General features: G+C 68.6%; 46 protein-coding genes and 1 tRNA gene. 17 read left to right on the top strand and 30 right to left on the bottom strand.

Features of this window, described 5'->3' with window-relative positions; all coding sequences use genetic code 11:
* Positions 1 to 526: 526 nt before the first annotated feature.
* Positions 527 to 603: transfer RNA gene (locus ABE505_RS15030), tRNA-Arg, on the top strand.
* 467 nt (positions 604 to 1,070) lie between these two features.
* On the opposite strand, the gene ABE505_RS15025 is transcribed toward ABE505_RS15030, so the two are convergent.
* The 9 genes from ABE505_RS15025 to ABE505_RS14985 all read right to left on the bottom strand — a co-directional run bounded on the left by ABE505_RS15025 (position 1,071) and on the right by ABE505_RS14985 (position 10,501).
* The gene (locus ABE505_RS15025) at positions 1,071 to 2,084 is read right to left on the bottom strand and encodes a porin (RefSeq protein ID WP_346445259.1); all 1,014 of its coding nucleotides are present in this window, start codon (positions 2,082 to 2,084) and stop codon (positions 1,071 to 1,073) included.
* 101 nt (positions 2,085 to 2,185) lie between these two features.
* Entirely contained in the window at positions 2,186 to 2,572 is a 387-nt protein-coding gene (gene pcaC / locus ABE505_RS15020; protein ID WP_346445260.1) for a 4-carboxymuconolactone decarboxylase, read from the bottom strand.
* The gene (locus tag ABE505_RS15015; protein ID WP_346445261.1) at positions 2,569 to 4,026 is read right to left on the bottom strand and encodes an NAD-dependent succinate-semialdehyde dehydrogenase; all 1,458 of its coding nucleotides are present in this window, start codon (positions 4,024 to 4,026) and stop codon (positions 2,569 to 2,571) included. The genes pcaC and ABE505_RS15015 overlap by 4 nt, the downstream gene beginning before the upstream one ends.
* Positions 4,027 to 4,089: 63 nt before the next feature.
* A complete protein-coding gene (locus tag ABE505_RS15010) occupies positions 4,090 to 5,499 on the bottom strand; it encodes a cytosine permease (protein ID WP_346445262.1) in 1,410 nt (469 codons plus the stop codon).
* A gap of 168 nt (positions 5,500 to 5,667) precedes the next feature.
* Positions 5,668 to 7,137: an aldehyde dehydrogenase gene (locus tag ABE505_RS15005; RefSeq protein ID WP_346445263.1), complete on the bottom strand. Its 1,470-nt coding sequence runs from the start codon at positions 7,135 to 7,137 to the stop codon at positions 5,668 to 5,670.
* A 9-nt stretch (positions 7,138 to 7,146) separates the two neighbouring features.
* Positions 7,147 to 8,184: an LLM class flavin-dependent oxidoreductase gene (locus tag ABE505_RS15000; RefSeq protein ID WP_346445264.1), complete on the bottom strand. Its 1,038-nt coding sequence runs from the start codon at positions 8,182 to 8,184 to the stop codon at positions 7,147 to 7,149.
* 1 nt (position 8,185) lies between these two features.
* Positions 8,186 to 9,103 carry a flavin reductase gene (locus ABE505_RS14995; RefSeq protein WP_346445265.1) on the bottom strand — a complete coding sequence of 306 codons (918 nt, stop codon included), beginning with the start codon at positions 9,101 to 9,103 and terminating at the stop codon, positions 8,186 to 8,188.
* 35 nt (positions 9,104 to 9,138) lie between these two features.
* The gene (locus ABE505_RS14990) at positions 9,139 to 9,930 is read right to left on the bottom strand and encodes an alpha/beta hydrolase (RefSeq protein ID WP_346445266.1); all 792 of its coding nucleotides are present in this window, start codon (positions 9,928 to 9,930) and stop codon (positions 9,139 to 9,141) included.
* Positions 9,902 to 10,501, bottom strand: a complete 600-nt coding sequence (locus ABE505_RS14985) for an amino acid synthesis family protein (protein ID WP_346445267.1) — start codon at positions 10,499 to 10,501, stop codon at positions 9,902 to 9,904. Before ABE505_RS14985 ends, ABE505_RS14990 begins: the two co-directional genes overlap by 29 nt.
* A 254-nt stretch (positions 10,502 to 10,755) precedes the next feature.
* Here ABE505_RS14985 and ABE505_RS14980 point away from each other — a divergent pair, with 254 nt between their 5' ends.
* Together ABE505_RS14980 and ABE505_RS14975 are read left to right on the top strand one after the other, a co-directional pair.
* Positions 10,756 to 11,430 (top strand): GntR family transcriptional regulator, encoded by a 675-nt coding sequence (locus ABE505_RS14980; protein ID WP_346445268.1) that lies wholly within the window; start codon positions 10,756 to 10,758, stop codon positions 11,428 to 11,430.
* A 1-nt stretch (position 11,431) separates the two neighbouring features.
* A complete protein-coding gene (locus ABE505_RS14975; RefSeq protein WP_346445269.1) occupies positions 11,432 to 11,728 on the top strand; it encodes a DUF1330 domain-containing protein in 297 nt (98 codons plus the stop codon).
* Positions 11,729 to 12,039: 311 nt separating this feature from the next.
* Here ABE505_RS14975 and ABE505_RS14970 read toward each other — a convergent pair whose 3' ends face one another.
* The 4 genes from ABE505_RS14970 to ABE505_RS14955 all read right to left on the bottom strand — a co-directional run bounded on the left by ABE505_RS14970 (position 12,040) and on the right by ABE505_RS14955 (position 15,716).
* Positions 12,040 to 13,509: a S41 family peptidase gene (locus ABE505_RS14970; RefSeq protein ID WP_346445270.1), complete on the bottom strand. Its 1,470-nt coding sequence runs from the start codon at positions 13,507 to 13,509 to the stop codon at positions 12,040 to 12,042.
* Between the two features lie 130 nt (positions 13,510 to 13,639).
* On the bottom strand, positions 13,640 to 14,056 hold the full coding sequence (locus ABE505_RS14965) for a DUF411 domain-containing protein (protein WP_346445304.1): 417 nt from the start codon (positions 14,054 to 14,056) through the stop codon (positions 13,640 to 13,642).
* A 557-nt stretch (positions 14,057 to 14,613) separates the two neighbouring features.
* The gene (locus ABE505_RS14960; RefSeq protein ID WP_346445271.1) at positions 14,614 to 14,790 is read right to left on the bottom strand and encodes a CsbD family protein; all 177 of its coding nucleotides are present in this window, start codon (positions 14,788 to 14,790) and stop codon (positions 14,614 to 14,616) included.
* An 86-nt stretch (positions 14,791 to 14,876) separates the two neighbouring features.
* Positions 14,877 to 15,716 carry an SDR family oxidoreductase gene (locus tag ABE505_RS14955; protein WP_346445272.1) on the bottom strand — a complete coding sequence of 280 codons (840 nt, stop codon included), beginning with the start codon at positions 15,714 to 15,716 and terminating at the stop codon, positions 14,877 to 14,879.
* Between the two features lie 311 nt (positions 15,717 to 16,027).
* Between ABE505_RS14955 and ABE505_RS14950 the strand changes: the two genes are divergently transcribed.
* Complete coding sequence (locus ABE505_RS14950; RefSeq protein ID WP_346445273.1) at positions 16,028 to 18,667, top strand: TonB-dependent receptor; 2,640 nt, start codon at positions 16,028 to 16,030, stop codon at positions 18,665 to 18,667.
* 280 nt (positions 18,668 to 18,947) lie between these two features.
* Here the strand turns inward: ABE505_RS14950 and ABE505_RS14945 are convergent, their stop codons facing one another.
* Together ABE505_RS14945 and ABE505_RS14940 are read right to left on the bottom strand one after the other, a co-directional pair.
* Positions 18,948 to 20,213, bottom strand: a complete 1,266-nt coding sequence (locus ABE505_RS14945) for a HipA domain-containing protein (protein WP_346445274.1) — start codon at positions 20,211 to 20,213, stop codon at positions 18,948 to 18,950.
* Between the two features lie 13 nt (positions 20,214 to 20,226).
* Positions 20,227 to 20,559 (bottom strand): helix-turn-helix transcriptional regulator, encoded by a 333-nt coding sequence (locus ABE505_RS14940; protein ID WP_346445275.1) that lies wholly within the window; start codon positions 20,557 to 20,559, stop codon positions 20,227 to 20,229.
* A 220-nt stretch (positions 20,560 to 20,779) separates the two neighbouring features.
* On the opposite strand from ABE505_RS14940, the gene ABE505_RS14935 reads away from it, so the two are divergent.
* From ABE505_RS14935 to treA, 3 genes are all read left to right on the top strand, one after another.
* Positions 20,780 to 21,976: a winged helix-turn-helix domain-containing protein gene (locus ABE505_RS14935; protein ID WP_346445276.1), complete on the top strand. Its 1,197-nt coding sequence runs from the start codon at positions 20,780 to 20,782 to the stop codon at positions 21,974 to 21,976.
* 96 nt (positions 21,977 to 22,072) lie between these two features.
* Positions 22,073 to 22,855: a transglutaminase family protein gene (locus ABE505_RS14930; RefSeq protein ID WP_346445277.1), complete on the top strand. Its 783-nt coding sequence runs from the start codon at positions 22,073 to 22,075 to the stop codon at positions 22,853 to 22,855.
* Between the two features lie 50 nt (positions 22,856 to 22,905).
* Positions 22,906 to 24,549, top strand: coding sequence for an alpha,alpha-trehalase TreA (gene treA, locus ABE505_RS14925; RefSeq protein WP_346445278.1), 1,644 nt, complete (start codon positions 22,906 to 22,908; stop codon positions 24,547 to 24,549).
* A 9-nt stretch (positions 24,550 to 24,558) separates the two neighbouring features.
* On the opposite strand, the gene ABE505_RS14920 is transcribed toward treA, so the two are convergent.
* Both ABE505_RS14920 and ABE505_RS14915 read right to left on the bottom strand, forming a co-directional pair.
* Positions 24,559 to 25,674 (bottom strand): catalase family protein, encoded by a 1,116-nt coding sequence (locus ABE505_RS14920; protein WP_346445279.1) that lies wholly within the window; start codon positions 25,672 to 25,674, stop codon positions 24,559 to 24,561.
* A 52-nt stretch (positions 25,675 to 25,726) separates the two neighbouring features.
* On the bottom strand, positions 25,727 to 26,551 hold the full coding sequence (locus ABE505_RS14915) for an alpha/beta hydrolase (RefSeq protein ID WP_346445280.1): 825 nt from the start codon (positions 26,549 to 26,551) through the stop codon (positions 25,727 to 25,729).
* Between the two features lie 193 nt (positions 26,552 to 26,744).
* On the opposite strand from ABE505_RS14915, the gene ABE505_RS14910 reads away from it, so the two are divergent.
* Positions 26,745 to 27,278 carry a hypothetical protein gene (locus ABE505_RS14910; protein ID WP_346445281.1) on the top strand — a complete coding sequence of 178 codons (534 nt, stop codon included), beginning with the start codon at positions 26,745 to 26,747 and terminating at the stop codon, positions 27,276 to 27,278.
* Positions 27,279 to 27,303: 25 nt separating this feature from the next.
* On the opposite strand, the gene ABE505_RS14905 is transcribed toward ABE505_RS14910, so the two are convergent.
* The gene (locus ABE505_RS14905) at positions 27,304 to 27,741 is read right to left on the bottom strand and encodes a hypothetical protein (protein ID WP_346445282.1); all 438 of its coding nucleotides are present in this window, start codon (positions 27,739 to 27,741) and stop codon (positions 27,304 to 27,306) included.
* 169 nt (positions 27,742 to 27,910) lie between these two features.
* Between ABE505_RS14905 and ABE505_RS14900 the strand changes: the two genes are divergently transcribed.
* Both ABE505_RS14900 and ABE505_RS14895 read left to right on the top strand, forming a co-directional pair.
* Positions 27,911 to 28,198, top strand: coding sequence for a helix-turn-helix transcriptional regulator (locus tag ABE505_RS14900; protein WP_346445283.1), 288 nt, complete (start codon positions 27,911 to 27,913; stop codon positions 28,196 to 28,198).
* A 189-nt stretch (positions 28,199 to 28,387) separates the two neighbouring features.
* Positions 28,388 to 28,657: a hypothetical protein gene (locus ABE505_RS14895; protein WP_346445284.1), complete on the top strand. Its 270-nt coding sequence runs from the start codon at positions 28,388 to 28,390 to the stop codon at positions 28,655 to 28,657.
* 107 nt (positions 28,658 to 28,764) lie between these two features.
* Here ABE505_RS14895 and ABE505_RS14890 read toward each other — a convergent pair whose 3' ends face one another.
* On the bottom strand, positions 28,765 to 29,475 hold the full coding sequence (locus tag ABE505_RS14890) for an outer membrane beta-barrel protein (RefSeq protein ID WP_346458290.1): 711 nt from the start codon (positions 29,473 to 29,475) through the stop codon (positions 28,765 to 28,767).
* 283 nt (positions 29,476 to 29,758) lie between these two features.
* Here ABE505_RS14890 and ABE505_RS14885 point away from each other — a divergent pair, with 283 nt between their 5' ends.
* Positions 29,759 to 30,601, top strand: coding sequence for an SAM-dependent methyltransferase (locus ABE505_RS14885; protein ID WP_346445286.1), 843 nt, complete (start codon positions 29,759 to 29,761; stop codon positions 30,599 to 30,601).
* A gap of 66 nt (positions 30,602 to 30,667) precedes the next feature.
* Here ABE505_RS14885 and ABE505_RS14880 read toward each other — a convergent pair whose 3' ends face one another.
* Positions 30,668 to 31,720 (bottom strand): MBL fold metallo-hydrolase, encoded by a 1,053-nt coding sequence (locus tag ABE505_RS14880; protein ID WP_346445287.1) that lies wholly within the window; start codon positions 31,718 to 31,720, stop codon positions 30,668 to 30,670.
* Between the two features lie 169 nt (positions 31,721 to 31,889).
* Here ABE505_RS14880 and ABE505_RS14875 point away from each other — a divergent pair, with 169 nt between their 5' ends.
* Positions 31,890 to 32,504, top strand: a complete 615-nt coding sequence (locus ABE505_RS14875) for a TetR/AcrR family transcriptional regulator (protein WP_346445288.1) — start codon at positions 31,890 to 31,892, stop codon at positions 32,502 to 32,504.
* On the opposite strand, the gene ABE505_RS14870 is transcribed toward ABE505_RS14875, so the two are convergent.
* Positions 32,495 to 33,580 (bottom strand): putative zinc-binding peptidase, encoded by a 1,086-nt coding sequence (locus ABE505_RS14870; protein ID WP_346445289.1) that lies wholly within the window; start codon positions 33,578 to 33,580, stop codon positions 32,495 to 32,497. The two genes, ABE505_RS14875 and ABE505_RS14870, sit on opposite strands and share 10 nt — an antisense overlap.
* Positions 33,581 to 33,599: 19 nt before the next feature.
* A complete protein-coding gene (locus tag ABE505_RS14865; RefSeq protein WP_346445290.1) occupies positions 33,600 to 34,394 on the bottom strand; it encodes a transglutaminase family protein in 795 nt (264 codons plus the stop codon).
* A gap of 133 nt (positions 34,395 to 34,527) precedes the next feature.
* Here ABE505_RS14865 and ABE505_RS14860 point away from each other — a divergent pair, with 133 nt between their 5' ends.
* Positions 34,528 to 36,108: a glucan biosynthesis protein D gene (locus tag ABE505_RS14860; RefSeq protein WP_346445291.1), complete on the top strand. Its 1,581-nt coding sequence runs from the start codon at positions 34,528 to 34,530 to the stop codon at positions 36,106 to 36,108.
* Positions 36,109 to 36,190: 82 nt separating this feature from the next.
* Here ABE505_RS14860 and ABE505_RS14855 read toward each other — a convergent pair whose 3' ends face one another.
* From ABE505_RS14855 to ABE505_RS14840, 4 genes are all read right to left on the bottom strand, one after another.
* The gene (locus ABE505_RS14855; protein ID WP_346445292.1) at positions 36,191 to 36,424 is read right to left on the bottom strand and encodes a hypothetical protein; all 234 of its coding nucleotides are present in this window, start codon (positions 36,422 to 36,424) and stop codon (positions 36,191 to 36,193) included.
* A 102-nt stretch (positions 36,425 to 36,526) separates the two neighbouring features.
* Positions 36,527 to 37,105 (bottom strand): YiiX/YebB-like N1pC/P60 family cysteine hydrolase, encoded by a 579-nt coding sequence (locus tag ABE505_RS14850; protein WP_346445293.1) that lies wholly within the window; start codon positions 37,103 to 37,105, stop codon positions 36,527 to 36,529.
* A gap of 10 nt (positions 37,106 to 37,115) precedes the next feature.
* The gene (locus ABE505_RS14845; RefSeq protein WP_346445294.1) at positions 37,116 to 37,517 is read right to left on the bottom strand and encodes a DUF4878 domain-containing protein; all 402 of its coding nucleotides are present in this window, start codon (positions 37,515 to 37,517) and stop codon (positions 37,116 to 37,118) included.
* Positions 37,518 to 37,653: 136 nt separating this feature from the next.
* Positions 37,654 to 37,986: a DUF3817 domain-containing protein gene (locus ABE505_RS14840; protein WP_346445295.1), complete on the bottom strand. Its 333-nt coding sequence runs from the start codon at positions 37,984 to 37,986 to the stop codon at positions 37,654 to 37,656.
* 175 nt (positions 37,987 to 38,161) lie between these two features.
* Here ABE505_RS14840 and ABE505_RS14835 point away from each other — a divergent pair, with 175 nt between their 5' ends.
* The gene (locus ABE505_RS14835) at positions 38,162 to 38,701 is read left to right on the top strand and encodes a pyridoxamine 5'-phosphate oxidase family protein (protein ID WP_346445296.1); all 540 of its coding nucleotides are present in this window, start codon (positions 38,162 to 38,164) and stop codon (positions 38,699 to 38,701) included.
* Positions 38,702 to 38,798: 97 nt separating this feature from the next.
* On the opposite strand, the gene ABE505_RS14830 is transcribed toward ABE505_RS14835, so the two are convergent.
* Positions 38,799 to 39,380, bottom strand: a complete 582-nt coding sequence (locus tag ABE505_RS14830; RefSeq protein WP_346445297.1) for a hypothetical protein — start codon at positions 39,378 to 39,380, stop codon at positions 38,799 to 38,801.
* A 157-nt stretch (positions 39,381 to 39,537) separates the two neighbouring features.
* On the opposite strand from ABE505_RS14830, the gene ABE505_RS14825 reads away from it, so the two are divergent.
* Positions 39,538 to 39,891, top strand: coding sequence for a hypothetical protein (locus tag ABE505_RS14825; RefSeq protein ID WP_346445298.1), 354 nt, complete (start codon positions 39,538 to 39,540; stop codon positions 39,889 to 39,891).
* A 221-nt stretch (positions 39,892 to 40,112) separates the two neighbouring features.
* Here ABE505_RS14825 and gph read toward each other — a convergent pair whose 3' ends face one another.
* The gene (gene gph, locus ABE505_RS14820; protein ID WP_346445299.1) at positions 40,113 to 40,787 is read right to left on the bottom strand and encodes a phosphoglycolate phosphatase; all 675 of its coding nucleotides are present in this window, start codon (positions 40,785 to 40,787) and stop codon (positions 40,113 to 40,115) included.
* 161 nt (positions 40,788 to 40,948) lie between these two features.
* On the opposite strand from gph, the gene ABE505_RS14815 reads away from it, so the two are divergent.
* Positions 40,949 to 41,245 carry a DUF2218 domain-containing protein gene (locus ABE505_RS14815; protein ID WP_346445300.1) on the top strand — a complete coding sequence of 99 codons (297 nt, stop codon included), beginning with the start codon at positions 40,949 to 40,951 and terminating at the stop codon, positions 41,243 to 41,245.
* 7 nt (positions 41,246 to 41,252) lie between these two features.
* Here ABE505_RS14815 and dinB read toward each other — a convergent pair whose 3' ends face one another.
* Positions 41,253 to 42,326: a DNA polymerase IV gene (gene dinB, locus ABE505_RS14810; protein ID WP_346445301.1), complete on the bottom strand. Its 1,074-nt coding sequence runs from the start codon at positions 42,324 to 42,326 to the stop codon at positions 41,253 to 41,255.
* 52 nt (positions 42,327 to 42,378) lie between these two features.
* Positions 42,379 to 45,090, bottom strand: a complete 2,712-nt coding sequence (locus ABE505_RS14805) for a bifunctional acetate--CoA ligase family protein/GNAT family N-acetyltransferase (RefSeq protein WP_346445302.1) — start codon at positions 45,088 to 45,090, stop codon at positions 42,379 to 42,381.
* 262 nt (positions 45,091 to 45,352) lie between these two features.
* On the opposite strand from ABE505_RS14805, the gene ABE505_RS14800 reads away from it, so the two are divergent.
* Positions 45,353 to 45,694 carry a LysR family transcriptional regulator gene (locus ABE505_RS14800; protein ID WP_346445303.1) on the top strand — a complete coding sequence of 114 codons (342 nt, stop codon included), beginning with the start codon at positions 45,353 to 45,355 and terminating at the stop codon, positions 45,692 to 45,694.
* The last annotated feature ends 667 nt before the right edge of the window (positions 45,695 to 46,361 follow it).

The raw sequence follows: 46,361 nt of genomic DNA, 5'->3' as shown, positions 1-46,361 counted from the left end.
AGCACCGCGATGCCGGCCGAATCGTAGCCGCGATACTCCAGCCGCTTGAGGCCCTCGACCAGGACCGGGACCACATCGCGATCCGCGATCGCACCGACGATTCCGCACATGGCAAAACATCCGACAGGGCGCCCCATTATAGAACCGCAGCCATTCGCCCCCTTGCAGCCTGATGCGGCGTCCCGTCGATGCAGTGTGGCCGTTCATCCAGCGAGAACTCCTGCGGTTTGGCCGAGCGGCGCGTCGTCATACTCCTTCCCGACGCGGCCACCTGCCCGTTGCACGGTGGCGTAACGCAGACGCTGAGCCCCAACCGTGCAATCCCATGCACCAGCGCAGGACGCCACCTCGGCGCCCCGCATCGCGACATGGCGGCCATACGCCAATGTGGCCGGCTTGCCACCAGCGACCACAATCGCCATAGGGCCCGCCCTGGGCGGACAAGTGCAGGGGATGCGTTGCAGCCTCCCGCTTTGGGCTACAATCCCCGACCGCCTCCCCGCTTTGCGGTGGTCGGCCGCACGACGCGCCTGTAGCTCAGCCGGATAGAGTAGTGGCTTCCGAAGCCATTGGTCGGGGGTTCGAATCCCTCCAGGCGCGCCATCCTGCGGCCCCGGATGACGCCTTGTGATCTCGCCACCGCCAAGTGGCTGTTGGCTCAAGAATTCACGGTTCCTGCGCGGTGATCGAGCGCCGCTTGTCGGCCCCAACCGGCCCAGCAACGCACTCAACACTGCAGCAGGCGCGCTCCGCATCGACGCCCACACGAACATGTCCCTGGACGGCTGCCCAGCCTTCCTCCGCACGCGAGCGACACACCGATCGCTGCGGCCGCAGGCGTCGTCCCAAAGGGGCCGAACCTTTGGCATCTCGCGAGCGATGCAGATCAGGCTCAGACAAGCGCGCCCCGCAACGCCCGCGCGCCGAGCGTAACGAAGATGCCAGCGCGACACGCCTGCGCCCGTAGGGATTTCCCATCGGAACGGTAATCGGCGCGAACGGGCATGCCGATCCCACTGCCGCCGTCCCGACCCCCGACTGACGCGGTTGGACCTGCTGGGCGTTGGCGCTCAAAGCATCAGTGTGAAACCGAGCTGCAGGCCGCGCAGGTCCGCGCCCGGCTGGTCGGGCGGCAGGCCGGCCGTGGCGGCACCGGCGAAGCGATAGCTCGCCTGCCCACGGTTCTGCAGTACGTTGTAGCCGGCGTAACCGATCAGGTGGCTGTTGAACGTGCGCCGATAGAGCACGCCAACCTGACGAGCGTGATCGCCGCGCCCGCTACGGTCGTGCAGGACACCGACGCCGGCACCGATGATGTCCTTGTCGTTGAGCGCGTACTTCACCGAAACCTCGGCGGCATCGATGTCGACTTCCTGCCCCCAGCGCGCCGAGTGTGTGCCGAGGTACCAGGTGAGATCGCCGCTGCGGTAGTTGCCGCCAGCGAACATCGAGAAGCGGCGGTTGCCGCCGGGGCCGTCGAGGCTCTGCGCGGCGAGAACGCCCTGCCAAGGGCCGCGATCGTAGGTGGCCGCGAACTGGCGGCTTGCCCCGGGACGACGCGGGTCGTCATCGCCCCTGCCCCAATAGCCGGACAGCCGCCAGGGGCCCAGTTTGGGCGTCGTGTAGGACAGCGTGTCGGGGGTGCGATAGGTGTACCAGGCGAAGTTGTTGAGCGCCGATGCATGGGTGCCGTTCTCGGCGACATCGAGCCGGTCGGAGTGCACGAACATCAGGGCATTCTGCGTGCCGTAACGCAGTTCGCCCCAGTCGCCTCCTATGCCCGCCCATGCCTGCCGGTTGAACAGTGCGTTGCCGGTGCGCGTGAGTGTGCCTTCGGACGGGTTGAAGCCGGCTTCGAGCAGGAAGTTCAGCGTCACCGGCCCGGCGTCGGTACCGCCCGCCACGCCGAAGCGGCTGGCCAGGTAGCCGTTGGACCCGAAGTCGCTTTGCCAGCTTTCGCCGGTGTCCACGTGCTGGTAGAACACGTCGACCACTGCGAACGGCTTCAATGTCGACTCTGCGTGCGCAACTGTCGGCAGCAGTGCTGCACCGATGACGCCCCACACCAAGCGCATGACGGACATGCTCGCTCCCCCGCCGCGCAGCTTGCAGGCAGCGCGGTCATTGTGATGGTGACTGCGGAATGCGTGCGAGACACAGGCGCCGCCCGACGCCTCGCCACGTGTCAGCTCTGTTCGCTCGCGAACTCGGCCAATGCCTCGCGTGCGACACGGAAGCTGTCGACCGCGGCGGGGACGCCGCAGTAGATCGCCACCTGCAGCAGCACCTCGCGGATCTTCTCTTCGCTCACGCCATTGCGCCGCGCACCCTTGATGTGCACTTTCAGTTCGTGCGGCCGGTTGAGCGCCGAGATCATCGCCAGGTTCACCAGGCTGCGTTCGGCCAGTGCCAGTCCGTCCCGACTCCAGATCTCGCCCCAGCAGTACTCGGTCACCAGGGACTGGAGCGGCTCGCCAAAGGCATCGGCGGTCGCCAGCGCCTTGTCGACATAAGCATCGCCCAGCACCTGACGCCGGATCGCCAGTCCTTTTTCGTAGCGTGTCTTGCTCATGCTCCCACTCCGCCGAACAGGCTGTATTTGATGTCCAGGTAGTCCTCGATGCCGTACTTGGAGCCTTCGCGGCCCAGGCCCGAGTGCTTGATGCCGCCGAACGGCGCGACTTCGTTGGAGATCGCGCCGCTGTTGATACCGACCATGCCGTACTCGAGCTGTTCGCTCATGCGCCACGCACGGCCCAGATCGCGCGTGTAGCAGTACGCGGCGAGACCGAACTCGGTGTCGTTGGCGAGTGCGATCGCCTGTGCCTCGGTGTCGAAGCGGAACACTGCAGCCAGCGGCCCGAAGGTTTCGTCGCGCGCGACCAGCATCTCGGGCGTCGCGCCCTCGAGCAGGGTCGGCGCGTAGAACGCGCCCCCCAGAGCGTGGCGTTCGCCGCCCGACACGCATCGCGCGCCCTTGGCGAGCGCATCCTGCACCTGCGACTCGACCTTGACCACGGCCTGTTCGCTGATCAGCGGGCCGATCTGCACGTCCGGCTCGCTGCCCTGGCCCACCTTCAGTTGCGCGATGCGTTCGGCAAACCTCTCGACGAATGCATCGTGGATGCCGGCCTGCACCAGGAAGCGGTTCACGCAGACGCAGGTCTGGCCGGCATTGCGAAACTTGGCGAGCAATGCGCCTTCGATCGCGGCGTCGAGATCGGCGTCGTCGAACACGATGAAGGGGGCGTTGCCGCCAAGCTCCAGCGATACCTTCTTCATCGTCGCGGCCGCCCTGCCATAGAGCAGCCTGCCGATCGGGGTGGAGCCGGTGAAGGTGAACTTGCGCACCGCATCGCTCTCGAAGAAGGCATCCCCAATGGCGCGCGCGTTGCCGGTGACCACGCTGAAGATGCCGGCCGGCACACCGGCCTGCAGCGCAAGGTCCGCAAGCGCCAGCGCGGTGAAAGGCGTCTCCAGCGCCGGCTTGACGATGCAGGGGCATCCGGCGGCAAGTGCCGGCCCAACCTTTCGGGTGATCATCGCGGCGGGGAAGTTCCACGGAGTGATGGCCGCGACGACGCCGACCGGCTGCTTGGTCACCACGATGCGCGCGTCGCGGTCAGGGCTCGGGATGACGTCGCCGTACACGCGCTTGGCTTCCTCGGCGAACCACTCGATGAAGCTCGCCGCGTAGAGAATCTCGCCACGCGCCTCCGCCAGGGGCTTGCCCTGCTCGGCGGTGAGGATGCGCGCAAGTGGGTCGGCGTGTTCGACAATCAGATCGAACCAGCCCTTGAGAATCCGGGCCCGCTCCTTCGCCGTCAGGCCGCGCCAGTGCGGCCAGCTTTTCGCGGCGGCCGCGATGGCGCGCGCGGTCTCGCGACTGCCCATCGTCGGCACATGACCGATGATGGCCTGCGTGGCCGGATTGGTGACCGCCGATACTGCGCCATCGTCGGCATCGCACCATCTGCCGTCGATGAGGGCTTGTTGGCGGAACAGTGGACTGTGCTCGAGTTGCATGGAGACTCCGGGGTCTGTGACGCCGGTCGTCCGGCGCGTGAACGCATGGGGCGGCTGGGCGTGTCAGGCCGGCGGCAGGCTTGTCGGGGTATAGCGCGGCAGCGGCCGGATGCCGTGGAACAGCGCGCAGACGGTCGCGCTGGACGCGATGCCCAGAACCCAGGACACATCGACGCCAGCGAAGGCATCCGCCCAGATCCCATGGAACCAGGGGTTCTTCAGGAACGGCAGCTGCACGACGATGCCGATCACGTAGGCTGTGATCGCGCGCGAGTTGAAGCGCCCGTAGACGCCGCCGTCGGCGGCGAAGATCGATTTGATGTCGTAGCCGTTGCGATGCAGAACGTAGAAGTCGAACAGGTTGATCGACACCCAAGGCGCCATCACGAAGAGGATCGCGAAGACGCCACTGATGAACAGCGAGACGAAGTCGCTCGATGCCCACAGCGCCGATCCGGTCGACAGCACCAGCACGATCATCGACATTGCGATGCGGGCGCGCCCCTTGGGCACCCAGTCAGCGACGAAGGTCTGGATGGCGGTGATGAACGACAGCACCGCGCCGTAGAGGTTCATCGCGTTGTGGCCGATGATGTTGCACAGGAACAGCACCATCAGCACCGCGCCGAACATGCCGGTGTGCGCCTTGACCGCTTCCATCGCATCACCCTGGTGGCCGATGCTCACCGCGACCATGCCGAAGACGAACGAGAAGATCGTGCCGAGCGACGCGCCCAGATAGGTATAGACGAATGGCTTGACGCGGCCCTCGGCCAGCGGCAGATACCGCGAGTAGTCCGATGTATACGGTGCAAAGCTGATCTGCCAGACCGCGCAGATACCGAACATCGAGAACCACGGCGCGGCGCTGAAACGCCCCTGCTGCAGCACGTCGGGCGTCAGGTGCGGAATCATCAGTGCCAGGCCGATGAGCAGTGCACCGCCCATGAACCAGGCGCCGATGCGGTTGAAGACGTGGATCAGGTGGTAGCCCACCACTCCGATCAGCGTCGCCAGGCCCGCACCGATCACGGTCGCCACCGAGACCGGGATCGCCGGTACGACCGCGTGCAGCGTCTTGCCCGACAGGATGATGTTGGAGACGAAGTAGCCCAGGTAGATGATGGTGGTGAACAGCACCACCAACAGCGAGCCGTGGCGACCGAACTGCGCGCGGCTCTGGATCATCTGCGGAATGCCGGCCAGTGGGCCCTGGGCCGACGTGAGCGCAAGCACCACGGCGCCGAACAGGTGCCCGGCGGTGATTGCCAGCAATGCGCTGATGACATCGAGCTCGAACACCATGACCGACATGGCGCCGGTGATCACCGCCAGCGGGGCGACATTGGTGCAGAACCACAAGGTGAACAGATCGATCGCCTTGCCGTGGCGTTGTCGCGGTGACACATAGTCGATGGCGTTGCCTTCGATCGCGAAGACGCCTGTGACCTGCTGATTCGGGTCCTGCTGCATACGCTGATATCCCCGTTGGCTGCCGCACCGCGGGCCCTCCCCGACGGCGTCACACATCACCCCGGAAGGGGCTGCGGGCGTGGATGAAACGAACAACCGGTGCATACGATCGGCGGTCGCGACGCCGCACCGGCGGCGCGACCCACGTCGATCCGCCGCGCCGGTCGGCTAGCGCATCACGAACGGATCGCCCAGGCGGGCGTCGGAGGTCCGCAGCCACACCGTCTTGGTGGTGGTGTAGTCGAGGACCGCGTCGGCGCCGCCTTCGCGGCCGTGCCCGGACAGGCCGTAGCCGCCGAACGGGGCGAGCGGGGAGACCGCGCGGTAGGTGTTGAGCCAGACGACGCCGGCACGGATCGCGTGCGCCATGCGATGGGCCCGCGTCAGGTCGCGCGTCAACACGCCTGCGGCCAATCCGTACTCGGTCGAGTTGGCCTTGGCGATCGCTTCGGCCTCGTCGGAGAACACATCGACCGACAGGACCGGTCCGAACAGCTCGGTGATCTCGCTCATCGCCTGCGTCACGCCGCTGCAGTCGAGCACCGTGGGGGCGTAGTAGAACCCGTCGCGTTCGATGCGCCGCCCACCGGTCAGCAGGCGCGCGCCCTGTTCGATCGACCGGGCAACCGCCGCATCGATGGTATGCAACTGGCGCTCGGTGCACAGGGGGCCGTACTCGGTCTGGACATCGCCCGGCGCGCCGATGCGGATCGCTTCGACCTTCTCGACGAGGCGGGCCAGGAACGCGTCCTTGATGCCGGCCTCGACCAGCAAGCGCGAGCCGGCGACGCAGCTTTGTCCGCTGGCCGCGAAGATCGCTGCCAGCTGCGCGTTGACCGCACTTTCCAGGTCGGCGTCGGCAAACACCACCAGCGGTGATTTGCCGCCCAGTTCCAGGGACACCTTGGCCAGGTTGTCGGCGCTGTTGCGGACGATGTGGCGCGCGGTCTCCGGCCCGCCGGTGAAGGCGACCAGGCTGACCTTGGGATGGCGGCTGAGCACGGCGCCGCACTCGGGGCCGAAGCCGGTGATGATGTTGACCACGCCCGGGGGAAACCCTGCGTCATGGATCAGCCGCGCAAATGCGAGCATCGGGGCGGGCGCCTCCTCCGAGGCTTTGAGGACCATCGTGCAGCCGGCGGCGATCGCCGGGCCGAGCTTCACCGCCGAGAGAAACAGCTGACTGTTCCAGGGCACGATCGCGGCCACCACGCCCAACGGCTCGCGCTTGACCCATACCTGCATGTCCGGCTTGTCGATCGGCACCACATGCCCGTGCAACTTGTCGGCGATGCCGGCGTAGTAGCGGTAGTACTCGGCGACGTAGGCGATCTGTGCCCGGGTCTCGCGGATGATCTTCCCGGTGTCTCGGGTTTCGAGCTCGGCCAGCTCGGGCGCAGCTTGCTCGAGCAGGTCGGCCAGACGATGCAGCAGACGTCCGCGCTGCGATGCGGTCAATCCGGCCCAGGCAGGGTCCTGCAGGGCGCGGTCTGCCGCGGCCACGGCGCGCTCGACTTCATCGGTGCGCGCCTCGGGCATCTGTGCCCAGGCCCGGCCCGTCGCCGGGTCGAGGCTGTCGAATGTCGCGGCGCCGGGCTCAAAGCGGCCGTCGATGTACAGGGCGAACGGGGCAGTCATGGCCATCCCTCACCGGAACGCCGGCATCACGTCGCGAATCATGCGCTCGAGCGACGCCTTCTTGCGCTCGAAGCTCATGCCGGTATCGATCCAGAACGCGTACTCGTCGTACCCCATGGCCTGGTAGGTCTTCAGACGGGCGATCACTTCCTCGGGCGGACCGATGACGTTGTTCTTGCGCATCGCCTCGGGCGAGTACATCGGATGGGCGGCGATCTCCTCCTCGCTCAGCGGCGCAATCAGGCCCTGGGTGATTTCGCGCTCGTTCTTGAACCACGCCCCGAAGTAGTTGTAGAAGACGTTGATCTCGTCGGCTGCTTGTTGCGCATCTGCTTCGCCCTCGGCCACATAGGTGTGGCGCAGCAGCATGATCTGCGGGCGCGGCACGTCGCCGAACTTCTCGCAGGCCGCATTGAAGTGGCCCATCAGCTTCTCGACTTCCTCGTCGCCGAAATGCAGCGGTGTGACCTGCACGTTGCAACCGTTGGCGACCGCGAACTCGTGGCTGTTGGGATCGCGCGCGGCCACCCAGATCGGCGGATGCGGCTGTTGCAGCGGCTGCGGCGCCGAGGTGGTCTTGGGAAACGTCCAGTACTCGCCATCGTGGGCGTAGTCGCCTTCCCACAGTGCCTTGATCGCGGGAATCAGCTCGCGTAGGCGACCGCCGGCGCCCCAGGCGTCGAGACCTGGATGCAGACGCTCGTACTCGAACGCGTACGCGCCTCGAGCGATGCCCAGCTCCAGGCGACCATCACTGATGATGTCGGTCATCGCCGCTTCGCCGGCGAGCTTGATCGGATGCCAGAACGGCGCGACCACCGTGCCGGTGCCCAGGCGCACGTGCTTGGTGCGGCGTGCGAGGTCGACAAGATTCAAGAACGGGTTCGGCGCGATGGTGAAGTTCATGCCGTGGTGTTCACCGGTCCAGATGGCGTGCATGCCGCCCTCGTCCGCAATCCGGCACAGCTCGATCATCTCGTCGTACAACTGCTTCTGCGTCTGCTGGTCGGAGACGCGCTCCATATGGATGAACAACGAAAAGCGCATGTCAGATCTCCTGGCCTTGGGCATCGCGCACGACGCCGTTGTGGTGGTTGCCGTAGTAGACGCCGTAGTTCTTGAGCCGACTTTCCCTGCAGTAGCGCTCGAGCATGCTTTTCACCGCAGGGTCGGCGATGTCGAGCGCGGCCACGTCGGACAGCGCGATGTAGCGGCCTTCGCGCGGCGATGCGTCCGGTGTGCTGCACAGGAAGGCGACGAACTGCTGCCGGCTTTCGGTGTTGCGATAGACCGAATAGACGAAGTTCGCCGATGCCCCGGGTTGGTAGCGTTCGAACAGGGCGTGAAGTGCCTCGTCCGCGCCGCGGTCTGCTGCGTCGACGCACGGCAGTGCCCATTGCCCGTCGCCATTGCGCGCCAGCAGCACACGGTTCTCATGGGCGATGACGGCGTGGATGACCACACTTGCGCCGCCGATCACCTCGGCCGCCATCTTTGCCGGGGTGAAGTAGCCGCCGCGGTAGTAGCCCAGGCCGGCCTGGCCGCTCGATGCGAAGGCCTCGATGCGGCCGATCAGAATGGCGTGATCGCCAGCCGGCACGACCGAGTGTGTCGTGCAGTCGAACCAGGCGCCAACGCCGTCAAGCAGCGGGTTGCCGTGTTCGCTCATGCGCCATTGGACGCTACCGAAGCGGTCATCGACGCGGCTGGCGAAGGTGCTGGAGACCTGCTTCTGTCCTTCGGCAAGCACGTTGATCGCAAAGTGTCCGCCGTTGGCGAAAGCGTCGTAGTTGCCGGAGCTGTTGGCGATGCTGACCAGCAGAAGCGGTGGGTCCAGCGACACCGAGGCGAACGAGTTTGCAGTGAAGCCGAGCGGCGTGCCTGCCGTATTGGTTGTGGTGACGACGGTGACGCCGGTCATGAACGCGCCGAACGCGTCGCGGAGTTCCTTGGTGGTGCAGTCCATCTTGTTCCCTCCCAGGTTCTTGACGGATGCCGCGCTCAGGGCGGCGCGGCCAGCCAGTCCGACATCGCGCGGTTGACGAGGTCGGGCGCAGTGAGATTGACCATATGGCGCTGGCCTTCGAGGATCACGGCATGGCCGCGCGCTGCGAGGCCTGCCATGCGTTCGGCCATCGCACCGGTGGAGTTGAGGTCGTCGGCGCCGGTCAGCGCCAGCGTCGGGCACTGCACCTCGCACCAGCGGTCGGCATAGAGCAGGTCGCCACGCGCGAATGCGCGGTAGGCATCGGCATAGCCTTGGAGATCGACCTGTTCCAGCCACCCGCGCACTGTTTCGACCAGCGCGGGCGGCGCGTCGGGCACGTCGAACCAGCGCTGCAGCGGTGTGTCGATATCCAGATGTCCGTCGCGCAGTTGCTCGGCGCGCGCCACGACCGCAGCGCGTGCGGCATCGCTGCGCCGGTGCACGCCGTTGACCACCGCCAGACGGCGTACCAGCGCCGGGCGCTCGATCGCCACACCGCCGGCGATGAGCGCGCCCATCGAGTGGCCCGCCAGGTTGACCGGCCCCACGTCCAGCGTCTCGATCACTTCGATCATCCAGCGCACGTAGTCCGCCAGACCCGGGGTGCCGCCCAGGCGGGCGCTGCCGCCATGACCGGGCATGTCGACCGCGATCACCCGGTAGCGGTCGGCGAAGTGCGCGACCTGCGGTCCCCATGCGGCAGCCTGCATGCCCACGCCGTGGATCAACACCAGCGGTTCGCCGCGGCCCTGCGCCAGCATGTGGACGTGGTGGCCGTCAGACAGCGGCAGGATTCTTGACGTCATGACCCAGCGCTTCCAGATCCGTGTAGCGATCGCCGATGCGGTGATGGGGGCGCCCACCGGTGGACGCACCGAGCACGACCACAAGCTCGTCGGCGGCCGGCGCATCCGGGATTGAGAACTGCAGGGTCAGGTAGTGCGAACGACGGCCTTCGTCGTTCTTGTCCATCATCGGGATCGAGATCGGCGCATTCGCCGGACCGCGGGTATTGGTGAACGCCAGGTAGGACTTCGCCCCCACCGCACCGCGGAAGATGTTGCCGAAATGCAGGGTATGGATCAGCGCCGAGGCGTGTTCGAGTTCGCCGTCCAGTCCGACCACCGCACTCTTGCCGAACGCCTCGACGGCCTCGCCGGAACCGACCTCGCCCAGGATCAGGTCGGTCAGATGCTGGCTCAGTTGCGGGCCAAGCTCGCGGATTTCCGGAGACAGGTCGGCGACGTAGCCACGGCCATGCCACGGGTTCTTGATGACCGCTGCCACGCCGACCATCTTCAGGGGCTTGGGCGCGTCGGCCTCGCCGTCCACGAACACGGTTTCGACATGGAGCACGGATTTGCGGATCAGTTTCACAGCGTGACCTCTGGCGGAGCGGATGCGCATTTAGGTGTACGGTATGATGGTATACCAAGACGACGGGGTGGCAACCCTGTCGAAGGTCACCCGTCCCATTCAGGTGGAACGGCGCGCCGCAGCGGTGTCGGGCAGTTGCGGCCCGGCGGCTCGCACGCGTGCAGCAATGGCCTTTGGGATGCGGTATACCGACCGCCTGTATGCGCGTCTCGCACCTCGGCGCCCCTTCGCCCCCTCACGCCCAGGACATCCGAATGGACCTCAAAATCGACCACGCGCCCATCACCCTGCGCGAGAAATGCCTGGAACGGCTGCGGGACGCGATCATTACCGGACACTTCGCCGCCGGCGCCAGGCTGGTCGAACGCACGCTCTGCGAACAGCTCGGCGTCAGCCGAAGCGTGGTGCGCGAGGTGATCCGGCATCTGCAGGCCGAAGGGCTCGTGGACGTCCTGGCCAACAAAGGCCCGATCGTCGCGCCGCTGGACTGGTCCACCGCGCACCAGGTCTACGAGATCCGGCTGCTGCTGGAGCAAAGCGCGGTCGCGGCCTGTACCGGGGCCCTGACCGACGACATCGTCGCGCGCATCCGCGGCGCGCAGCAGGCTCTGCAGACGGCCACCGCGGCCCAGGACATGGCCCAGATTCTGCGCACCTCCTCGCACCTCTACGAGACCATCTTCGTCGCCGCCAACCAGGGCATTGCCTGGGATATCGTGCGGCGACTCAACGGACGGATCAGCCGCCTGCGTGCGATGACCCTGCGCGACAACCGCCGCGAGCGGAGCGGGCAGTCGCGGATCGATGCCATCTGCGATGCGATCTGCATCGACAGGGATCCCGTGCTGGCGAAGACGCGTGTCGCAGAACACATCAGTGAAGTGGCGACCATCGCGCGCCGCATCCTCGCCAGCGACGCGCAGGCCTGACATGCCCGCTTACTGGATCGCACACGTTGAAGTGCTGGATGCGACCGCCTACAGCGGGTACACCGCCCTGGCGCCGGCCGCCTTCCGGAAGTACGGCGCGAAGTTCCTGGCGCGTGGTGGTCGCAGCGAGTCGCTGGAAGGCGGCGGCTTCGGCCGTCATGTGGTCATCGAGTTCCCGGACCTGGAGACGGCGACTGCGTGCTATCGCTCGCCGGAGTACCAGCTTGCGAAGTCGAAACGCGACGGGGCCTGCATCGCGCATATCACCATCGTCGATGGTGTCGATCCAGCGGGTTGAATCGTCTTCGGCACCGCTGAGGTCTGCGCAAGGCTCGACCCCGCGCAGCCTTTCTCTGGGAGGCATGCGTCTCTGCGTAGCGACGCAGGGTGAACGCCGGAGACTTCGGGGGCGCGGGCGCAGTGGCGCTCCGCCGTTCGTCGACCACGTCCGCGTCCGGGCGGATGTCGTCCCAACGCCCTCGGCGGCCGGGCAGCAGCGCTGGAGCGGTCACCGTGTGGACTGCGCATCGCGCGCCCAGGCCAGAACGGTCCGGGCACGACGGAGGTCGGCGCGGCCTGCGTGGCCGCCGCCGGCCCCGACCGACGCTGTCAGTTCGCAGCCGGTCTCGCCGCCGCGGGCTCGGGCGTCGGGAGCGTGGGGGTCCACGGCTTCTTGAGCTCGGCCAGCGCTGCAGCGATCGGGGCATCGCCCGGCAGGGCGTCGCCGCCGGTGCTGCCGTCTTCCTCGTCGCCGCGCAGATGGCCCGGCAACGTGGCTTCGGTGTAGGCGCTGGCGGCGCGGGGAGCGTCGCCCTCGGTGTCGGCCTTCTCGGGGCGCAGCACGACATCCGGGTCGATGCCGCGGGCCTGGATCGAGCGGCCGCTGGGAGTGAAGTAGCGCGCGGTGGTGAGCTTGACCGAGTCACCGTTGTCGAGCGGCAGCACGGTCTGCACCGAGCCCTTGCCGAACGTACGGCTGCCCACGACGCGGGCGCGGCCGTTGTCGCGTAGTGCGCCGGCCAGCACTTCCGAGGCGCTGGCAGAACCGACATCGACGAGCACGACGACCGGCGCGCCATCGAGGATGTCGCCGGGCGTGGCGCTGAACTGCGCGTCGCTGATCGGGATGCGGCCGCGGGTGCTGACGATGTCGCCGCTTTCGAGCAGGTCGTCGGCGATCTGCACCGCCGAGGTCAGCAGGCCGCCGGGGTTGCTGCGCAGGTCGATGACCAGGCCGCGCAGGCGACCGCCGCTCTGGCTGGCGAGGTCGCCGACGGTACGGCTGAAGGTGGCCGCGGTATCGACTTGGAACTGGCTCACCCGCACATAGCCATAGCCCGGCTCGAGCAGGCGGCCGCGGACACTGACCACGCGGATGGTCTCGCGCTGGACGCGGATCTCCAGCGGCGTGCGCTCGCCATCGCGCAGGACACCCAGCACCACCGCGGTGCCCGATGCGCCGCGCAGCGGGCCATGGCCTTCGTTGTCGGTCGGTGTGAGTGCCCGGCCATCGACGCTGACGATGACGTCGCCGGCGCGGATGCCGGCCTTCTCGGCCGGTGTGCCGTCGATCGGCGCGATCACGCGCATGCTGCCGTCGGGCAGGTACATGACCTCCACGCCGATGCCTTCGTAGGCCCCGCTGGTGCCTTCGTCGAAGGCCTCGGCGGCATCCTTTTCCATGTAGACGCTGTGCGGGTCGAGGTCGAGCAGCAGGCCGCGAATGGCCGAGGCCATCAGCTTGCGATCCTCGACCGGCTCGACGTAGGCCTGGCGCACGGCGTTGAAGACGCCGACATAGCGGCGGATCTCTTCGAGCGGTACGCGGTTGGAGGCGTGTTCGATCGCGTCCGGGTCGTCGCTGGCGGCGACCTCGCGGGCCGCCTGAGCATCGTCGGGGGCGCCGTCGTCCGGTGCCGACGTCGCGTCCTGCGCCTCGCCCTGCGGCGGGGTCTGCTCGGCGGGCGTGTCCTGGGCCGGTGCCGGGGTCGCATCCGCGGGGGGCGGCGCGGTCTGTTGCGCAAACGCCGCGGGCGACAGCAGCAACGACAGGGCCAGCGTCAGGGAACGAACGCGCATGCAGGACTCCGGGCAACGAAAACAGGCCGCGCGCAGGCAGCGTGCGGCCGATGATTATGCGGCGCAGTCGCGTGAATGGGGTGCCTTCCGGGCCGGCGATTCAGGTCCGCGAGGCTTCGCGCCGGCGGGCCTACCGGGCCGGATGCTCAGCGAACGGGCGGTGCGTACCGTCGGCGGCGACCAGTTCGACGGTGTAGGCCTGACTGCGCCCATCGGGCATTTCCATGCCGGGCGAGCCCATCGGCATGCCCGGCACCGCGATGCCGCGCGCATCGGGGCGCTCGGCCAGCAGCCGGCGCACGTCGGCGGCGGGCACGTGGCCTTCGACGAAGTAGCCGTCGATCTCGGCGGTGTGGCAGGACGCCATTGCGTCGGGCACGCCCAGGCGGGTCTTGACCGCGGCAAGGTTCTCGACATCGAGGGTCTCGACTTCGAAGCCGTCGCGCTGCATGTGCTCGACCCACTTGCCGCAGCAGCCGCAGGTGGCGGTCTTGTGCACACGCATACGCGGCAGGACCTGGGTGTCGGCCGCCTGCGCGACCGGCATCGCGCCTGTCTCGGCGGGCCGCGCGGCGGCGGTGTCGGCCGCCGCGGGCGTCGCCGCGTCGGTGCAGGCAGCGACGGGCAGCAGCAGCGACAGCGTCAGGGCGAGGGGATGGATGCGCATGGTCGGACTCCGGAAACTCGATCGTAGGACGCTCCGATTATGCGCGCGCGCTGCGAGCGGGCGGCGATGCGCATTGCATCGCGGGGCGGTCGTGATAGCGGTTACCTCCTCCGCTTCGCGGGGGAGGTCGATGCCACGGGCATCAGGTGGGGGCGGGCGCATTTCGCGAATAGCGGCCCCCTCCCCAACCCTCCCCCGCGATGCGGGGGAGGGAGACGAGCGGCGCGTGCTGATGGTTGAGACGATGGCGGTTACCTCCTCCGCTTCGCGGGGGAGGTCGATGCCGCAGGCATCGGGTGGGGGCTCGGGCATTTCGCGAATGGCGGCCCCCTCCCCAACCCTCCCCCGCAGTGCGGGGGAGGGAGGCGAGCGGTGGGTGCGGATGGTTGCGGCAATGTCGATGACCTCCCCCGCAGTGCGGGGGAGGGAGACCGGAATCAGCGCCCCTTGCGGGCGTTGTCGTTGGCCTTGCCGACGGCGCTCTGGACCTTGCCGGCGGTCTTCTGCGCTTTGCCGGCGACTTCCTTGCCGGTGTTGCCGGTGACCTTGCCGGCCACTTCCTTCGCGGTGCCCTTGACCTGGTTCTTCATGCCTTCGCTGCGATTCTTGTCCACGACAGCCTCCTCGCGCCTGCAGGATTGCAGGCTGCGAGGGGATATGCGCCTGTCGCCGCCATGCCGAGGTGAAGAAAGCTGCTCGGCTACAGAATCGGCATGCCACCAGTGACTGCATAGCGGCCGCCGGTCATGTAGCTGGCTTCGTCGGACGCCAGCAGCACGTAGATCGGTGCGCACTCGGCCGGCTGCCCGGGGCGCTTGAGCGGCGTCTGACTGCCGAACTCGGCCACCGCGTCGGGCGGCAGCGTCGAGGGGATCAGCGGGGTCCAGATCGGGCCGGGCGCGACCGAGTTGACGCGGATGCCCTGGTCGGCCAGCAGTTGCGCCAGACCCGCGGTGAAGTTGGCGATCGCGCCCTTGGTGGTCGCGTACGGCAGCAAGGTCGGATTGGGCTTGTCGGAGTTGATCGAGCTGGTGTTGATGATCGAGGCCCCCGGCTTCATGTGCGGTACCGCCGCCTTGCACAGGTGGAACATCGCGCTGACGTTGACCTGGAAGGTGTAGTCCCACTTGTCGTCGGGGATCTCGTCGAGCGATTCGTAGGTCATCTGGTAGGCGGCGTTGTTGACCAGCACGTCGATCCGGCCGAAGGCCTCGACCGCCTTGCGCACGATCGCGCGGCAATGCGCGGGGTCTGCGATGTCACCGGGCATCAGTTCGCAGCGACGGCCGGCCGCTTCGACCAGACGCCGCGTTTCCTGCGCGTCTTCGTCCTCGCTCAGATAGCTCACCAGCACGTCCGCGCCCTCGCGCGCGTAAGCCAGCGCGACCGCGCGGCCGATACCGCTGTCGCCGCCGGTGATGATCGCGATCTTGTCCTGCAGCCGCCCACTGCCGCGATAGCTGTCCTCGCCGTGGTCGGCGGGCGGGTCGAGTTTGCGCTCGACGCCGGGCACGGCCTGCTGCTGTGCGGGCTGGTTCATCGTCACGTCTCCAAGTCGGGGGAAGGACGCCACGCTAGGCCCGCGCACGTGGCGCGCCAGTGATTGCAACGGCACGCGCGCGCATGGGATTGCAGGGATTGCATGCCGGCATGCGACATCGCGCTTACGACTTCTCGACACGATCCTAAGATTCGCGTTGGTCTAATCCGCGCCCGTTCCTGGATGTGATGGGAACGCGAAGGGCGAGGTGGCGTGGCTGCCGGCACTGTCCGGCGGCGCGGCCTCGCGCCTGCGGTCAGGCGGACATGCGCACCTCGACGATCCACGATCACAGAGGGCTCCGCAGTACGATGACGTTCGCTGTTCACTCCCACCCCCGCCGCGTGGCGCTGGCCACACTGGCCACCGCCATCCTCGCCACGCCCGCGTTCGCGCAGACCGGCGCCCCCGACACCGATCCTGCAGCGGACGAGGTCGAGAATCTCGACGCGGTCCAGGTACGCGGGGTGCGCGCCAGTGTTGCCGGCGCGCTCGACGCCAAGCGCGGCGCGGCGCAGATCACCGATTCGATCGTCGCAGAGGACATCGGCAAGCTGCCCGACAACAGCGTCGCGGCGGCGATGCAGCGCATCACCGGCGTGCAGGTCCAGCGTGGCGGCGCGGAAGTGGGCACGGTGCTGGTGCGCGGGCTGCCGAACGTGGTCACCACACTCAACGGCCGCAACATCTTCACCACCACCGGTCGTGGGGTCGCGCTGGCCGACATCCCGGCCGATCAGTTGCAGCAGGTCGATGTCTACAAGACCAGCGGCGCCGAGCAGATCGAAGGCGGCATCGCCGGTGCGGTCGACATCCGGCTGCGCCGTCCGTTCGACCTCGACGAGGACAGCACGCTCGCCGGCAGCGTCTCCACGCTGTATGCCGGCCAGGCGCGCGAGACCGCGACCAACGGCAGCCTCACCGGCAGCCGCCAGTGGGAGACCGGGGCCGGGCGCATGGGCGTGCTCGGCGCGGTGTCGTACCAGGAAACACCGTATCTGGAGTCCAACACCTTCCACGGTACCTACGACCGCGTCGACGACCCGCGCGATCCGTCGCGGCAGCTGCTGGTGCCGTTCAATGCCGGCAACCTGCAGGCGCAGGGCTTCCGACGGCGCAAGGCGGCGAACGTCGCGTTCCAGTGGGCCCCCAGCGACAACACCGAGCTGTGGGCCGAGGGCTTCTACGTCGGCTATCGCAACACACCCCGGGTCAACTACTGGATGCCGTTCCCCGGATCGCTGACGCCGGAGAACACCGACTCGCTGGCCACCCAGCCCGGCAACGACATCCTGCAGCGCGTCGAACTGCGCGACAGCGATGTGCTGTCGAGCACCCAGGCCCACCAGAACAGCTCCGACACCTGGCAAGCGGCGATCGGCGGCAGTTGGAAGGGCGAGCGGCTGAAGCTGTCGAGCGAGCTGGCCTACACCTACAGCGAATCGGACAACCGCTCGATGGTGCTCGACCTCATGACCACGGTGCCGCGGTTGACCATCGACAGCAGCCGCGGCGTGCCGTTCACCTCGGCCACGAATGCCGACGGGTCGGCCTACGACGTCACCGATCCCGATGCCTGGCGGCTGAGCCAGTACTACGACAGTTGGAGCCGGCAGGAGGGCGACGAGTGGGCGTGGCGCGCCGACGCCAATTTCGCCTTCGACGGCGGCATCGTCAGTTCGCTCGACGCCGGTGTGCGCCTGGCCAGACGCAATGCCTCCAACATCGGGGGCGATCCGGGCGCGCGCGACAACCTCAGTGGCGCGCCGATCCGGATGTCCGACATCCCGGGCCTGGCGCAGGTCACGCCCGGCAACATCCTCGACGGGGACCGCGATGTCGGCGTCGATCGCTGGCTGGGCGCCAACCGCGACTTTCTGCTCGGCCACACCGCGCTGATCCGCCAGGCCATGGGCCACGGCCCCGACCGGCCGCCTGCAAACCCGGCGGTGCAGTTCGACAACCGCGAGGACAACCACGCCGCCTACCTGCAGGCCAATTACGGATTCGCGATCGGCGCAATTCCGATCGACGGCCGGATCGGCGTGCGCCATGTGCGGCTGGAGCGCCAGATCAACGGCACCTCGCTCGTCGACGGCGTCGAGACGCCGGTGCAGACCACGCGCGCGCGTCACGAATGGCTGCCAAGCGTCAGCGCCAACCTGTCGCTGCGCGAGGACCTGATGCTGCGCCTGTCGCACAGCCAGTCGATCACCCTGCCCCGCTTCGCCGACCTCAACCCGCAGTTGGCGCTGTTCCAGTCCACCGACACACTGCCTGCGCGCGGCAGTGGCGGCAATCCGGACCTGGCGCCGGTCGAGTCGAAGAACCTCGATGCGTCGCTGGAGTGGTACTTCCAGGACAACGCGCTGCTGTCGTTGGCCGCGTTCCACCGCGCTGTCGACGGCTATGTGCAGAACTACGCCGAGGACGAGACGATCGACGGCACCACGTACCAGATCACCCGCCCGCGCAACACCGGCAGCGGCACGCTGCGCGGCGTGGAGATCGGCTATACGCAGTTCTACGACTTCCTGCCCGGCGCCTGGTCGGGTCTGGGCACGCAGTTGAACGCGACATGGCTCGATGCGGAGGCCGAGTCGCCCGATGGGGTCATGCAGCCCCTGGCGAACGTGTCCAAGCGGGCCTGGAATGCGGTGCTGATGTACGAGTACGACGCGTTCTCCGCCCGCCTGGCCTACAACTGGCGCGACGACTACGCGGTGAGCTTCAGCGCGTCGGGCGACCAGCCCAACGAGGTCTTCCACGGCCCGGAGGCATGGCTGGATCTTGCGCTCAACTACGCGATGGACGAGAACGTCACGGTGTTTCTGGAGGCGACCAACCTGCTGGGCGGCAAGACCCACAACTACTTCGGCAGCCCGGAGTTCCTGCGCGACCGCGCCTCGCCCGAACGCAGTTACATGCTCGGCATCCGCTTCCGGCTGTAAGGCGCCCGCCGCGCCGTCCCCGCGTGCCAGCGGGACGCGCGGCGCGGTGTCCGCATGTCGACCATGGACATCGCGCACCGGCGGCTCTTCTTTTCAGGCGCATCGTCGCATCGAAAGGCATCCGCCTGTCCCGATGCCCTCCGGATAGAGCGCCCGGCCGCCGAGGTACAAATCGATGGTATTTCGGAAGCGTTCCTTGTTGCGGCCCCCGCAGTGATGGTCGAAGGCGTGGGTCTGGGAGCCAGTGCCGATGGGCAGCGCTGCCGCCCAATTTGCACACTTAGAGATACTTCGACACCTCGGCCATTCCGACATCACTTGCACGGCGGAATGCGGTCGCCACATCGTCGCAATCCTTGATGGACACCTCGAACGCCTCGAACACGGTTCGCCACGTCCTGACAGCACCCACCACCGTGTCGATCAGTTGGGCGGCCCGTGTCCGGGTCAGCCCGAAATCTCCATAGCCGGCAAATGCATTGTCCAGGGTCGCCTTTCGGCCGCTCGGGCCCACCCCAAGGTGCAAGGTACGCTCCGTTCCGACCTGCGGTTTGGGCACCACGTCGTACAGGGGGCTCAGATTCCACGCCCCGTCGTCATGCACAAATGCGTGGTTTCGCAGGTGGTCATCATCGTTGGTGACCAGAATATTGAAGACCATCCGCGAGAACAGCTCTTCGCGCTGGGCGGTCACTTGGCCCTCGGCCCCCCATTGCTCGATCACCCTGACGATCTGGGCATAGCTGGCATCCGGGGAGTCCTGTTCCGTCAGGCCCAGCATCGTGAGCGCACTGACCATATGTTTGCGGCTCACTCCATCAGCAACCGGGATGCGGTCGAAGCGCTCGATCAGCATCACCTGCCGGCCATCGGCCAGAGTCTGCAGTTCGGTCTTGGGCACAGACATTCCCGCCCGGCGTGCCAGCTCCAGCGTGGCGCGCTCGACGCTGGGCACGTTGAAGCGGTCCCGAATGGACGGGAACTTGGCGATCCACTCGATGCCTTGGTGGAGCACAGCGGCCTTCGGACGTGCGCCACCCAGCGACGGCGCACCGGCAAAATAGTTCGCAAGGTGAGCCGGTACCGGCAGACCTTCCTCAACCCGTTGCGATGCCTCAATCAGATACTGCAGGTCGATGGTTGATGGCAGGCGCGAGTGATGTGGCGGGCTGTCTACTGCTACGCGCACATCCAACGCACCCACCCGGTTGCTGCCGGCCTCCAGCATGTAGACCGACTCGGGCAGGCTGTTGGCGGGGACTTCCAGACGGTTCTCGATCACGCGCCGCCCCCAATCGTCGGGAGTGGCATCGCGCAATGCTCCGAACATTGCCAAGCCATTCACAGGCAGCATGCGCTCGCCGGCGCGCTCCAGCGGTAACGAGACCGGATCCACAGCAATCGCATTCGGCTTACGACGGGCCACGTAGCGTGTGCCGTACTGGAACTGAGACGCTTGCAGCTCCGGCCCCAGCTCGGTCAGATCGAGCAGGCCGGCCGGCACCGCAGTCACCTCACCGGGGAGGTACGCAAACACATAGGGCATGGTCGACCTCGGCTTAGAAATCCAGGTCAGAAGGCTTGCTACGGATCGGGCGCTTGGTCTTTGTGCCCTCCAGGATGGCCTCGGACACGGGGTCTCGCAGTTGGTCGAGCTTCGACAGCAGCCCCAGACGTTCAAAGGCGGAAAGCCACGTGCCCAGAGCAATGTTGACGCCCCCCTGCTCGAGCCGGTTCATGGTGGCAGGGCTCACTCTGGCGCGTTCGGCCAGACTTTCCTGGGTCCATCCGCGTGCCAGACGGGCACTCTTGACCATCTGTCCCAGGTGCTTGGCAGTCTTCTGGGCCGCATGCGTGGCGTAGTCGGTCGTGCTCCGGCGCATATCTGTCATAGATTATAGGGAATTCGCCAATCCTATCATTTATGACAGGAAGGAGCGGTACCCGGGCGCAGTACCGCGATCATTGGGGCGCTCTCGGGACTCGGACCAGGCATATGCCGCCATAGCGCCAGGCCGCCGACAGGCCCAGAATCCGGGCAAACAGGTCGACATCTCATCCCCGCAGAAGGCGACGCAACCCACTCGGCGTGGCATAGCGCCATTTACAGCCATGACGATCCAGGTCTCGAACGCGGTCGCAAGACGGCTGTTTCTCGCACGGCAAGGGCTGGCCGCGCCGCCGGGCCGGGCGCTGTCCAAGGCGGGGCTGCTGCAGCTCATCACCGATTTGGGCTTCGTGCAGGTGGACAGCATCGGCACGGTGGAGCGCGCCCACCACCAGATCCTGTTCTCGCGCAACCAGACCTACCGGCGCGGCCACCTGACCACGCTACTGGAACAGGACCGTGCGCTGTTCGAGCACTGGACGCATGACGCCTCGATCCTGCCGACCGCGTTCTATCCGTACTGGAAGCATCGCTTCCGCCGTCGCGAGCCAATCATCCGCGAGCGCTGGCGCAAGTGGCATGGGAACAGCTTCGATGCGGCGTTCGAAGACACGCTCGCGCGCATCGAGGCCAACGGTCCGGTGCTGGCGCGGGAGTTGAAGGCGGCGGGGCATGCGTCCGGCGGTTGGTGGAACTGGCACCCGTCCAAGACCGCGCTTGAGTATCTCTGGCACACCGGCAAACTCGCGATCGCCGGCCGCGTCAATTTTCAGAAGGTCTATGACCTGGCGGAACGGGTGATCCCCGCCGAGGTCTACGAACGCGAGGTCGACCCTGCCCAGTTCGTCGACTGGGCCTGCCGGGAGGCCTTGAAGCGACTGGGCTTTGCGACGCCCGGCGAGATGTCCGCGTTCTTCGACCTGGTCTCGCCACAGGAGGCCCGGGACTGGATCGCACGCCATCGCGACGCGCTGTGCGAGGTCTCGCTTGCGTCCATCGATGGCGACAGCGCGCGTCGGTCCTATGCCTTCGCCGATCTCGCTGGCGACCTGCACGATGTGCCCGCGCCCTCCGCCCGCGTCCGGGTCTTGAGCCCGTTCGATCCGTTGCTGCGCGACCGCAAGCGCACCGAACGGCTGTTCGGCTTCCACTATCGCATCGAGGTCTTCGTGCCCGAGCCGAAGCGCCAGTACGGCTATTACGTCTTCCCGCTTCTGGAGGGCGACCGTCTGATCGGCCGGATCGACATGAAGGCCGACCGCAAGGGCGGCACGCTGGATGTACGTCGGCTGTGGCTCGAGCCCGGCGTCCGTGCTTCGGCCGGACGTCTGGAGAAGCTCGACGCCGAACTGGCACGACTGGCGAAGTTCACCGGCGTGGCGCGGGTGCACTACCTCAAGGGCTGGCACAAGGCGCACTGAGGCTTTTGCGTGGGCGCGCCTGCGTGGTCGGGACGTCGCCACGCGCACTGCACGCCTGCACGGCTAGCGTGGCGCTTTGTGCACGGGATGCCCCGCATGCGCCTGCTGGCTGGTTGCGAGATCGTGGTCGAAGCCGAAGACGACTGCGCGGTGGTCGCGATGCTGCGCCCGCGCAGCGGCGACGCGCAGTGGTTGGTCAGCGAAAGCTACACCTTCGAGCCGGATGTCCGTCCGACCGAACACGTCGATCCGTTCGGCAATCTGTGCCAGCGGCTGATCGTCCCCAGGGGCCGGATGCGGCTGCGGACCGAGCTCGAGGTGGAGACCGAGCGCACGCTGCCCGTCGCGCCCTGGGCACTGCCCACGCCCGCCTCCCTGCTGGCCGACGCGACCCTGCAGTACCTGCTGCCCAGCCGCTACTGCCCCTCCGATCGCGCGTTCGAACAGGCCCAGGCCATCGTCGATGCCGCATCGCCCGGCACCGGCCATGTCGGTGCGGTGGTGGCGTGGATCCGCCGCCACATCGCCTATCGCTACGGGGTCAGTGACGCCTGCACCGATGCGCTCGACACGATGGCGCAGGGCGCGGGGGTCTGCCGCGACTTCGCCCATGTCGGAATCATGCTCTGCCGCAGCCTGCGGATTCCGGCGCGCATGGTCGTGGGCTATCTGCATGGGCTTGAGCCGATGGACCTGCACGCCTGGTTCGAAGCCTACCTGGATGGACGCTGGTACACCTTCGACGCCACCCAGGATGCGCCGCGTGGCGGCCGCATCGTCGTGGCCTATGGCCGGGACGCGGCCGATGTCGCGTTTCTGACCAACTACGGCTGGCTGCGGACGGTCGAGATGCAGGTCTGGGTCGGCGAGAAGACCTGAGCGCAGTCGCGATGCGACACTGCCCGCGTCCACCATTGCGGAACACCGCCATGTTGCGCGCTCCTCTTCCCGCTCGCGCTGCCGCCTGCCTGCTGTCGGCTGTGCTGGCTGCCTGCACGTCCGCCGGCTCCATCGCGACTGCCGGGCCGGCGGTGGCGCCGGTCGCCAGCGCCGCACCGGTCACGCCGGATGTCGGCTGGCCGCGGACCTTTGCCGCGGTGCAGGCGGCCTGGCTGTTCGAAGACCAAAAGACCTTTGCCGATGCGGTGCCGCGGCGCGATCCGGCGCAGATCGAGGCGGCGTTCGCCGGCAGCCACGCTCGCCCAGGCTTCGACCTGCGCGCGTTCGTGGACGCCCACTTCGTGCTGCCCGCGCCGCCGCCCGGCACCCCGGTCGAGGCGCAGTCGACGCTGCGCGCGCATATCGATGCGTTGTGGCCGCTGCTCACCCGCCCACGTCCCGCGCCCCTGCCGCACGACAGTCTGTTGCCGCTGCCGCACACCTACGTGGTGCCGGGCGGGCGCTTCCGCGAGATCTACTACTGGGACTCGTATTTCACGATGCGCGGCCTGGTCGAGAGCGGCGAGCGCACGGCGTCGCGGCACATGCTCGACAACTTCGCGCGGTTGATCGACACCTGGGGCCACGTGCCCAACGGCAACCGCAGCTACTACCTCAGCCGTTCGCAGCCACCGTTTTTCTCGCACATGGTCGCGCTCGAGTCGCGCGACGACCCCGCGTTGGCCTTGCGTTACCTGCCGCAGCTGCGCCGCGAGCATGCGTACTGGATGGACGGCGCCGAGCGACTGGCACCCGGCGAGGCGGCGCGGCGTGTCGTGCGCCTCGCCGATGGCCGCCTGCTCAATCGTTACTGGGACGACCGCGAGGTGCCGCGGCCCGAGTCGTTCGAGCAGGACCGCCAGACCGCCGCCGCGGCCAAGTCACGGCCCGCGGCGGAGGTCTGGCGCGACCTGCGCGCAGGTGCCGAGAGCGGCTGGGATTTCTCCAGCCGCTGGCTCGACGATCCGATGCGGCTGGACACGATCCGCACCACGACGATCGTGCCGGTGGATCTCAACAGCCTGCTGCATCACCTGGAGTCGACGATCGCCACCGTCTGCGAACGGGCTGGCGACGCGGACTGCGCGCACCGCTACGCGGCCATGGCCGACGCGCGCGCAGAGGCGATCGCGCACCATCTCTGGCATGCCGATGGCTACTACGCCGACTACGACCTGCGTGCCGGACAGCCGCGCGCGCAGTTGACCGCCGCCGCGCTGTTTCCGCTGCATGCCGGCATCGCCTCGCCCGAGCGCGCACGCCGCACCGCCGACGCGGTGCGCTGGCAGTTGCTGCGCCCGGGCGGCCTGGTCACGACTGCGGTCGACAGCGGCCAGCAATGGGATGCGCCCAATGTCTGGGCGCCACTGCAATGGATCGCAGTCGACGGGCTGCGCCGCTATGGCGAACATGCGCTCGCACACGACATCGCGCGCGGCTTCATCGGCAATGTGCAGACGGTGTTCGACCGCGAGCGCAAGCTGGTCGAGAAGTACGACGCCGATGGCGCGCTGCAGGGCGGGGGCGGCGGCGAGTACCCGCTGCAGGACGGCTTTGGCTGGTCGAACGGGGTGACGCTGGCGCTGTTGGCCTTGTATCCCGAGCTCGAACGCGGCCCAGCAGAGGTCGATTGACGCCTTGCGTCAGCGCTCGGCCGTGCCTGCGGCCGCCGCGAACGGGCAACCGGGATGCAGGGCGACGCCGTTCTTGCGCGCGCGAAAGTTCTGCGATGCGGCGTAGGCCGAGCGCCGCAGGCGCATCAACTCCCCCAGCGGGCGATGGGCTTCCAGCCCGTGCCAAGGGCTAAAGCCCATCCCGGCATCGATCGCCGTGCTGCGCTCGGGCGTCCACGCCGGCTGCGGCGGCGCGATCACACGGGCCACAGTCCGGAACGGGCTGCGCGCCTCGTCCCAGCGCGCAGTGGCATCGTCGACGGGCATCTCCTCGAGTGAGGTGCACAGCTGCGCGCGCAGTTCCCATTCGCCGCCCTGCGCGGCGAAGAACGCAACCACGGCTTCGCGCAGGGCGTCGTCGTCGGACAGGTCGAGCCGTGTGTCGGTGAGTGCGCGCAGCGAGGTCGAGACCGGGACCAACTGCAGCTTGGCGATATGGTCGCCGTGGCGCAGCGGCAACTGGGTGAAAAAGGTCTCGCCGAGAATGTGATGCGGCGGTTCGCCGCCCATCGCCTTGAGCGTGGCGCTCTGCCCGCCCATCGCCTCCAGGCCGCGCTCGGTCCCCCGCAGAATCGCCGAGATCAGCCTCTTGGTGCGGTCCATGCGGTCGGTGGTCTTGGCCAGCAGCTTGAGGCTGCGCAGGAAGGCGCGCCCATTGGGCGCGTTGAACTGCGGGCCGTTGACCAGGATGACATCCTGCGCGCCCGGGCCGTCGCTGCCGTCGAGACGGGCGCCGGGCACGTCGCAGATCCGCAGCGCAACGCCGCGCGGCGTCGACACACGATCGGCAAGCAGGTCGCCGGGCGTGGTCGACAACCGCATCACCGCGGTGTGGCGGCCCGGCCGCGCGAACAGGCCCTGTGCCAGTTCCGGCGCCAGCCCCGCCGGCACCTCCACCACGGCCGACAACAAGCCATGGCTCTTGGCATGCACCGCACGCAGGCCCTGGCCCTCGTCTTCCCAGGTCTTGTGCGAGATCGACAACAGCACCTCGTCGAGCTCGGCCGCCAGCGCCGCCTCGTCGGGACCTGGCTGCGCGAGCGCGGGATCGTAGCGCTGGAAAGCCGCTGGACGGGGAATGGACATCGGGGCTCCTGGCGTGTCGAGTCGATCGTCGCGTGGCGTGGCGTGGCCACCGCTAGCGCGCGAGGAACCCCAGCAGCGCGCGATTGAAGGCGTCGGCATGACTGACGTTGAGACCGTGCGGCGCGTCGGGCACCACCACCAGCGCACTGCCCGGAATCGCGGCATGGGTACGCTGGCCCGAGCCCTCGAACGGCACGGTCGCATCGCCGTCGCCATGCAGTACCAGCACCGGCACGGTGATCGCCTTCAGGTCGCTGCGGAAGTCGGTCGTCGCGAAGGCCTCCATGCAGCCCAACGCCGCGGTCTGGTCGGACTGGCGCGCGAGCGCGAGGGCCTCCTGGCGCTGGGACTCGTCGACCTTGAGCGCGCCGTCGACACTGAAGAACTGGGTCGTGAAGTCGTCGAAGAATGCGTCGCGATCACGTTCGAGGCCGGCCCGCATCTCGTCGGCCTTGGCCTTGTCCAGTGGCCCCTCGGGGTTGTCGTCGGTCTTGAGTAGATACGGCGGTACCGCGGCGGCGAACACGGCGCTGTGGATGCGCGCCTGGCCATGGCGGGCGAGGTAGCGGGCCACTTCGCCGCCGCCCATCGAGAAGCCGACGAGCGTGACTTCGCGCAGGTCGAGATCCTCGAGCACACCGGCCAGATCGTCGGCGAGCGTGTCGTAGGTGTAGCCGTCCTCGGGCTTGTCCGAGCGCCCGAACCCGCGGCGGTCGTAGGCGATCACGCGATAGCCGGCCGTCTGCAACGGGCCGACCTGTGCACGCCACGAGGCGGCCGACAACGGCCAACCATGGATCAACACGATCGGCCGGCCGGCACCGCCCGAGTCCTCGACATGGAGACGCACACGGGATGAAGACGACGCACTGGTCATGGCGGCACTCGAAGTCCGAAAGAGAGGACGCCATGCTGCGTACGCTCACCCGATGCGGATGTGAAGTCGCGGAACACCCGTTGCGGTCCCTGCGCCTGCGTGCAGTTCGCGTCATCGCCAATGTCCAGGAGTCACGGCGCTTTGATCGGCGCGCGCCTAGCCTGCGGATGTCTTCCCCCTCGGAGTCCGTCCCATGAGTACGATGTCTCCGGTGACCGGCGAGGTCTCGGACAGCAAGGTCGCCGCGATCTTCGACAGCGAGCGCACCGCCCGGCGCGTCGCCCAGCAACTGCAGGCCGAACGCGGTTTCAAGGCCTCGCAGGTGAAGGTGATCACGCGCCACGACCGCCAAGCCGGCCGCAAGCTCGAACCCGAGAGCCGCGGCATCCTGCGCACGCTGATCATTGCTCATTACAAGCTGGGCCTGGCTGGCCTGGCGATCGGCGCGGCCCTGTTCGGCGTGCTGTATGCGGCCAGCGTGCCGGCGGTGGTCAACTCGCCATGGTTCGCCGGCGCCTTGATCATCGGATACGGCGGCGTGTTCGGGCTGATGGTCGGTGGCCTGGTGACATTGCGCCCCGACCACGACCCCTATCTGTTCAAGGTGCGTGAGGCACTGGCCGAAGGTCGCGCAGCGATTGTCGTGCACGCATTCGATGCCGCCCAGCGCGACCGTGCCAGCGAAGCGCTGTCGAGCGCCAGCGGCGAGACCATCCGCACACTGTGACGCGTGACCGCACGGGCGACCGCCATCAGCCCTCGACCGGCACGTCCTGCGTGCCGGCGAGGTCGCTCGCGAGCTGGCGTGCGATGTGCGGGTGCTCGCTGTAGAACGCGGCGTTACCGGCGAGCTCGCGCCAGATCTCGGCATCGGTGATCAGCCGCGCCACGTGCTGTGTGACCTCCGCGCCCTGGTGCGGCGCGGGCGCGGTCCGCGCCATCGCCAGTTCGAGCAGATACAGCAGGGTGCGCGACTGGGCCATGCAGATCTGGGCTTCGTGCAATGCGAGTCGGCCCAGCATCTGCATCCGTCTGTGATCGAGCGTGGCCACGCGGGCGTCGGCGAGCACCGCATCGGGCGTCCCCGCCACGAGATCGAGAAGCCGTCGCAGCGGCCCCTGGGTGGAGGCGCAGTGCGCGATGTCGTCGATGCGCGTGCCGCGTCGCGCAGGATGGCGGACTTCGTCCATGGTCGCTCTCCTTGGAAAATGGCGCCGGCGGACCGGCGCGCTGCACGCGTGACGCCATCAGGCGCGTCGACATGCGGGCTGCCACCCGCAAGCTACGTTTAACGTAGTATCGGAGTCAAGCGACGTTTCGGAAGCTTCCCGACGCCGAAGTCCGGGATGCGATGCAAGCGTGGCTGCCAAGGAACCCCTGCCTGTCTTCAGCCGTCGGCTGCGCGAAGCGCGCACCGCGGTGGGCATCTCGCAGCGCACGCTGGGGATCGAGGCCGGCCTCGACGATTTCGTCGCCAGTACCCGGGTCAATCGCTACGAGACCGGCGTCCATCAGCCCGATCTGCAGACCTTGCGCCGCATGGCGGAGGTGCTCGACCTGCCGGTGGCGTATTTCTATGCCGACGACGACGCCCTGGCCGGCCTGATCGCCGATCACCACCGCCGCGATCGCGCGTCGGCGCGCTGATCCACTGAAGCCACGCGCCGGTCACAGCGTCCCTGACGCCCGCGCCGTGCGGTCTGCCCGCTGCAGGCTGCAGCCCTTGCACACGCACCACTGCCTGGTTCACGCATCGCCGATGCCTGCGCTCGCACAATCGCCTGCATCCCTTTTCTTCCTGCGCGCGCGCGCGGATGCCTTTCGAGGACGCGATCGATGAACGACGGTTTCACGCTGGAGTACGACATGCGCCTGCGCCTGTGGGTGTTGCGGCAGGACAGTTCAGGGCGCTTGATCGCCTCGTTCCTCAGTCGTCAGAGCGCCGCCGAAGGCTCGACGTTGCGCGACCTCATCGGTCCGAACGCGCGTGTGCGGATCCGCAATGCGGACGGCAGCTATCAGGACGGCCTGGCCGACACACTCGAGGCCGCGCTGTCGACGTCGCCGACCACGCGCGCAACGCCGCCGACGCAGCTCACGAACTGACTGGCAAGGCAGTGCGCTGACGCCGACAACGCACATGGGCGCCCAAGGGCGCCCATGTCTCGAACCTGCCGATGCGGACCGGGCGGCGCCCGGTCCGCTGATCTACATCATAACGCGTATTCGGCCGTCAGGCCGAGCAGCGCGGTCGAACGCTTGGGACCTTCGAACTTCACGCCGGTGACCGGGTCGCGCAGGTCGCCCGACTTGGCGCGGAAGTAGTCGTAATGCAGACCGATGCTGAAGTTCTCGGTGGCATTCCAGCCCGTGCCGACACCGGCGTACCAGCTGTTGCGACCATCGCGGCCGCCGCTTTCGAGGCCCAGATCCTGGCCAACGTCGTTGTAGTAGCGCGCATTGTTGTCGGAAGCGCGGAAGAAGCCACCACGCGCACCCACGTACCACTCCGGGGTGATGTTCAGGCGGGCATTACCACCGGCGATCCAGCCGCGCAGCGCATTGGTGTCCTCGCGCTGGTTGACGCCGTCGTCGCGGAACGCGTTCTTGACCACCAGGTTGCCCAGGTCGGTGTAACCGCCTTCCAAGCCCAGACCGAAGTTCTGCGCCAGCTTCCAGCGGTAGCCGCCGACCAGGCCGTAGCCGGTCTTGCGACCGTCGCGGCTTTCGAACACGTTGAAATCGCCGGTGCCGAACCGACCGGCGGTGCCGCCATCCGTACGACCGACGTTACCGGCGATGAAGGCGTTGCCCTCGCCGATCTGCAGGTCGGGACGATAGGTATCGCCACCCATGCTCTGGGCGAATGCGGAAGGGGCACACAGGGCGGCGGCGATCGCTGCGGGAATCAGGAGAGTTTTCATCGGGGGCATTTCCTTTTTTTCTTGGATACGCGGCTCGCGTATCGATGGACATGCGGGGTCGGGGGGTGTCCCGCGGTGCGCAGTAGAGACCCCGTCGCCTGAAGCGCGCGCAAACGTTCACACCCGTTCGACGCAATCGCGGCATTCGCATTCAAGTCTGGTTTACGCGAATGAGGAACTTGCGAGCGCAGGCACGAACGGGTCCCCGATTGCAAGACGCGGCCAACGCCGTGTCGACACGCCGCGTCGGCTACGATGCCTGCCCCGTCCTTCGGTGCGTTTCGTGGCCCACGTCTCCGGCCCTCTGCTGACCCGTGACACCGCCGACGCGCTCAATGCGGCACGCGATGCGGGCAGCCGTACGTGGACCGGATCCCTGGACCTGGGCCGCAGCACGGCCACCGCGAAGTTGTACGCAACGCACTGGACCTGGCACGACGCGGACTATCCCTGGCCCGGCGCGCTGCGCGAGCGCACGGTGTACCGCCACGATGGCGATGCCTGGGTCGCGATCTCGCGCTACGGCGGCGCTTTGATCAAGCTCGTGCCCACGTCGTGGGGGCCGCCCACGTTCGAGATCGACGGCATCAAGATGCTGCCCACCGCGCAGACATCACCGCTGGACGATGCCCGCCGCAAGGTCGCACTCATCGCGCCGCAGGGCGCGCGCGTGCTCGACACCTGCGGCGGCCTGGGCTACTTCGCCGCGTGTTGCCTGGACGCGGGCGCGGCGCACGTGCGCTCGTTCGAGAAGAATGCCGACGTGCTGTGGCTGCGCAACTGCAATCCGTGGTCGCCCGACCCCGATGCAGCCCCGTGGCAGGGGCGCCTGTCGTTGGTCCATGCCGATGTCGTGGAGGCCGTTGCCGACCTCGCCGATGCATCCGTGGATGCGGTCCTGCATGACCCGCCCCGTTTCGGGATCGCCGGTGAGCTGTACGCGCGGACGTTCTACGATCAACTGGCCCGCGTGCTGCGGCGCGGTGGCCGGCTGTTCCACTACACCGGCAGCCCGAATCGCCTCACCAGCGGCCGCGATGTGCCACGCGAGGTCGCACGGCGGCTCGAAGCCGCGGGCTTTCGCGCGGCCCCCGCGCTCGACGGCGTACTCGCGACGCGCCGTTGAGCGGGCGCCGTCCGACGCTCGGATGCCGGCACGCGATGCTGGCCGCGCGCGCTGCGCGCCGCGTCGCTAGTCGCGCCACCAGGCGGTCGTGGCCTGCGGCGCGGTCAGGTCCACGCGCTCGCCCATGCGCGGGGTCGCCAGCGTGACGCCGCGCTCGGCGGCAATCGCCACCACGCGCTCGAACGGCTCGTCCCAGTCGTGCATCGCCAGGTCGAAGGTGCCGTTGTGCACCGGCATCAGCACGCGCGCGCCCAGGTCGACATGCGCCTGCACGGTCTGCTCGGGCTGCATGTGCACGAAGGCCCAGCGAAGGTCGTAGGCACCGGTCTCGACCATCGCCACGTCGAACGGTCCGAAGCGCTGGCCGATCTGCGAAAATCCATCGAAGTAGCCGGTGTCGCCGCTGAAGAACACCCGCAGGCCCGGATCGCCGTCCGCCGCGCGGTCCTCGATCACCCACGAAGCCCACAGCGTGCGGTCGCTGTCGAACGGCCCTCGCCCGGAGAAATGCTGGGCCGGCGTGGCGGTGAAGCGCAGCTCGCCGATCGTGGTGCCCTGCCACCAGTCGAACTGCTGCACCTTGGCCGCCGGCACGCCCCAGTCGATCAGGCGGTCGCCCACGCCCAGCGGCGTCAGGAACACCGCCGCGCGATCGGCCAGCGCGCGCACGGTGTCTCGGTCGAGGTGATCGTAATGGTCGTGCGACAGCAGCACGCCGCGCAGCGGCGGCAGCGCATCGAGCGCGATCGGCGGGGGGTGGAAGCGTTTGGGTCCCATCCATTGCACCGGCGAGGCGCGCTCGGAAAAGACCGGGTCGGTCAGCCAGAAGCCATCGCGAAGCTTGAGCAGCACGGTCGAGTGGCCCAGCCGCCAGGCACTGCGGTTCGGCGCGGCCTCCAGGTCGGCCGCCGTCAGCGGCGACACCGCCAAGGCGTGGGCCGGCACCGTGGTGGCCGGCTTTTCGAACAGCATCTCCCACATCAGTCGCGCGGTCTTGGCCACCCCGATCGGCGGTCGCGGCGCCGGATTGCGGAACCGGCCAGCCTCGGCCTGCGGCGATGCCGAATAGTCGGCGATGGGGCGATTGGTCTGGAAGTACGACAGCAGGCAGGCGCTCACGATGCAGACTCCAAGAACGGAGAGGAGGAGGACGGCGGTGCGCCGTCGGCGATGCGGCTTTACGGGCGAGGACGAGGGAACGGCAGGCATCGACGGGACCCATAGGAACTACACCGTGCAGTGTAGATATATCGGCCTGAATGTAAACCCGGCGGTGTAGAATTGTCCGATGGACTGCGACCCACCCCTCGCCCGGCTCACCGATCGCAAGCACGCGGCGATCCTGGAAGCGGCGGTGGCCGAGTTCCGCGCTGCCGGCTATGAGGCGACCAGCATGGATCGCATCGCCAGCCGCGCCGGGGTATCCAAGCGCACCGTCTACAACCATTTCCCCGGCAAGGACGCACTGTTCCTGCGCATTCTCCAGGCGATGCTCGAACGCGGTGTCTGCGGGCCGGATCTCGCCTACCGCGCCGATCGGCCGCTGCGCCCCCAACTGCTCGAGCTGGTGCACCAGAAGCTGCGGCTGCTCCACGACCCGGAGTTCGTGGACCTGGCACGCGTGGCCATCGCCGCGGGCATCCACTCGCCTGCGCTGGCGCGCGACCTGCTTTCCCGCCTGGGCGATCGCGAGGAAGGGGTGTCGGTCTGGATCCGAGCCGCGTCCGCCGACGGCCGGCTGCGGACGGACGACCCGGCCTTCGCGTCGATGCAGTTGCAAGGCCTGGTCAAGAGCTTCGCCCTGTGGCCGCAGCTGTCGATGGGTCAGCCGCCGCTATCGGCCGCGCAACAGACGCGCGTGGCCGAAACGGCGGTCGACATGTTCCTGGCCTACTACGGCTGAGCGACCGCGCCGCGGCCACCCGCGCGCCGGATCAGGCCGTGGATGTAGGCCATCTTCTCAAGCACCGGCGGCGCGATCGAGAACGGATACAGGTCGGGCTGACCCATCGCCCGGTTGAGGCTGTTGACCGCGTAGGTCAGCGGCAACCACGCATCGATCAGCCGTCGCAGATCAGCCACGTGATGAGGATCGAACGTGATCTCGGTCTCCATCGTCGTGCTCTCGGCGATGTCGGGCGCGATGCGAATACCGAACGCGGCGGCCATTTCCAGTGTGTCGACGATATGCAGATAGTGCGCCCAGGTCTCGGCCCAGTCCTCCCACGGGTGCATCGTCGCGTAGCGGCTGACGTGACTGCGCTGCCACTGCGCGGGCGCGCCGGTCGCGTAGTAGCGCTGCAGCGCCTGGCCGTAATCCTGTCGGTCGTCGCCGAACAGCGCGCGGCAACGCGCGCGCTCGTCCGGTCCGGCATCGCGCACCAGCCGGTCCCAGTAGTAGTGGCCGATCTCATGGCGGAAATGGCCCAGCAACGTGCGGTAGAGCTCGCCCATCGACACCCGCGCCGCCTCCCGGCGGGCATCGTCGGCTTCCGACAGTGCGATGGTGATGAGGCCATTGTCGTGCCCGGTCATCACCCGGGGCCCGTGCGGCGGGTCGGCCAGGAAATCGAACGACAACGGTTCGGGATCGCCGCTGCCGACGGTCGGTGTGGGCAGGCGCAACCGCAGCAGGCTGTAGAACAGCCGGCGCTTGGCGACCTCGATCCGCCGCCAGGCCTGCAGCCGGTCGTTGTCGGACAGATCCGGGATGGTGCGGTTGTGGCGACAGGCGCGGCAATAGCGCTGGGGAGCGTCGGCAGGCAGCAGCCAGTTGCAGGCCGAATGCGTGGCGTTGCTGCAGAACCGGTAGCGCGGACCGGCGGGCGCGCTCTGCAGCCGCCACGCCGCGCCGTCGGGGATCAGTGCGCCCAGCGTCACCTGCTCGGGCACGAAGCCCAGCCGCGCGCCGCAGCGCAGGCACTCGGTGTTCTCGAAGTACAGCACCTGCTCGCAACGGTCGCACTTGAACAACTGCATGGACGAAATTCCGCTGCGCTCACGCCGCCGCGTCGAGTTCGGTCCAGACCTGGATCGACACCGTGCGCAACGGCCGGTAGCTGGTGAGAAAGGCGACGTCGGCCGCATCGCGTCCGTGCGCGATCACCACCCGGCCCCCGCGTGGGGTCGCCTGGGTGGCATCGAAGGTGTGCCAAGCATCGCCCAGGTACGCTTCGAACCAAGCGTGCATGTCCATCGGCTTGAGGTCGTGCAGCCAGCCCACGACCATCCGCGCCGGAATGTCGAGTGCGCGGCAAAGCGTCATGCCCACATGCGCGAAATCCCGACAGACGCCGGCGCCTTGCGCCAGGGTGTCCTGGGCATCGGTGCCGGCGTCGCTGACGCCATAGCGATAGGCGAGATGGGCGTGGATCCAGCGACGGATCGCCTCGACCTGGGCATGGCCCGGCGCGGCGTCGCCGACGATTTCCAGCGCGCGTGCGTACATCGCCGCGCGGTCGGACGGGCAGTAGCGGCTGGGCAGCAGGAACTGCAGCGTCGATGTCGGCAGGTCGGCCGGCGCGACCGCCGCTGCCGCCGGCATCGCTCCGGGATCGGGCGCGGCGATGGCGCGCGTCTGCAATCGGATGCGGGTCAGTCCCGGCGGCAGGGTGAAACGCTGGCAGCGGTTGCCGAAGCCGTCGAGATACTCGTCGAAACCCAGGGCCGGGTCGAAGCCGGCACGGTCGTTGACGTGCCAGCGCGCGCGGCCGGTCCTGGGCCGCAGCATCGCGATGACAGGCGCGGCGACATCGGTCTCGATCGCGAGTTCGCAGCCTGCGCGGACGTGCATGCGGGGGAACTCATTTCGACGGTGCGCCAGCCTAGAGGCGGGCATGTGCAGCGCTCGTGCAGGCGTGCGGCCCGCTAACGGCACGTTGCCGTGGGTTGGATAGGATGCGCGCTCCACACCCGGACTCGCCCGCATGCATCGACGTTCGTTCCTGCACGGCGGCCTGGTGGCCCTCTGCGCGGCCGCCCTGCCGACCTCGGTTTTGGCCGCCCTGCGCATGGGCGCGCCGGCCCCGTTCGACTTCGCCGCGCTCAAGGGGCGCGCCCGCGCACTGGCGGGCCAGGCGTACACCGCGCGGCCGGCCGCACTGCCCCAGCCGGTGTCAGCCCTCGACTGGGACGCCTACCAGGCGCTGCAGTTCCGCCAGGACCATGCGCTGTGGCACGAGGACGACACCCGCTACCTTGCACAGTTCTTCCACCTGGGCCTGTTCTTCAAGCGCCCGGTCCGCATGCACGCGCTGGCCGAGGGCCAGGCGCGCGAGATCGCCTACGACCCGGCGATGTTCGACTACGGCGCCTCGGGGCTGGACGGCGCCGCACTGCCGACCGATCTGGGCTTCGCCGGCTTCCGACTCAACCGGCGCAGCGATCCCAAGCGCGACTTCGCCGCGTTCCTGGGCGCGAGCTACTTCCGCGCCGTCGGTGGCAGCGGCCAGTACGGGCTGTCGGCACGCGGCCTGGCGGTGGACACCGGCCTGGCGAGGCCGGAAGAGTTTCCCGACTTCACCGACTTCTGGCTCGAGCGTCCGGCGCCGGGCAGCGACACGGTGGTCGTCTACGCCCTGCTCGACTCGCCGTCGGTCGCCGGGGCCTACCGGTTCGCGATCACCCCGGGCGAACCGCTGGTGATGGAGGTCGACTGCGCGCTGTACCCGCGCACCGCGATCGAGCGCCTGGGCATCGCGCCGGCGACCAGCATGTACCAGGCCGGCGAGAACGACCGCCGCATGGCCTGGGACTGGCGACCCGAGATCCACGACAGCGACGGCCTGGCGCTGCACACCGGCAGCGGCGAATGGCTGTGGCGGCCGCTGGAGAATCCGCGCGCGCTGCGGTTCAACGCCTTCGCCGACGACAACCCGCGCGGCTTCGGCCTGCTGCAGCGCGATCGCAACTTCGACCATTACCAGGACGACGGCGTCTTCTACGAGCGCCGGCCCTCGCTGTGGGTGGAACCGCGCGACGGCTGGGGACGCGGCGAGGTGCAACTGGTCGAGATCCCGACCGTCGATGAGACGTTCGACAACGTGGTGGCGTTCTGGCATCCGGCGCAGCCGATCGAGCCCGGTCGCGAACTGCTGTTCGGCTACCGGCTGTTCTGGGGCGAGGCGATGCCGGCGCGTCCGCCGCTGGCCACCTGCATCGCCACGCGCACGGGCCTGGGCGGCCGCATCGGGTTTGCGCGCAAGGCCTGGTCGCAGCGCTTCGCGGTCGACTTCGCCGGCGGCACGCTCGCCGCGCTGGCCGGGCGCAATGCCACGGTCGAGCCGGTGCTGCAGACCACTGCCGGCCAGTTGGAGACCGTCTCGGCCCGCCCGCTGCACGCCGTCGAAGGCTACCGGGTGATGTTCGACATCATCCCGCCAGGGCCTGGCACCGAGCAGCTCGAACTGCGCCTGTTCCTGCGCGATCCGGCCACCGGCCAGGCCCTCAGCGAGACCTGGCTCTACCAGTGGAATCCGCCCCCGCCCGAGGCACGGCAGGTCTACTAGATCGTGGCGTTTGCGTCGCCGTGGCAGCGACTGCACGGCGTGCGGATGGCGGCGGGCGGAGCGGGTCCGCCCGCCGCAGCCTTCACAGGCAGGGATAGATCCTCAAGCCGTGCGGCCCGCCGGCATCGCCCCAGGTCTGGAGCGTGCCATCGCACTCGATCCGGCCGCCGCCGATCGCATTGCCGGCCGCGTCGTAACGCGTCCATTCCGCCCACTCCTGGCCCAGGATCGGCCAGCGCGCGGCGGCGCTGCCCACCACCACGACCCCCAGCACCAGCGACACCATTGCCGCGATCACGCGTCCACGTCTGCTCATCGTGCTTGCCTCCAGTCCGTCGGAAGGATCCCCCGGCGCCAGCCTAGTGGCCCGCGGGGCCGGCAAATGGGGTGCCGGTCACAGCCCGCGATGGGGCCGCGTTCAGCCCCCGGCGTGCTGTGGCAGCGCTAAGCGCCGCAGTCGTGGCGACCGGCTGAGCGGCGTCGGCAGCAGATAGTCGCCCTGCATCAGCGGCAGGGCGAGGCGAGTGAAGCGCACCTCCAGATCGACGCCGGCGCGGCGCCAGGCGTCCCAGACCAGCCGGGTGCAGTAGGTGCCGGCCGGATCGGCGATCCGGAAGCGGGTGCCGCGCATGCCCAGGGCCTCAGCGACCGCGGCGGCGCGCAGGGCCTCGGGCGCATCGACGCGATAGACCGCATAGCCGCGGCTGCGCACCGGGTCGAGGAAGAAGCTCAGCGCATCGACAACCACGCCGTCGGCGCGTCCAGGCACTTCGGAGGGCGTCGCATGCACCACCTGCCAGGCGCCGGGACGCCCGACCAGCATGCCGACATGGCTGAATTGCCCGCCGTCGATCGCCAGCACCATCGCGCTGACCGACTCGGTCCCGCGTCGGAACACCAGATCGCCGGGCTGCGCATCGGCCGGCAACGCGGGGCCACCGGCCAGACAGGCGCTGGCCGCGCACAGTGCCAGCAGTGCGCACCACCAGCGTCGCATCGTCACGTCCTCAGCGCAGGCGGATCTTCCACTTGCCGTCGTCGCGGACCAAGCGGTGCGTCTCGGTCAGGTCCTTGCCGTTGTCGAAGACCACCCGGACCTGCACGCGCGCGGTTTCGCCGTCCTCGTCGATGCTCGACTCGATCACCTCGACCTTGTCGAGGCCGTCATTGGCATCGATCCTGGACTGCATCTCGCCGACGATCATCTGCACCTTGCCCTTGGCCTGCACCATGCCGTTGGCGGGCACATCGGCGAACGAGACCTGCGCGGTGGCTCTCTCGACATCGCCCTTGGCCGCCGCCTCATAGAACGCCTGGATCGCCGCTTCGGGCTTGGCGGACGAACACGCTGCCAGGGCCAGCGTGGCCAGTGCCAGCAAACAGATGGCGGACAGACGGAATCGATGCATGACGCGCTCCTCGCGTTCAGGGGACCGGCAGTTTACCGCCCGCGCCAGGCCGGGACCGTCGGCATGCGGTGCAGGAACGGCGCGGCCGCGCGCCGACTGCAGCAGGCAGGCGTCGCCTGCGGCGTTCGCACTGCGGCTACGTGCGTGCAGGCGGTGCGGCGAGCAGGCCCCGGCGCCGGTACCAAAGCTCCAGCGGCAGGGTCGCCAGCGGCGGCACTGCGGCCGCGATCGCGAGCAGCCAGGCCCACCAGGGCCAGCGCAGGCGCAACGCCGCGACGAGCGCGACGGCGAGATAGGCGAGGAACGCCATGCCATGCAGCCGCCCGAACCACCACACCCCCAGGGCCGTGGTGCCGGTGCCGTACTTGAGGACCATGCCAACCAGCAGGCCGGCCCAGGTGAACGCTTCGATCAAGGCCACCGCCGCGAAGACGCGACCGATGGGCGACAAGGGGGGCGATATCGTCATCCAGGGCACGGTCGCAGGCCGGGCGCCAGGACGCAAGCCGCCCCCGCTCGGTTCAGCGTGCGGAGGCGATGCAGCCGTCGGAGTCACACGCGGATCACCGCCGCACTTCCACGCTGTCGCATCGACCGCCGCGCACGCCCCCGCGCGACGGCGTGCCAACCGATGGAGACACCCGATGGATTCGATCAACCGCAACCAGCCCGAGGACAACCGCCAGGATCTGGCGGCCACGGCGGCGACCGCCCGCATCCGCGACATGTCCAAGGAGGCCGGTGCCTGCTTCTTCTGCACCACGCCCCTGTCCAGCAGCGACACCGGCGGCACCCGGCCGATGTCGATCGAGCAGGCCGACGACGATGGCGTGCTGTGGTTCCTCAGCGCTGCCGACAGCCACAAGAACGCCGAGATCCAGGCCGACCCGAAGGTGCGGCTGTATCTGCAGGCATCCAAGCATTCCGGCTTTCTGGTGCTCGATGGCCATGCCACGGTGAGCCGGGATCGCGACCGGATCGAGGCCTTGTGGAGCCCGATCATGAAAACCTGGTTCACCGAGGGCAAGGACGACCCCCGGATCACCGTGATCCGGGTGCAGCCGCAGGCGGGCTACTACTGGGACAACAAGCACGGCGATTTCGTTGCGGCGACGAAGATGGCGCTCGGCGCCGCGATCGGCAAGACGCTCGACGATTCGATCGAAGGCAACGTCGCGCCGTGATCGCGCACCGGTGGCGGGACGTCCCGTCACCGGTGCGGCCGAGCGGACGCTGCGCGTCGATCGACTCGGATGGAATGGGCTCAGGCCGTGTCGCGGCTCACGGCCCGCATTGCCACATCCCCTCAAATGTGCGGCTCGCGCCATCGCCGCGCTGGTAGGTCAACGTCGCCGGGCGCGGCGGTGACTCGCCGCCACCTGCTGCGGTGCCGGTCTCGACGATATGGATCGTCGTGCCGCGTCCTGTGAATGTGGGGGTCTTGAGCATGCCGTCGAAGCCACCGGGCGCGCGCACCGTCTCCACGACGTCGCCCACCTTCACCACGCCCTGCGCGGGCTCGGCGGCGCCGACCACGCCCTTGGCAAACAACAATGGCGCCTCGCCTTCCTCAGCGAAGCTGCATGCGAGCTCGCCGGTCAACGCCGCATCGGCGATGTCGCGTTCGCTCAAGGTGCCGAGCTGGATCTGCGACCCGTCGCCGCCCTCGGTATCGCCGGTCGCACTGGGCGCAGCGGCATCGGCGACCGGCGCCTGCGTCGGGGGCGGCGTGGTCGCTTCGTGCTGCGCAGTGGCAGGCGCGTCCCCAGCGGGCGCGCACGCCGCGAGCATGCCGGACATCAGGCCCAGGATCGTGGCCTGGGCCGCAGCGCGCACGCGCGGCCGGACGAAAGGTGTGGACATCGTGACCTCCAGTTGGGCGGCCGCGTCTGCGCGCAGCCGGGAGCCTGATGCTCGCCAACCCGCCCTTGGCATTGCGTGAAACAAATGTCATGCGGCCGTGTCGACTGCGCGACCGCCGATGCCCGAATGTCGAGATGATCTGCCAGCCGGAGACCGCATGACGCGTGCCACCCCGCCAATGAAGACGCCGGACGGGCGTTATCTGGTGGTGCGCGGGCGGCTATGGCGCAGTACCGATCCGCATCTGGACGAAAGCGAGCGACAACGGCTGGTGTCGGCACTGATGGACGCGCGCCGCGCGGTCAAGGCGGTACGGGCGGCAGATGATGCCGAGGCGCTCGCCCACGCACGCCGACAGGTGGATGCCGCCAAACGCGGGTTGGGAGAACGCGGCCCGGTGTGGTGGAGCGATGGCGCCCCCGACTACAACCGGCACCTGGTCCGCAATTCGCCGTATGCGGCGTGGTTTGCAGCGCTCGCGGACGCGAAGACGCCCTCCCCGCCGGCGTGACCCCCGTGCCCGCGCGCAGCGCGTCGGCACGACGCCAAGACCGACCGCGATCGCATCGCCGGATGCACACTCCACACGCGCCACTGCCGTTCGTTCCCCAGCGCGTGCTCGTCGCCGGGGTCACCGGCAGCGGCAAGACCACACTGGCCCGACGTCTGGCCACACGCTGGCGCATTCGCGCCAGCGACGCCGACAGCGCGCGTCCATTGAAGCGCGTCTGCTCAGAGCGCCAGCAACTGGCCGAACCGGTCGATGACGGCGCGCGCGCCGCAGCCATGCAGGTCGAAGTCGCGCCGGTAGCCGTAGGTCACCAGCACCAGCGGCGCCCCCGCGGCGATCGCCGCGCCGGCATCGGCTGACGAATCGCCGACCATCAGGCACTGCCCGATGTCGACGCCGAAATGCGCGGCCAGATGCAGCAGCGGCAACGGATGCGGCTTGCGCTCGGGCAGCTCGCCGGCGCCGAGCACCGCGTCGAAGTACTGCGCCAGATCCAGCGCCTCGAGCAGCGGGCCGACGAACGGCGCCGGCTTGTTGGTGCACACCGCCATCCGCACGCCGGCCGCGCGCAGCGCCTGCAGGGTCTCGGGCACCTCGGGATAGATCTGCGGATCGAGCAACAGGCAGTCACGATAGTGCTGCATGAAACGCGGCATCACCGTCTCGACATCGCGTCCGTCGCCGGCGTGCCGCAACGCCGCGGTGATGAGCTGGCGCGCGCCATCGCCGATCCAGCTGCGCACGGTGGCCTCGTCGACCTGGGCATGGCCGAGCTCGGCCAACAGGCGATTCACCGATGCGGCGATGTCCGACGCACTGTCGACCAGGGTGCCGTCGAGATCGAACAGCGCCACCGGCCAGGGAAAACCGGTTGCCTTCGCGGATGCATCGTTCACGCCTGTGCCTCGTCTCGTCGTGCGGGGAAGCTGCCTAGTGTGGGCCATCGCGACGCTCGCGAACGGCCTGCAACGCTGCGTTCGCCCCGACACGCGTGCATGGCGCGCATCGCGCGCCTATGCTCGCTTCGCGGCGTTGCCGCCTGCTCTGGAGTCCTGCGATGCCGATCACCACCACCGCCACGACGCGATCCAACGACGCCCCGCGCCTGCTGCGCACGCTGTGCAACCACTGGCGGCACAAGTTCGAGATCCGCCGCGACCACGACACGCACGCGTTCGTCCCGTTCGCCGGCGACGAAGCGGGTGCGGATTTCGTCGTCGAAGGCGATGCGCTGCGGATCGTCCTGACCCAGCCCGATGCCGAGGCGATCGCCCGCTATCAGCAGGTCATCGAGAACCATCTGCAACGCTTTGCACGCGACGAGACGCTGGCCTTCGACTGGCAGCCGGCCTGACAATCAGCTAGATCTCCGCCTCGCCGAACAGGCCGGCCTGCTGCGGCAGGTCTTCGGGCTCGCGAAAGCCGCCCAGGCCGACACCGACGAGCCGGTAGCGGGTCGAGGCCGGCAGATCCACGCGCTCGCGCAATGCCAGCGCGATCCGCGTGAGTTCGGCCTGCGAGGCCGGCGGCGCATTGGGCGTGAAGCTGCGCGTGAGAATGCGGAATTGCGCGGTCTTGAGCTTGAGCACGACCGTCCGCCCCACGCGCGCGGTCTTGCGCGTGGCCGCCCAGGTCTTCTCCGCCAGCCGTTCGATCATCGGCGCCAGCGCTTCGAGTGGCAGATCGGTCTCGAACGTGTCCTCCGAGGAGATCGACTGTACCGGCTGGTCCGGCTCGACCGGGCGTTCGTCGATGCCGCGCGCGCGCTGGTAGAGCCGCGCGCCGAAGGTGCCGAAACGCCGCTCGAGCGCGTCGAGCGACAGCCCGCGCAACTCGCCGACCGTGGTCACGCCGAGCTCGGCGAGCTTCTTCTCCATCACCTTGCCGACGCCGGGGATCAGGCCGACCTTCAATGGCGTCAGGAACGCTTCGATCTGACCCGGCTTGACCACGAACAGGCCGTCGGGCTTGCGCCAATCCGAGGCGATCTTGGCCAGGAACTTGTTCGGCGCCACGCCCGCCGACGCCGTCAGCTGAGTTGCCTCGCGGATCTGCGCACGGATCGCTTGCGCGGTCGCGGTGGCGCTGGGCGAAGGGATTTTCGGTGCAGTGACGTCCAGATAGGCTTCATCGAGCGACAGCGGCTGCACCAGGTCGGTGTGCTGCAGGAAGATCTCGCGCACCTGGCGCGAGACCGCCTTGTAGCGCGGGAAATCCGGCGGCACGAACACCGCATCCGGGCACAGCCGCTCGGCGGTCACCGCCGGCATCGCCGAGCGCACGCCGTAGGGCCGGGCCTCGTAGGAGGCCGCGCAGACCACCGAGCGCGCGCCGCGCCAAGCCACGACGACCGGCCGCCCACGCAGCGACGGATCGTCGCGCTGCTCCACCGACGCGTAGAACGCGTCCATGTCGATGTGGAGGATCTTGCGCACACGCCATTATCGCCGGCGCGGCGGGCGCCGGCGCGATGCCGGCGGCAGGCGTTCAGATCGCCGGCGGCGGCTCGGCCACGATCGGCAAGCGCACGATCGCCACCGTTGCGTCGTCGGGATCGGCGGTGATCGCGAAGCCCAACTGGCGGCACATCGCCAGCATCGTGGTGTTCTCCCGCAGCACCTGCCCCTCGACCATCCGCAGCCCCTGCCAGCGGGCGTACTCGATCATGATCCGCATCAGCCGCCAGCCCAGGCCCGCACCCTTGAGATCGGAGCGCACCATGATCCCGTACTCGCCGGTGTCGTAGTTCGCATCGGCCAGCAGGCGCACCGCGCCGAGCATCTCGCCCGTGGCCGGGTCGATCGCCGCCAGCGCGATCGAGCGCGCATAGTCGAGCTGGGTCAGCCGGGCAATGAACTCGTGACTGAAGTGGCGCACTGCGCTGAAGAAACGCAACCGCAGGTCGTCGGTACTGACCCGCTCGAAGAAGCGCAGGAACATCGCCTCGTCCTCCGGCCGCACCGGGCGCACGAACACGTCGCTGCCGTTGCCCAGCGCGATCGTGCGCTCCCACTCCTTGGGGTACGGGAACACCGCAAAGCGCGGGTGCCCGCGGCCGGGATGCAGCCGCTGCACCGGACCGACGGCGACCCGCGCATCGACCGCGATCACCCCGTCGCGGTCGGCGAGCAGCGGATTGACGTCGACTTCCTGGAGCTCGGGGATGTCGGCGGCCATCTGCGCCAGCTTCACCAGCAGCAGCGCGACCGCCCGCTCGTCGGCCGCCGGCACATCGCGGTAGGCCTTGAGGATGCGCGCCACACGCGTGCGTCCGATCAACTCGTGCGCCAGGCGCAAGTCCAGCGGCGGCAGCGCCAGGGCTTTATCGTCGATGATCTCCACTGCCGTGCCGCCTCGGCCGAAGACCACCACCGGGCCGAAGGTCGGGTCGTCGGCGATGCCGGCGATCAGTTCGCGCGCCTTGGGCCGCACGACCATCGGGTGCACGGTCACGCCGTCGATCCGCGCCTGCGGGCGGGCGGCCCGTGCGCAGCGCAACAGGTCGTCGGCGGCGTCTCGCACCGCCTCCACGCTCGCCAGGTTCAGGCGCACGCCGTCGATGTCGGATTTGTGCGGGATGTCGCGCGACCAGATCTTCACCGCCACCGCGCCGCCGCGCTCGAGCAGGGCCGTCGCCGCCTCGGCGGCCGCGTCGGCATCGGGCACCGGAATCGCTTCGGCAATCGGGATGTCGTAGGCGGCGAACAACCGGGCGATCGCTGGCGGGTCGAGCCAGCGCTGGCCTTCGGCGAGCGCCGCCTCGACGACCGCGCGCGCGCTGGCGGCATCGACGTTGAAGTCGTCGGGCAGGCTGGGCGGCGTCTCCATCAACGCGCGCTGCGCCTGCTGGTGCCGCACCAGGTACATGAAACCGCGCACGGCCCCGGCCTCGCTGGTGAAGGCATGCACGCCAGCGTCGGCCAGGATCCGCCGCGCCTCGGGATGCTCGCCCACCAGCACGCCGAACACCGGCTTGCGCGCGGCCTCGCGCGGATGCGCGCGCAGCGTCTCGACGACCGCCCGCGCGACCTCGGGCGGCGAGGACAGCACGGTGGGCACGTTCATGACCAGGATCGCGTCGTTGTCCCGGTCCTGCAGCAGCGCGGCCAAAGTCGCGGCGTAGCGCGGGCCGTCGGCGTCGCCGAGCATGTCGACTGCATTGCGGCGCGACCAGCCGCGCGGCAACGCGGTATCGAGCGTCTCGAGCGTGGCATCCGACAGCGCGGCGCGCTCGCCGCCCAGATCGACCAGGCGGTCGAGTGCGAGCATGCCCACGCCGATGCCGTTGGTCATCACCGCCAAACGGTTGCCGGGCGGCATCCGCAGCCGCGACAGCGTGGCGGCCGCGGCGAACAGTTCGTCGAGCGCATGGACGCGCAGCAATCCGGCGCGCCGGAACGCCGCGTCGTAGACCGCGTCCGGGCTGGCCAGCGCGGCGATGTGGGTCTGCGGCGGCTCGGCGCTGCGCGCATGTCGGCCGGGCTTAACCACCACGACCGGCTTGGCGCGCGCCGCGGCGCGCGCGGCCGACAGGAACTTGCGGGCATCGCGCACGCGCTCGACGTAGAGCAGGATCGCGCGGGTGTGGCGGTCGGTGGCGAAGTAGTCGAGCAGATCCGCGAAGTCGACATCGAGCGCATCGCCGAGCGAGGCGACGGCCGAGAATCCGATCCCGCGCGAGCGGCCCCACTCGATCATGCCGGCCGCCACGGCGCCCGACTGCGAGATCAGCGCCAGTTCGCCCGGTGCCGGCGCGTGCGCGGCGAAGCTCGCGAACAGCCGCGCATGCGGCGCGATGACGCCCAGGCAGTTCGGCCCGACGATGCGCAGGCCGCGGGTACGCGCGACCTCGGCCAGCGCGGCGTTGTACGAGCCCGGCCCACTGCCCATGTCACGCGTGAGCACGATCGCGGCCTTGGCGCCACGATCGGCGGCGGCGCGCGCCACATTCGCCACATCGGCCGGCGGTGCCGCGATGATCACTAGTTCGGGCGCGAAGGGCAGCGCCTCGAGTGAGGTCACTGCCTCCACACCATCGATCTGTGCGTGACGCGGGTTGACCAGACCGATCGGTCCGGTGAATCCGCCCTCGCGCAACTGCTGCAGCACCAACCGCCCGAGCGAACGCGGCCGTGGGCTGGCGCCGACGACGGCGACCGACGCCGGCCGGAACACCGATTCCAGTGCGTAGATGCTCATCGGCGCGCGTCTGGCCTCCCGCTGGACGAGGGGCTGACGATACACGAGGCCGGGTGCCCACTGCCTGGGGCGAACCGACGCAGGCGACGCAACTGGGCTCACATCGCCAGGTTCGTTCGCCATACGGCGGCAACAGCTGTGTCGGCCTGACGACCACGACCACACGCTCGGCAATCCAGGCGTCCGAGGCACACGGTCGGGACCGCCAGCATCGGCAGCGGCATCGCTTCTCGGGCGTGACGGCGTCCACTAAGCTGGTCGGATGCGCACGCCTTCTGATTTCCAGCTGCGGATCCGCCTCGACAGCGTCATGCTCGGGCCGGGCAAGGCGGACCTGCTGGCGGGCATTCGCGAGACGGGTTCGATCTCGGCGGCCGGCCGCCGCATGGCAATGAGCTACCGACGCGCCTGGCAGCTGGTCGAGGAGATGAATCTCTACTTCGGTTCGCCGGTCGCCGCGACGCTGACCGGCGGCAAGGGCGGCGGCGGAGCGGCGTTGACGCCGCTGGGGGATCAGGTCCTGACGCTTTATCGCAGCATGGAGGCGAACTGCCGGGACGCGATCGCCGACGACCTGGCGCAACTGCACCGTCTGCGGCGCTGAACCGATTTCTCGAGTAGCTGGCGGACGCCGTTAGAGGCGTTCTGACATCCCTCCAGTCGATACCGCGATTAGCGGCGAGGGCGTTCGACTTCGGACAGGCAGCCGCCTGCCGGCCGGAAGCCGCTCTTCCCTCGGTCAGGACATCCTGTCCTGACTCGGGCGCGCCTGCTCCGCTTCGCGGATCGGTCCGACCCGGCGAAGCACGCCGGGCGTTCACCCGCTCGCGCGGCATGCCGCGCAAGCTGAAGCGGGCTCACCCATGGCGCGCTCGGCGCGGCCACCGGCCGCCAGTCTGCTGCTCTGAGGCGTCTGCAACCCGTCTACGGGAAGCCAAGCGCCGCTCCATCAAGCGAAGCTGCGGACCTTCAATCTCAGTGCGTTGCACTGTTCGGCGATTGCGATGGCGGAATGGATGAGGGGCGGTCGTTTGCGCTGCACTGCCTCGCGACCTCAGCAATGGGCGCGAGGCTGCAATAGCACGCACGGCGTTCTGCCTCAGGCGCGCGCCCGCCCCGCTTCGGGCATCGGTCCGACCCATCGCCAAAATTGGGGGCCAAAAAAAGGTTCTTCGCAGATTAGCGGGGAGTCCTTTGCCAGCCACCGTTACGCTTGATGCCTGATTCCAGGGCGCAAGGGTGAGGGGATGTTCGACCGGAAGACGATCAAG

The sequence above is a fragment of the Luteimonas sp. TWI382 genome, from assembly GCF_039674545.1.
Classification (GTDB): Bacteria; Pseudomonadota; Gammaproteobacteria; order Xanthomonadales; family Xanthomonadaceae; genus Luteimonas.
This window is presented reverse-complemented; position numbering and strand designations above follow the sequence as displayed.

Coding starts and splice junctions, on each gene's coding strand:
- ABE505_RS14950 (WP_346445273.1), top strand. CDS start 16,028: ATGACGTTCGCTGTTCACTCCCACCCCCGCCGCGTGGCGCTGGCCACA.
- ABE505_RS14865 (WP_346445290.1), bottom strand. CDS start 34,394: ATGCACGTCCGCGCAGGCTGCGAACTCGCGATCGAGACCGATGTCGCC.
- ABE505_RS14940 (WP_346445275.1), bottom strand. CDS start 20,559: ATGACAGATATGCGCCGGAGCACGACCGACTACGCCACGCATGCGGCC.
- ABE505_RS14840 (WP_346445295.1), bottom strand. CDS start 37,986: ATGACGATATCGCCCCCCTTGTCGCCCATCGGTCGCGTCTTCGCGGCG.
- ABE505_RS15005 (WP_346445263.1), bottom strand. CDS start 7,137: ATGACTGCCCCGTTCGCCCTGTACATCGACGGCCGCTTTGAGCCCGGC.
- ABE505_RS14875 (WP_346445288.1), top strand. CDS start 31,890: ATGGACTGCGACCCACCCCTCGCCCGGCTCACCGATCGCAAGCACGCG.
- ABE505_RS14930 (WP_346445277.1), top strand. CDS start 22,073: ATGCGCCTGCTGGCTGGTTGCGAGATCGTGGTCGAAGCCGAAGACGAC.
- ABE505_RS14895 (WP_346445284.1), top strand. CDS start 28,388: ATGAACGACGGTTTCACGCTGGAGTACGACATGCGCCTGCGCCTGTGG.
- treA (WP_346445278.1), top strand. CDS start 22,906: ATGTTGCGCGCTCCTCTTCCCGCTCGCGCTGCCGCCTGCCTGCTGTCG.
- ABE505_RS14805 (WP_346445302.1), bottom strand. CDS start 45,090: ATGAGCATCTACGCACTGGAATCGGTGTTCCGGCCGGCGTCGGTCGCC.
- ABE505_RS14965 (WP_346445304.1), bottom strand. CDS start 14,056: ATGCCGGTCGCGCAGGCGGCCGACACCCAGGTCCTGCCGCGTATGCGT.
- pcaC (WP_346445260.1), bottom strand. CDS start 2,572: ATGAGCAAGACACGCTACGAAAAAGGACTGGCGATCCGGCGTCAGGTG.
- ABE505_RS14910 (WP_346445281.1), top strand. CDS start 26,745: ATGAGTACGATGTCTCCGGTGACCGGCGAGGTCTCGGACAGCAAGGTC.
- ABE505_RS14905 (WP_346445282.1), bottom strand. CDS start 27,741: ATGGACGAAGTCCGCCATCCTGCGCGACGCGGCACGCGCATCGACGAC.
- ABE505_RS14945 (WP_346445274.1), bottom strand. CDS start 20,213: ATGCCCTATGTGTTTGCGTACCTCCCCGGTGAGGTGACTGCGGTGCCG.
- ABE505_RS14990 (WP_346445266.1), bottom strand. CDS start 9,930: ATGACGTCAAGAATCCTGCCGCTGTCTGACGGCCACCACGTCCACATG.
- ABE505_RS15025 (WP_346445259.1), bottom strand. CDS start 2,084: ATGTCCGTCATGCGCTTGGTGTGGGGCGTCATCGGTGCAGCACTGCTG.
- ABE505_RS15015 (WP_346445261.1), bottom strand. CDS start 4,026: ATGCAACTCGAGCACAGTCCACTGTTCCGCCAACAAGCCCTCATCGAC.
- ABE505_RS14845 (WP_346445294.1), bottom strand. CDS start 37,517: ATGCATCGATTCCGTCTGTCCGCCATCTGTTTGCTGGCACTGGCCACG.
- ABE505_RS14975 (WP_346445269.1), top strand. CDS start 11,432: ATGCCCGCTTACTGGATCGCACACGTTGAAGTGCTGGATGCGACCGCC.
- ABE505_RS14970 (WP_346445270.1), bottom strand. CDS start 13,509: ATGCGCGTTCGTTCCCTGACGCTGGCCCTGTCGTTGCTGCTGTCGCCC.
- ABE505_RS14850 (WP_346445293.1), bottom strand. CDS start 37,105: ATGCGACGCTGGTGGTGCGCACTGCTGGCACTGTGCGCGGCCAGCGCC.
- ABE505_RS14980 (WP_346445268.1), top strand. CDS start 10,756: ATGGACCTCAAAATCGACCACGCGCCCATCACCCTGCGCGAGAAATGC.
- ABE505_RS15000 (WP_346445264.1), bottom strand. CDS start 8,184: ATGCGCTTTTCGTTGTTCATCCATATGGAGCGCGTCTCCGACCAGCAG.
- ABE505_RS14825 (WP_346445298.1), top strand. CDS start 39,538: ATGACGCGTGCCACCCCGCCAATGAAGACGCCGGACGGGCGTTATCTG.
- ABE505_RS15010 (WP_346445262.1), bottom strand. CDS start 5,499: ATGCAGCAGGACCCGAATCAGCAGGTCACAGGCGTCTTCGCGATCGAA.
- ABE505_RS14870 (WP_346445289.1), bottom strand. CDS start 33,580: ATGCAGTTGTTCAAGTGCGACCGTTGCGAGCAGGTGCTGTACTTCGAG.
- ABE505_RS14995 (WP_346445265.1), bottom strand. CDS start 9,103: ATGGACTGCACCACCAAGGAACTCCGCGACGCGTTCGGCGCGTTCATG.
- ABE505_RS14920 (WP_346445279.1), bottom strand. CDS start 25,674: ATGTCCATTCCCCGTCCAGCGGCTTTCCAGCGCTACGATCCCGCGCTC.
- ABE505_RS14855 (WP_346445292.1), bottom strand. CDS start 36,424: ATGAGCAGACGTGGACGCGTGATCGCGGCAATGGTGTCGCTGGTGCTG.
- ABE505_RS14935 (WP_346445276.1), top strand. CDS start 20,780: ATGACGATCCAGGTCTCGAACGCGGTCGCAAGACGGCTGTTTCTCGCA.
- ABE505_RS14890 (WP_346458290.1), bottom strand. CDS start 29,475: ATGAAAACTCTCCTGATTCCCGCAGCGATCGCCGCCGCCCTGTGTGCC.
- ABE505_RS14800 (WP_346445303.1), top strand. CDS start 45,353: ATGCGCACGCCTTCTGATTTCCAGCTGCGGATCCGCCTCGACAGCGTC.
- ABE505_RS14815 (WP_346445300.1), top strand. CDS start 40,949: ATGCCGATCACCACCACCGCCACGACGCGATCCAACGACGCCCCGCGC.
- ABE505_RS14915 (WP_346445280.1), bottom strand. CDS start 26,551: ATGACCAGTGCGTCGTCTTCATCCCGTGTGCGTCTCCATGTCGAGGAC.
- ABE505_RS14835 (WP_346445296.1), top strand. CDS start 38,162: ATGGATTCGATCAACCGCAACCAGCCCGAGGACAACCGCCAGGATCTG.
- ABE505_RS14830 (WP_346445297.1), bottom strand. CDS start 39,380: ATGTCCACACCTTTCGTCCGGCCGCGCGTGCGCGCTGCGGCCCAGGCC.
- ABE505_RS14860 (WP_346445291.1), top strand. CDS start 34,528: ATGCATCGACGTTCGTTCCTGCACGGCGGCCTGGTGGCCCTCTGCGCG.
- ABE505_RS14955 (WP_346445272.1), bottom strand. CDS start 15,716: ATGAACCAGCCCGCACAGCAGCAGGCCGTGCCCGGCGTCGAGCGCAAA.